This window comes from Rhodococcus sp. NPDC057297, assembly GCF_042667435.1.
Taxonomy (GTDB): domain Bacteria; phylum Actinomycetota; class Actinomycetes; order Mycobacteriales; family Mycobacteriaceae; genus Rhodococcoides.
The window spans coordinates 341,191-398,861 of the sequence record NZ_JBHUZE010000002.1 but is presented as its reverse complement, the minus strand read 5'-3'; the positions used below and the strand labels follow the sequence as shown (position 1 = coordinate 398,861).

General features: G+C 64.0%; 50 protein-coding genes and 1 pseudogene (2 of these 51 only partly in view). 33 read left to right on the top strand and 18 right to left on the bottom strand.

The features are described 5' to 3' along the window. Together ACFULT_RS07815 and ACFULT_RS07810 are read right to left on the bottom strand one after the other, a co-directional pair. Positions 1 to 636 carry the 5' portion of an HpcH/HpaI aldolase/citrate lyase family protein gene (locus tag ACFULT_RS07815; RefSeq protein WP_378481100.1) on the bottom strand. It extends 267 nt beyond the left edge of the window, so 636 of the gene's 903 nt are visible here — the first part of the coding sequence; the start codon lies at positions 634 to 636; its stop codon lies beyond the left edge, outside the window. Between the two features lie 20 nt (positions 637 to 656). Then, positions 657 to 1,109, bottom strand: a complete 453-nt coding sequence (locus tag ACFULT_RS07810) for a MaoC family dehydratase (protein WP_378481099.1) — start codon at positions 1,107 to 1,109, stop codon at positions 657 to 659. Between the two features lie 245 nt (positions 1,110 to 1,354). Here ACFULT_RS07810 and ACFULT_RS07805 point away from each other — a divergent pair, with 245 nt between their 5' ends. Together ACFULT_RS07805 and ACFULT_RS07800 are read left to right on the top strand one after the other, a co-directional pair. Beyond that, the gene (locus ACFULT_RS07805) at positions 1,355 to 2,470 is read left to right on the top strand and encodes a LuxR C-terminal-related transcriptional regulator (RefSeq protein WP_378481356.1); all 1,116 of its coding nucleotides are present in this window, start codon (positions 1,355 to 1,357) and stop codon (positions 2,468 to 2,470) included. Further along, positions 2,463 to 3,356, top strand: coding sequence for a LuxR C-terminal-related transcriptional regulator (locus ACFULT_RS07800; protein ID WP_378481098.1), 894 nt, complete (start codon positions 2,463 to 2,465; stop codon positions 3,354 to 3,356). The genes ACFULT_RS07805 and ACFULT_RS07800 overlap by 8 nt, the downstream gene beginning before the upstream one ends. A gap of 6 nt (positions 3,357 to 3,362) precedes the next feature. Here ACFULT_RS07800 and ACFULT_RS07795 read toward each other — a convergent pair whose 3' ends face one another. After that, positions 3,363 to 3,683 carry a 2Fe-2S iron-sulfur cluster-binding protein gene (locus tag ACFULT_RS07795; protein WP_378481097.1) on the bottom strand — a complete coding sequence of 107 codons (321 nt, stop codon included), beginning with the start codon at positions 3,681 to 3,683 and terminating at the stop codon, positions 3,363 to 3,365. A 316-nt stretch (positions 3,684 to 3,999) separates the two neighbouring features. Between ACFULT_RS07795 and ACFULT_RS07790 the strand changes: the two genes are divergently transcribed. Genes ACFULT_RS07790 through ACFULT_RS07775 form a run of 4 tightly spaced genes read left to right on the top strand, consistent with a single transcriptional unit; the run spans position 4,000 to position 9,192 of the window. Next, positions 4,000 to 5,322, top strand: coding sequence for a cytochrome P450 (locus tag ACFULT_RS07790; protein ID WP_378481096.1), 1,323 nt, complete (start codon positions 4,000 to 4,002; stop codon positions 5,320 to 5,322). A gap of 2 nt (positions 5,323 to 5,324) precedes the next feature. After that, positions 5,325 to 6,554: an NAD(P)/FAD-dependent oxidoreductase gene (locus ACFULT_RS07785; RefSeq protein WP_378481355.1), complete on the top strand. Its 1,230-nt coding sequence runs from the start codon at positions 5,325 to 5,327 to the stop codon at positions 6,552 to 6,554. Positions 6,555 to 6,604: 50 nt separating this feature from the next. Then, complete coding sequence (locus tag ACFULT_RS07780; protein ID WP_378481354.1) at positions 6,605 to 7,711, top strand: NAD(P)-dependent alcohol dehydrogenase; 1,107 nt, start codon at positions 6,605 to 6,607, stop codon at positions 7,709 to 7,711. A 35-nt stretch (positions 7,712 to 7,746) separates the two neighbouring features. Then, positions 7,747 to 9,192, top strand: a complete 1,446-nt coding sequence (locus ACFULT_RS07775) for an aldehyde dehydrogenase (RefSeq protein ID WP_378481095.1) — start codon at positions 7,747 to 7,749, stop codon at positions 9,190 to 9,192. Positions 9,193 to 9,496: 304 nt separating this feature from the next. Here the strand turns inward: ACFULT_RS07775 and ACFULT_RS07770 are convergent. Further along, a pseudogene (locus ACFULT_RS07770) lies at positions 9,497 to 9,833 on the bottom strand (long-chain fatty acid--CoA ligase); the annotation flags it as partial. Between the two features lie 376 nt (positions 9,834 to 10,209). Between ACFULT_RS07770 and ACFULT_RS07765 the strand changes: the two are divergent. Further along, complete coding sequence (locus ACFULT_RS07765) at positions 10,210 to 12,129, top strand: acetoacetate--CoA ligase (RefSeq protein ID WP_378481353.1); 1,920 nt, start codon at positions 10,210 to 10,212, stop codon at positions 12,127 to 12,129. A 47-nt stretch (positions 12,130 to 12,176) separates the two neighbouring features. On the opposite strand, the gene ACFULT_RS07760 is transcribed toward ACFULT_RS07765, so the two are convergent. Both ACFULT_RS07760 and ACFULT_RS07755 read right to left on the bottom strand, forming a co-directional pair. Next, positions 12,177 to 13,007 (bottom strand): tyrosine-protein phosphatase, encoded by an 831-nt coding sequence (locus ACFULT_RS07760; protein WP_378481094.1) that lies wholly within the window; start codon positions 13,005 to 13,007, stop codon positions 12,177 to 12,179. A gap of 82 nt (positions 13,008 to 13,089) precedes the next feature. Continuing rightward, the gene (locus ACFULT_RS07755) at positions 13,090 to 13,881 is read right to left on the bottom strand and encodes an SDR family NAD(P)-dependent oxidoreductase (protein ID WP_378481093.1); all 792 of its coding nucleotides are present in this window, start codon (positions 13,879 to 13,881) and stop codon (positions 13,090 to 13,092) included. A 216-nt stretch (positions 13,882 to 14,097) separates the two neighbouring features. Here ACFULT_RS07755 and ACFULT_RS07750 point away from each other — a divergent pair, with 216 nt between their 5' ends. From ACFULT_RS07750 to ACFULT_RS07720, 7 genes are all read left to right on the top strand, one after another. After that, positions 14,098 to 15,726, top strand: a complete 1,629-nt coding sequence (locus ACFULT_RS07750; RefSeq protein WP_378481352.1) for an AMP-binding protein — start codon at positions 14,098 to 14,100, stop codon at positions 15,724 to 15,726. Continuing rightward, positions 15,723 to 16,784, top strand: coding sequence for an NAD(P)H-dependent flavin oxidoreductase (locus ACFULT_RS07745; protein WP_378481092.1), 1,062 nt, complete (start codon positions 15,723 to 15,725; stop codon positions 16,782 to 16,784). Before ACFULT_RS07750 ends, ACFULT_RS07745 begins: the two co-directional genes overlap by 4 nt. Positions 16,785 to 16,822: 38 nt before the next feature. Continuing rightward, a complete protein-coding gene (locus tag ACFULT_RS07740) occupies positions 16,823 to 17,674 on the top strand; it encodes a PaaX family transcriptional regulator C-terminal domain-containing protein (protein ID WP_378481091.1) in 852 nt (283 codons plus the stop codon). A gap of 139 nt (positions 17,675 to 17,813) precedes the next feature. Beyond that, entirely contained in the window at positions 17,814 to 18,959 is a 1,146-nt protein-coding gene (locus ACFULT_RS07735) for a 2-hydroxyacyl-CoA dehydratase subunit D (RefSeq protein WP_378481351.1), read from the top strand. 30 nt (positions 18,960 to 18,989) lie between these two features. After that, positions 18,990 to 20,330, top strand: coding sequence for a 2-hydroxyacyl-CoA dehydratase subunit D (locus tag ACFULT_RS07730; protein ID WP_378481090.1), 1,341 nt, complete (start codon positions 18,990 to 18,992; stop codon positions 20,328 to 20,330). After that, on the top strand, positions 20,330 to 21,277 hold the full coding sequence (locus ACFULT_RS07725; RefSeq protein ID WP_378481089.1) for an acyl-CoA dehydratase activase: 948 nt from the start codon (positions 20,330 to 20,332) through the stop codon (positions 21,275 to 21,277). Before ACFULT_RS07730 ends, ACFULT_RS07725 begins: the two co-directional genes overlap by 1 nt. After that, positions 21,274 to 21,747, top strand: coding sequence for a hypothetical protein (locus ACFULT_RS07720; RefSeq protein WP_378481088.1), 474 nt, complete (start codon positions 21,274 to 21,276; stop codon positions 21,745 to 21,747). The genes ACFULT_RS07725 and ACFULT_RS07720 overlap by 4 nt, the downstream gene beginning before the upstream one ends. 1,113 nt (positions 21,748 to 22,860) lie before the next feature. Here the strand turns inward: ACFULT_RS07720 and ACFULT_RS07715 are convergent. The 4 genes from ACFULT_RS07715 to ACFULT_RS07700 all read right to left on the bottom strand — a co-directional run bounded on the left by ACFULT_RS07715 (position 22,861) and on the right by ACFULT_RS07700 (position 26,867). Continuing rightward, the gene (locus ACFULT_RS07715; RefSeq protein ID WP_378481087.1) at positions 22,861 to 24,270 is read right to left on the bottom strand and encodes a cytochrome P450; all 1,410 of its coding nucleotides are present in this window, start codon (positions 24,268 to 24,270) and stop codon (positions 22,861 to 22,863) included. Between the two features lie 17 nt (positions 24,271 to 24,287). Further along, complete coding sequence (locus tag ACFULT_RS07710; protein ID WP_378481086.1) at positions 24,288 to 25,427, bottom strand: DUF6545 domain-containing protein; 1,140 nt, start codon at positions 25,425 to 25,427, stop codon at positions 24,288 to 24,290. Next, positions 25,424 to 25,732, bottom strand: a complete 309-nt coding sequence (locus ACFULT_RS07705; protein ID WP_378481085.1) for an ImmA/IrrE family metallo-endopeptidase — start codon at positions 25,730 to 25,732, stop codon at positions 25,424 to 25,426. The genes ACFULT_RS07710 and ACFULT_RS07705 overlap by 4 nt, the downstream gene beginning before the upstream one ends. A gap of 619 nt (positions 25,733 to 26,351) precedes the next feature. Further along, on the bottom strand, positions 26,352 to 26,867 hold the full coding sequence (locus ACFULT_RS07700; protein WP_378481084.1) for a hypothetical protein: 516 nt from the start codon (positions 26,865 to 26,867) through the stop codon (positions 26,352 to 26,354). A 784-nt stretch (positions 26,868 to 27,651) separates the two neighbouring features. Between ACFULT_RS07700 and ACFULT_RS07695 the strand changes: the two genes are divergently transcribed. The 15 genes from ACFULT_RS07695 to ACFULT_RS07625 all read left to right on the top strand — a co-directional run bounded on the left by ACFULT_RS07695 (position 27,652) and on the right by ACFULT_RS07625 (position 45,633). Next, positions 27,652 to 28,734, top strand: a complete 1,083-nt coding sequence (locus tag ACFULT_RS07695) for a hypothetical protein (protein ID WP_378481083.1) — start codon at positions 27,652 to 27,654, stop codon at positions 28,732 to 28,734. Between the two features lie 58 nt (positions 28,735 to 28,792). After that, a complete protein-coding gene (locus ACFULT_RS07690; RefSeq protein ID WP_378481082.1) occupies positions 28,793 to 29,416 on the top strand; it encodes a hypothetical protein in 624 nt (207 codons plus the stop codon). Between the two features lie 81 nt (positions 29,417 to 29,497). After that, positions 29,498 to 30,184: a hypothetical protein gene (locus tag ACFULT_RS07685; protein WP_378481081.1), complete on the top strand. Its 687-nt coding sequence runs from the start codon at positions 29,498 to 29,500 to the stop codon at positions 30,182 to 30,184. Next, positions 30,184 to 31,500 (top strand): MinD/ParA family protein, encoded by a 1,317-nt coding sequence (locus ACFULT_RS07680; RefSeq protein ID WP_378481080.1) that lies wholly within the window; start codon positions 30,184 to 30,186, stop codon positions 31,498 to 31,500. Before ACFULT_RS07685 ends, ACFULT_RS07680 begins: the two co-directional genes overlap by 1 nt. A gap of 47 nt (positions 31,501 to 31,547) precedes the next feature. Further along, positions 31,548 to 33,659: a cutinase family protein gene (locus ACFULT_RS07675; RefSeq protein WP_378481079.1), complete on the top strand. Its 2,112-nt coding sequence runs from the start codon at positions 31,548 to 31,550 to the stop codon at positions 33,657 to 33,659. Between the two features lie 159 nt (positions 33,660 to 33,818). Further along, positions 33,819 to 35,510 (top strand): peptidoglycan DD-metalloendopeptidase family protein, encoded by a 1,692-nt coding sequence (locus ACFULT_RS07670; protein ID WP_378481078.1) that lies wholly within the window; start codon positions 33,819 to 33,821, stop codon positions 35,508 to 35,510. Beyond that, positions 35,507 to 36,109 carry a hypothetical protein gene (locus tag ACFULT_RS07665; RefSeq protein WP_378481077.1) on the top strand — a complete coding sequence of 201 codons (603 nt, stop codon included), beginning with the start codon at positions 35,507 to 35,509 and terminating at the stop codon, positions 36,107 to 36,109. The genes ACFULT_RS07670 and ACFULT_RS07665 overlap by 4 nt, the downstream gene beginning before the upstream one ends. Before the next feature lie 65 nt (positions 36,110 to 36,174). After that, a complete protein-coding gene (locus ACFULT_RS07660) occupies positions 36,175 to 36,582 on the top strand; it encodes a hypothetical protein (protein WP_378481076.1) in 408 nt (135 codons plus the stop codon). 43 nt (positions 36,583 to 36,625) lie between these two features. Next, the gene (locus tag ACFULT_RS07655; protein WP_378481075.1) at positions 36,626 to 37,351 is read left to right on the top strand and encodes a hypothetical protein; all 726 of its coding nucleotides are present in this window, start codon (positions 36,626 to 36,628) and stop codon (positions 37,349 to 37,351) included. A gap of 8 nt (positions 37,352 to 37,359) precedes the next feature. Then, positions 37,360 to 39,549, top strand: coding sequence for a hypothetical protein (locus ACFULT_RS07650; protein WP_378481074.1), 2,190 nt, complete (start codon positions 37,360 to 37,362; stop codon positions 39,547 to 39,549). A 4-nt stretch (positions 39,550 to 39,553) separates the two neighbouring features. Beyond that, entirely contained in the window at positions 39,554 to 41,137 is a 1,584-nt protein-coding gene (locus ACFULT_RS07645; protein ID WP_378481073.1) for an SCO6880 family protein, read from the top strand. A gap of 17 nt (positions 41,138 to 41,154) precedes the next feature. Further along, the gene (locus ACFULT_RS07640; RefSeq protein WP_378481072.1) at positions 41,155 to 42,657 is read left to right on the top strand and encodes an ATP/GTP-binding protein; all 1,503 of its coding nucleotides are present in this window, start codon (positions 41,155 to 41,157) and stop codon (positions 42,655 to 42,657) included. Between the two features lie 242 nt (positions 42,658 to 42,899). Continuing rightward, on the top strand, positions 42,900 to 43,142 hold the full coding sequence (locus ACFULT_RS07635; RefSeq protein WP_378481071.1) for a hypothetical protein: 243 nt from the start codon (positions 42,900 to 42,902) through the stop codon (positions 43,140 to 43,142). Next, the gene (locus ACFULT_RS07630; RefSeq protein ID WP_378481070.1) at positions 43,139 to 44,986 is read left to right on the top strand and encodes a type IV secretory system conjugative DNA transfer family protein; all 1,848 of its coding nucleotides are present in this window, start codon (positions 43,139 to 43,141) and stop codon (positions 44,984 to 44,986) included. Before ACFULT_RS07635 ends, ACFULT_RS07630 begins: the two co-directional genes overlap by 4 nt. Next, a complete protein-coding gene (locus ACFULT_RS07625) occupies positions 44,983 to 45,633 on the top strand; it encodes a hypothetical protein (RefSeq protein WP_378481069.1) in 651 nt (216 codons plus the stop codon). Before ACFULT_RS07630 ends, ACFULT_RS07625 begins: the two co-directional genes overlap by 4 nt. A 268-nt stretch (positions 45,634 to 45,901) precedes the next feature. Here the strand turns inward: ACFULT_RS07625 and ACFULT_RS07620 are convergent, their stop codons facing one another. Together ACFULT_RS07620 and mobF are read right to left on the bottom strand one after the other, a co-directional pair. Continuing rightward, positions 45,902 to 47,017, bottom strand: a complete 1,116-nt coding sequence (locus tag ACFULT_RS07620) for a hypothetical protein (RefSeq protein WP_378481068.1) — start codon at positions 47,015 to 47,017, stop codon at positions 45,902 to 45,904. Positions 47,018 to 47,149: 132 nt separating this feature from the next. Next, positions 47,150 to 51,190 carry a MobF family relaxase gene (gene mobF / locus ACFULT_RS07615; protein ID WP_378481067.1) on the bottom strand — a complete coding sequence of 1,347 codons (4,041 nt, stop codon included), beginning with the start codon at positions 51,188 to 51,190 and terminating at the stop codon, positions 47,150 to 47,152. A gap of 241 nt (positions 51,191 to 51,431) precedes the next feature. Between mobF and ACFULT_RS07610 the strand changes: the two genes are divergently transcribed. From ACFULT_RS07610 to ACFULT_RS07600, 3 genes are all read left to right on the top strand, one after another. Next, a complete protein-coding gene (locus ACFULT_RS07610) occupies positions 51,432 to 51,926 on the top strand; it encodes a hypothetical protein (RefSeq protein ID WP_378481066.1) in 495 nt (164 codons plus the stop codon). A gap of 276 nt (positions 51,927 to 52,202) precedes the next feature. Continuing rightward, a complete protein-coding gene (locus tag ACFULT_RS07605) occupies positions 52,203 to 52,403 on the top strand; it encodes a hypothetical protein (protein ID WP_378481065.1) in 201 nt (66 codons plus the stop codon). Positions 52,404 to 52,606: 203 nt separating this feature from the next. Next, the gene (locus ACFULT_RS07600; RefSeq protein ID WP_378481064.1) at positions 52,607 to 53,023 is read left to right on the top strand and encodes a DUF4234 domain-containing protein; all 417 of its coding nucleotides are present in this window, start codon (positions 52,607 to 52,609) and stop codon (positions 53,021 to 53,023) included. 55 nt (positions 53,024 to 53,078) lie between these two features. On the opposite strand, the gene ACFULT_RS07595 is transcribed toward ACFULT_RS07600, so the two are convergent. The 4 genes from ACFULT_RS07595 to ACFULT_RS07580 all read right to left on the bottom strand — a co-directional run bounded on the left by ACFULT_RS07595 (position 53,079) and on the right by ACFULT_RS07580 (position 56,091). Continuing rightward, entirely contained in the window at positions 53,079 to 53,408 is a 330-nt protein-coding gene (locus tag ACFULT_RS07595; protein WP_378481063.1) for a hypothetical protein, read from the bottom strand. A gap of 294 nt (positions 53,409 to 53,702) precedes the next feature. Further along, positions 53,703 to 54,251, bottom strand: coding sequence for a DnaB-like helicase N-terminal domain-containing protein (locus ACFULT_RS07590; RefSeq protein ID WP_378481062.1), 549 nt, complete (start codon positions 54,249 to 54,251; stop codon positions 53,703 to 53,705). A 586-nt stretch (positions 54,252 to 54,837) separates the two neighbouring features. Continuing rightward, positions 54,838 to 55,842 carry a DUF4192 family protein gene (locus tag ACFULT_RS07585; RefSeq protein ID WP_378481061.1) on the bottom strand — a complete coding sequence of 335 codons (1,005 nt, stop codon included), beginning with the start codon at positions 55,840 to 55,842 and terminating at the stop codon, positions 54,838 to 54,840. Positions 55,843 to 55,887: 45 nt separating this feature from the next. Continuing rightward, on the bottom strand, positions 55,888 to 56,091 hold the full coding sequence (locus ACFULT_RS07580) for a hypothetical protein (protein WP_378481060.1): 204 nt from the start codon (positions 56,089 to 56,091) through the stop codon (positions 55,888 to 55,890). 499 nt (positions 56,092 to 56,590) lie between these two features. On the opposite strand from ACFULT_RS07580, the gene ACFULT_RS07575 reads away from it, so the two are divergent. Then, positions 56,591 to 56,959 carry an Lsr2 family protein gene (locus tag ACFULT_RS07575; protein WP_378481059.1) on the top strand — a complete coding sequence of 123 codons (369 nt, stop codon included), beginning with the start codon at positions 56,591 to 56,593 and terminating at the stop codon, positions 56,957 to 56,959. Between the two features lie 218 nt (positions 56,960 to 57,177). Here the strand turns inward: ACFULT_RS07575 and ACFULT_RS07570 are convergent, their stop codons facing one another. Further along, positions 57,178 to 57,483, bottom strand: a complete 306-nt coding sequence (locus ACFULT_RS07570; protein ID WP_378481058.1) for a hypothetical protein — start codon at positions 57,481 to 57,483, stop codon at positions 57,178 to 57,180. A 178-nt stretch (positions 57,484 to 57,661) separates the two neighbouring features. After that, positions 57,662 to 57,671: the 3' portion of a hypothetical protein gene (locus ACFULT_RS07565; protein WP_378481057.1), read on the bottom strand. It continues 560 nt past the right edge of the window; 10 of the gene's 570 nt are visible here — the last part of the coding sequence; its start codon lies beyond the right edge, outside the window — the gene reads right to left on this strand; the stop codon is at positions 57,662 to 57,664.

Below are 57,671 nucleotides of genomic sequence, written 5' to 3'. Positions count from 1 at the left end.
GAGTCCGTCGTCGTCACGGATGTCGACGAACAAGGTCTCCACCGGTTCGACGTCCGCGGCGCGGGCGGCCATCAACGCCATCGACCGAACGAGCTGATAGGTGTTCGCCCAGTCCCCCGTCGGCCCCACGTTGGTCGACGCACCCAGGGATGCACTCAAATCTTCTGCACCCCAGGTTAATCCGTACATACGGGGGACGCGGGCGTCTGCGAAGTCCCCCAAGCGAAACGGAGCGACCGCAGTCTCGGTGGCCACCGGCAGCAATCGAATGCTCCCCCGCTCGATACCGGCCGCACTCTCGAATGCTTCGAGATAGTGGTGAACGCGCAGTACGTCGGCCGGCCCGTTCGCCTTCGGAACCATGATGCCCGCCGGCCCGGCGGCGACGACCGATGCCAGATCTTTCAATGCGTGGACGGAATCGACGGGATTCATCCGTACCCACCGCTGCGGGCCGAAATCGCCGCCACGCGAGAGGAAGTCGGCTACCAGAAGTCGCGCCTCGGGCTTGCGCGCCTCACTGACGGCATCCTCGAGGTCGAGAATCAACGCGTCGGCCGTCGAATCGGCCACTTTGGCGAGCTTCTTCTCGCTGTCTCCGGGGACGAACAGAAATGACCTGAGCGGTGCGGTCACCGCACCCTCCACGCCGGCCGTCACTGCGGCTTCTTCCGCTGCAGGCCCGCACGCTTGCACGAGGCGACGAGTTCGCCCTTCTGGTTGTAGGCGCGGTGCAAGAACACGACGATCCCCTGGTCGGGACGCGACTTGGATTCGCGGAGCTCGAGCACCTCGGTGGTGACGTGCACGGTGTCGCCGTGGAACAGCGGTGCCGGAAAGCGAACCTCGTCCCAGCCCAGGTTCGCCACTGCCGTCCCGAGCGTCGTGTCGCCGACGGAGATGCCCACCATCAACCCGAGAGTGAACGCGCTATTGACGATGCGCTGTCCGTAATCGGTTCCCCGCATGTACTCCTCATCGAGATGCAGTTGCGCCGGGTTGTGCGTCATCGCCGTGAACAGCACGTTGTCCGTCTCGGTCACGGTGCGACGGATCGCGTGCTCGAATGTTTGCCCGACGGTGAGTTCGTCGAACCAAAGGCCTGCCATGGTCACCTCTTCGCTGTGGCTGTTCACCGACCGTCGACGACGGTCATATCTGTCGCAACCCTATGACCGGGTTCACTTCACTGTATATGGTACGACCATATAATTGGATCGGACAGTAGTCAGTCGGCGGTATCGTCGACACACGAGCGACGATCACGCAGCGTGCGTCCTATAGTGTGTTTCACGTCACAGGCGCAGTTCGTGCGCGCATGTGGACTTCTAGAGCGACGAGTGAGCAGGTGGTGATGGTGACGATCGACAGCGACGCGACGCTCGACTGGACGTACGAACGACTCGCCGCGCTTGTGCACGACGACCCGAGTTTCGCGACGCTGCGGGACGATGGCCTGGACTGGGTGCAGCTACGCGGCGCAGCGTCGGCGGCACTTCGCGGCAATACCGATCCCGAGGTAGCTCTCGAACTGGCCGGCGTGATCATGCGCATCGACTCCATCCGCCAGCAAGAGATTGACCGACGTTTCCGGCTGCATTCGGACCAACTTGACGCGCTTCACCGTGTTGCGCGAACGATCGACGACAATGCCGACCGGTTGTCGCAGGTGGTGACGCGCGAGCTGTGCACCAACCTCGGATATGGGAAAGCGATGTTCTCCATGGTGCGCGGATCGACCTGGTCCCCCGTTGCACTTAGTGTCAATCCCGCCCTCACCGAGGATTTCAACGATTTGGTCACCGCAATCGACGGCCGCGAGATCTCGCTGCACGATGCACCACGCGAGGCCGAGCTGGTTCGCCGGCGCAGACCGTACGCAGTGGACGGCGCCGACACCTACCGTCGTACCTATCGGCCGTTGATCGACCTGTCCCGTCCCGCGGGTTATCTCGCCACACCGGTCGTAGTGGGGTCCAGGGTGGTCGCGATAATCCATGTAGACCGTCAGACCGACGATCTGTCCGAATCGGACGTGCACATCGCGAGCGCATTAGCCGCGATGTGCGCGGTGTCCAGTGAGCGCGCGCAGATGCAGGCACGGATCAGAGCCAGGAACGACGAGGTGTACGCGGAGATTCGCAAGCTCTCCGAACTCATGCAGAGCATCGGCGCCACCGACTCAGCGTTGGGTGACGCGTTCTCGGATCTTCGGGACCGGTCGACGAACGGGTCCGAGACCCGTCACGGGCACGCACTCCCCAGCGGACATTCACTGACAGCTCGCGAACGCGAAGTGGTCGTTTTGATGGCGACCGGAGCGACCAATGCTGCCATCTCGCGGAAGCTGTGCATCTCGGACGGCACGGTGAAAAGTCACGTCCAACGCATCTTCAAAAAACTCGGAGTGTCCACCCGGGCAGAATTGGCAGCCCTGTGTGCGAAATTCGATCTCGCGTCCGGTGAGTGAGCAGGAGGACGATGTTGCCAGCTTGTTGAGGCAGCTTCGTGGTGCGGATGCGGATCGGGCGGCCGCGGTCAGCACCCGTCTTGCCGAGCTTCTCGATCGTAAACGCCTTCTCGGCGAACACAATCACACCGCCCTGAGCCTTCTGACCAAGCGGCTGGACACAGCCCTAGCGGCCGTCGTCGACACGGCATCCGCTACCGAGTTAGGCCGAACGGCCTGCGCGCAATTCGCCGAGTTGACGGGATCCCGGCAGGTGGTGATGTCGAGCATCACCGACAGCGGCCCGGCGCCCGTCGCCGTCTTCGCAGAAGGCGTCGACGTCCCGATCCCCACCATCGGATCATCGTGGTCGGACGGCTCCCCCGCCACCCGCGCGGTGTCTTCTCGAGCGGTTGCGTACGGCACCGACCTCGAACGCCACACGACCGCGATTCCCGTCGTCGTCCACGGAACGGTGACTGCGGTGGTCGAGATCGACGTGCGGGTGCCCGATACCGTCACACATGCCCTCACCGCGCTTGCCGAAGCAGTTGCCGTGCGGCTCGAACACATAACCCTGCTTGCCCGCGAACGGCAGCAGCAACGCGCAGTCGGCGAAACTGCTCGCACGTTGCTGGCCGCTACATCCACGACCGACGGCGCCGGCGAACAAGGCGAACCGGTCGGCCGGTCGCCCGGTGAACATACGTACTTGGAACCGCTGACCGACCGAGAGAAAGATGTGGCGCGACTGATCCTGACCGGAGCGTCCAACTCGGCGATTGCCGCCGAACTGGTCATCAGCATCGACACCGTCAAATCACACGTCAAAAGCATTCTCCGCAAATCGGGTACGACCAACCGCGCCGAACTGATCGCGCGCTTCCGGTCCGGATCCGCCACGTAGCGCGGATCAGGCCGCGGGGTCCGGAACTGTCACGGTGACCGTATCGACGCCGGCCGTCAACACCAGCTGGCACGCCAACCGTGAACACGGCGTCACGTTCTCCAAGAACTCGACCAAATCTGTCTCCTCGGGCGTCGGCTCGCCGAAGGCGTCCGACGACGACTCGTCGAGATACACGTGGCACGTCGCACACGAGCAGCTGCCGCCGCACTCGGCGACGATGCCGGGAAGGTTGTTGCGCACCGACCCGTCCATGACGCTCTGACCCTCCGGGACGTCGACCGATGTCGAAGTTCCGTTCGGCAGGTTGTAGATGACCGTTGGCATATGCGCCTCCTTTGTTCCGGGCTGCCCCCAGGGCCGGCCCGTGTGGGTGTTCGTATCTCGATAGTGGCGGCCGTCACTGCCACGCCGCATCACCTCTTCGGGGGATTGCAGACCGACTCCGGGGTGAAATGTGACCGGCGCACACGGTACGAATCATTGTGATCGCCCGCACATCACCCCTGCGGCGGACAACTTTCGCTCATTGGTGTGATGCCCCTCACTCACCGCGGTGACAGGCTCGTGGAAGTTCGATTCGACTTTGTTCGGAGCCGGCAGCCCCGGCCCGACACGTAGAGCAATACTCGAAGGGATCTCGATGACCACGACAGAGCAACGCGCAGAACTCGTTCCAGAGACCATTGCCCGGCAGATCGTCCTTCCGGAGGGACATCGGGACAACGACGCCCTGTTCGATGCATACCGCTGGCTGCGCGAGAACAACCCCCTCGGTATCGCCGAGGTCGAGGGGTACGACCCCATATGGTTGGTCAGCAAGCACGCCGACATCATGGAGATCGAGCGTCAGCCCGACATCTTCACCAGCGCGGGCGGCGACGACAAGGGCTCGGTCAATCCAATCCTCGCCAATCAAGCTGGCGACCAATTCACCAAGAGCATCAACAACGGCAGCCTGCGCATCCTCGAGACGCTGACCTATCTCGATCCGCCGGAGCATACTGCGGTCAGGGACATTGCGTCCGATTGGTTTCGACCGGCCAATCTGGCCAAGTGGGAGAACGTGATTCGCGAGCTGGCGAAAAATGCTGTCGCACGTCTGCTCGAAACGGACGGACGCGTCGACTTCGTCAAGGACTTCGCCCTGCACTACCCCCTGCACGTGATCATGAGTCTGTTCGGAGTTCCCGAGTCCGACGAGCCCAGGATGATGACCCTGACGCAGGAGTTCTTCGGGACCGCTGACCCCGACGCCGCGCGGGAGGACGTCGTACCGTTGACGCCGGATGCGGCTGCGCAACAATGGGTCGCGACGATTCAGGATTTTTATGCCTACTTCGAAAAGCTCCTGGAAGACCGTCGCGCCAACCCACGCGACGACCTCGCGACAATCATCTCCGTGGCTCGCAAAGAAGACGGTGAGTACTACCCGAACGAAGTGGCATACGGATACTTCATCGCAATTGCCACCGCCGGCCACGACACCACGTCGAGCACGCTCGCCGGCGGCATGCTCGAGCTCGGGCGCCATCCCGAATTGCTCGCGAAAGCCAAGGCCGACTTGGCGCTTGCGCCCCACATCGTCAACGAATCGCTTCGATGGGCGTCCCCGGTCAAGCACTTCATGCGTCAGGCAACTCAGGACTACACGCTGCGCGGCCGCGACATCAAGAAGGGCGACCGGTTCATGCTGCTGTACCAGTCGGGCAACCGCGACGCCGACGTCATCCCCGATCCCGACACCTTCGACATCACGCGACGCCCCAACAAGCACATCGCGTTCGGTTACGGACCGCACATGTGCATCGGCCAGCACCTGGCCAAGCTCGAACTCCGCATCATGATCGAAGAGCTTCTCCCCCACATCGAGTCCATCGAGCTGGTGGACGACACGAAGATGATTCAGACCAACTTCGTCGGTGGGCTCAAGAACATGCCTGTCCAGATCCAGTTCACGAGGTAATGATGCTGTCCTCCGACCCGACACCCACCGTGGCAATCGTCGGTGCCGGGCACGCCGGCGGGACTCTCGCCGGCCTGCTCCGGCAGCACGAGTACGAAGGCCACGTCGTTCTCTTCGGGGACGAGGAGCATCCGCCGTATCACCGCCCACCGCTGTCGAAAAAGTATACCGGTAGCGAGTACGTGCAGTGGCTGCGGCCCCAATCGTTTTACGCAGACAATGATATCGACGTTCGCCTCGGCGATCCGGTGGTGCGCATCGACCGCGCCGATCGCACCGTCACCACCGCGGCGGGCGTAACGACGACGTACTCGACGCTCGTACTCGCCACGGGTGCCGCACCACGCAAACTCACAGTTCTGGGGAGCGACCTGAACGGCGTCGCGACGTTACGCACTCTCGGGGACACCGAGATGCTCCGCGACGCCGTCCATTCCAACGCCGAAATCGCCATCGTCGGCGGTGGATACGTCGGCCTCGAAGTGGCAGCGTCCGCCCGTGCGCACGGGTGCAACGTCACGATCATCGAACGCGAGGACCGGGTGCTTTCTCGGGTCGCCGGCCCTGACCTCGCGAAGGCACTCACCACATTCCACCGCGACCGTGGCACACGCATTCTGACCGGCGCGCACGTCGCGGGCTTCATCGGCACGGACGGGAAAGTGAATGGTGTCGAATTGTCCGACGGAACCGTCGTCCCCTGCGCGCTCGCACTGGTGGGTGTCGGCGCCGTGCCGAACGACGATCTGGCCCGTGCCGCCGGAATCATTTGCGAGGCAGGCATTGTGGTCGACAGCACCGCGCGCACCGACGACCCGAACATCCTCGCCATCGGCGACGTGACCTACCGCATGCACGACACCCTCGGGAAGATGGTGCGCCTCGAAAGCATCCCGAGTGCGGTCGAGCAGGCCAAACACGCCGCGGCGGTCATCGTCGGGGCATCCGTTCCTCAGCACGAGGTGCCGTGGTTCTGGTCGGATCAGTTCGACCTGAAGATGAAGATGGCGGGCATGGTGTCCCCGGACGCCACCGCGGTGGTGCGCGGAAACCCGGCCGACTCGTCGTTCGCGGTATTCCATCTCGACGGGTCCGGGATACCCGTGGCCGTCGAAACAGTCAATGCAGCAGCAGAATTCATGGCCGGGAAAAAATACATCGGTAATCACACCAAAATTGATCCTGTCGCGCTCGCGGACACCTCGATTTCCCTACGAGAAGTCACCCTCTAGCAATACCATCACCATTCTTGGCCCCACTTTCACACTTGGAGTACACCGTCATGGAAGCAACCGCTGCAGTCGCGAGAGAACCTCATTCGGCGTTCACGCTCGAACCGATCGTCATCGAAAATCCCAGAGCCGGCGAGGTCATCGTCGAAATCGAAGCCGTCGGTATCTGCCATACCGACCTCGCGGCGCGAGACGGAGCACTTCCCACCGCACTGCCTGCCGTCCTCGGCCACGAGGGTTGCGGCGTCGTTCGCGAGGTGGGTGCCGGCGTGACCAAGGTTGCGCCCGGAGATCGAGTCGGCATCACGTTCAACAGTTGTGGGCAGTGCCCGTCGTGTAACGCCGGTGCACCGTCGTACTGCCACCAGTTCATGCACCTGGCCTACGACGGCGCTCGTGACGACGGTTCGGGCCCGATCACCACGACCGAGGGCGAAAAGCTCACCGGTATGTTCTTCGGTCAATCCTCGTTCGCCACCTACGCTTTGGCCTTCGAACGCAATGTCGTCAAGGTTCCGACCGACGTCCCGGCCGAGATCCTCGCGCCCCTCGGATGCGGACTGCAGACCGGTGCAGGAGCCGTACTCAAGTCTCTGGACTGCCGACCCGGATCGTCGCTGCTCGTTGCCGGCGCGGGTTCGGTGGGCTTGGCCGCCGTCATGGGCGGCGTCGTGCGCGAGTTGGCCACCATCATCGCGATCGAGCCGCACGCATCGCGCCGCGAACTCGCTCTCGAACTCGGCGCCACTCACGTGATCGACCCGGCGGCCGGACCGGTCGCCGACCAGGTTCGTGCGATCGCGCCGGCGGGCGTCGATTATGCCATCGACACCTCGGGCGTCCCGGCCGTCGTCGAATCTCTGTTGGCGTCCATGACCTTTCACGGAAAGGTGGGCCTCATCGGCGTCCCCGCGAACCCCGAAGCATCCGTACCGCTCACCATCATCAACACACTCGCGATGGGTGTGACCATCACCGGAATCATCGAGGGCGACAGCGTTCCGGACGAGTTCATCCCGGAATTGGTCGAGCTGTACAAGGCTGGAAAGTTTCCGGTGGACAAGCTGGTGACCACCTTCCCGTTCGACAAGATCAACGATGCCGTCGACGCTCAACACCGGGGTGAGGTTCTCAAGCCGGTGCTTTTGCAGAACTGAACTCGCCCACCCCCTCCCGTAGAAGGATCGACACCATGACCATCGATTACACCGGCCTGTACATCAACGGTGACTGGACGCCCTCGTCCGGCAGCAACGTCATCGACGTCATCTCCCCCACCACCGAGCAACAGATCGGTTCCGTTCCCGAAGCAACCCAGTCCGATGTCGACGACGCCGTCGAGGCCGCCCGCGCGGCCTTCGACGGACCCGATGGATGGGGCAGTTGGGCACCGTCGCGGCGTGCCGAAGTGCTCGGCCGATTCGCGGACGAACTCGAGTCGCGAGCCGAAGAAACCTCGTCTCGCGTCAGCAGTCAGAACGGCATGCCGATTCAGCTGGCTCGGCAGTTCGAGGGCGGATTCCCACCGGTACTGCTGCGCTACTTCGGCGATATGGCCGCGAAGCAAGAGGACGAGATCCGACCGGGGATGCTGGGCGGATCCACGTTGGTAACCCGTTCCCCCATCGGCGTCGTCGGCGCCATCACCCCGTGGAACGTGCCGCAGGCGATCACCTTCCTGAAGCTGGCGCCGGCGCTGGCCGCAGGGTGCACCGTCGTGCTCAAGCCGTCGCCGGAAACAGTGCTCGACGCGTTCTTGATGGCCGAAGCCGCAATCGCCGCCGGCATGCCCGCCGGCGTCCTCAACATCGTGCCCGGCGGCCGTGAACTGGGCGCCTACCTCGTCTCGCACCCGGGCATCGACAAGGTCTCGTTCACCGGTTCGACAGCTGCCGGCAAGTCCATCGCTCGCACGTGCGGTGAGATGCTGCGTCCGGTCACCCTCGAACTCGGCGGCAAGTCCGCCGCTGTGGTGCTCGACGACGCCGATCTGGCAGCGAACATCGAATCATTCTTCGCAGCAACGCTTCTCAACAACGGACAGATCTGCTGGCTCGGCACACGCGTGCTCGCTCCCCGCTCACGCTATGCCGAGACCGTCGACACCATCACCGACCTCGCAAAGGGCCTCAAAATCGGCGATCCGCTGTCCGACGACACGCAGATTGGTCCGCTCGTCTCGTCTCGTCAGCGCGACCGCGTCGAGGGTTACATCGAGAAGGGCAAGGGCGACGGTGGCCGGATCACCACCGGCGGTGCACGTCCCGGCAGCATGGACACGGGTTGGTTCGTCGAACCCACCGTGTTCGCCGACGTACAAACAGGACACACAATCGCTCAGGAAGAGATCTTCGGACCCGTTCTGGCCGTGATTCCCTACGACGACGAAGCCGAAGCGGTGAAGATCGCCAATCACTCCGATTACGGTCTCGGCGGCTCCATCTGGACCGCGGACCCCGATCGCGGAGCGCAATTCGCCCGCCGTATCGCCAGCGGAACGGTCGGCATCAACGGCTACGTGAACGACCCCACCGCGCCGTTCGGTGGCATCAAGAACAGCGGCATCGGCCGCGAACTCGGCCCGGAGGGCCTCGCGAGCTACCAACAGCTCAAGAGCATCTACCTCGACGTCCGCTGAACAACGGTGAGGGGGCGCATCACCGCCCCCTCACCCCCGGCGGAAAGGACTTTCGATGAACAACGACGACACCGCCCTCGTGAATTTCGCCATCAAGTGGGCACCGTTCGGCGACGGAGACGAATTCATACTCCCCCAGTTCGGCATCCCCCCGCCGAATACTTCCGTCGCCTCGGACACACTCTCGACCATGCAGACGTGCACCCCGCCGTCCGTAGTCGGCTCGCGGAGCTATGTCGATCTAAACTGGGCACCGCCATCGCCGCACGGGCGCGGTGAGTTCGTCGCCGCTAGCCGTCCGACTCTAGCGCTCGGCGCCATCTCGGCGATAGTCAGTCCTCCGGAGCGACCGACGCATGATCTTGCCGCTCGCCGTCTTCGTCAAGGCAATGAGCACCTCGACTTCCGACGGTCGCTTGTAGGCAGCGCGCCGCTTGACGAGGAACTCGCGCAACGAGTCCGGCGTAACGGACGCGTCAGCTTCCAGGGACACGAATGCCTTGACCGGCTCCGCGGTAGGCATCTGGTAAGCCGACCACCGCGGCCTCGCGGACTGCAGGGTGTTCGTACAAAGCGTCTTCGACCTCACGTGGCCACACCTTGAACCCCGAACAAACGATCACGTCCTGAATCCGGTCGACCGACGCGGTCGCGGCTTCTGGCAAGCCACGACTTTTACACGGAGGCAGCCCACCGCCACCACGAGCGTGTGATGTTAACGAGCACCGACACCATGCGTCGCGCTGCGGGTGACATCGCCTACAGGGCGTTGAGGTGTGGTGCAGCGAACCTGCACACGATGACGGAACGACTGCACGAAAGCGGCTCAATTTGAGCCCGCTCTGGCTCGGCCGGGCGCCGTTTCACAGCACTGTTGCCTGACCCACGCATATGGTCGTACCATTTGCATTGCTAGGCACACCCGACATCCCCGACTCGAGAGGCACCACCGTGAACGACAGCTCGGCCACCGAGACGCTGTGGTCTCCCTCGCCGGAACGCATCGCCGCATCACGTATGGCCGATTTTCAGCGGTGGGTTCGCGACAACCGAAACGTCAACACCACCACCTATCAACAGTTGTGGACGTGGTCGATAACAGACCCCGACGCGTTCTGGATGTCGATCTGGCAGTACTTCGACGTCGTGCACTCGACCGAGCCCGAATCCGCTCTCGCCGACAGCCGGATGCCGGGCTCGGTATGGTTCCCGGGTGCCCGGCTCAACTGGGCCGAGAACCTGCTGCGCCACGCAAGCATCGCACCCGACGAGACCGCGATCACCGCGGTCTCCGAATCCGGTGAACCCGCCCGGACGACGTGGGCCGAGCTCGAGCAGCAAAGCGCCAACCTCGCGGCCCGCTTACGCGAGATGGGCATCGGTACCGGCGATCGCGTCGCCGCGGTGCTACCCAACATAGCCGAAGCCGTCGTGGCACTGCTCGCCACCGCGACCGTCGGTGCCATCTGGTCATGCTGTTCCCCCGACTTCGGCGTCAAAGGCCTCGTCGACCGCTTCGCCCAGATCGAGCCGACGGTCTTTATCGGGGTCGACGGCTACGTATGGAACGGAAAGCCCGTCGACCGACGAGACACCATGGCCGAAGTCCGCAACTCCCTACCCACCGTGAAACACGTTGTCACCGTTCGCCACCTCGACACGAAAGCTCCCGTCGGCGACGGTGAGCTCGACTTCGCCGACCTCGTCCGCGGCACCGCGACACCGCACTACGAGCAAGTGCCGTTCGAGCACCCGCTGTGGATCCTCTACAGCTCCGGCACCACCGGTCTCCCCAAGGGCATCGTCCATTCACACGGTGGCATCGTGCTCGAGGCGCTCAAGGCCAACGCGCTGGCGTACGACCTCGGCCCCACCGACCGGGCGCTGATCGCCGCAAGCACCGCATGGGTGGTGTGGAACATGTTGGTGGACACCATGTTCACCGGATGTTCGATAGTCACTTACGACGGCAACCCGGCAGCGAAGGGCCCCGACACAGTACTGAAGCTGTGCAGCGACTTCGGCGTCACCCGTTTCGGCACCGGAGCTGCCTACCTCACCCTGTGCGAAAAGGCAGGCGCCGAGCCTGCGAAGAACTACGACCTGTCGAGCCTGCGATCGATCATGACCACCGGCTCACCCCTGCCCGACTCGACGTGGCGCTGGGTGTACGACCAGGTCAGCAGCGACGTGTTGCTCGGATCCGACAGTGGCGGAACTGACGTGGCCACCGCATTCGTCGGCGCCAACCCCCTCGAGCCCGTCCGCACGGGCGAGCTCATGGGAGCATGCCTCGGCTGCAAGGTCGAAGCCTGGTCCGAGGACGGTACCCCCGTCGTCGGCGACGTGGGAGAAATGGTCATCACCGCACCCATGCCGTCGATGCCGGTGAAGTTCTGGAACGACATCGACGGACAGCGCTACCACGACTCGTACTTCGACACATTCCCCGGCGTGTGGCGCCACGGGGACTGGATCACCATCTCCGAGAACGGGGCCTGCCAGATCCACGGGCGTTCGGACTCCACCATCAACCGCGGCGGCGTACGCATGGGATCCGCCGACATCTACGACGCGGTCGAAGCGCTCCCCGAAGTGGCTACCAGCCTGGTCATCGGCGCCGAACTACCCGGCGGTGAGTACCACATGCCGCTGTTCGTCGTCACCAACCCCGGAGTCGAGCTCGACGAGACCCTGATCGACAAGATCAAGAAAGTCATCCGCACCGAGGTCTCCCCACGCCACGTCCCCGACGTCATCCTCACGGCACCCGCAGTCCCCATGACCCGCACCGGAAAACGCCTCGAAGTGCCTATCAAGAAACTCATCCAGGGCATCGACGAATCCGTCGCCATCAACCGCGGGACAGTAGCCGACACCGATGTCCTGCAGTGGTACGTCGACTACGCCAACACTTTTCGAGCGTCCGCGAACTAGCACACGGAAACTCGACCGTAGTACGTGCGGTAACCGCGCCGCGCGTACTAGTTGGTGGTGGAGTTCGTCGAAGACAATTCACGCCGGAGACGCACCACGTCGTCGGCGTCGATACCCATGGCATCCAAATAGTTGTCGAAGGACCCGTACTTCTCGTCGACCGTTCTCAGGCCGTGCACGTAATAATCCTCGTCAACACCCAGCAGGGCGTCGGAAAAGTTGATGCGACTTTGCCCCGAAGCGGGACGCCACACTTCGTGCATATGTGCGCGTAGAGGTTCGACGGCCGCATTCGAGGCCATGAAGTCCGCCACGATGTCCTCGTATACGACACCTGCCACGCGAAGTACGGTCGCCACGGTCCACCCGGCACGATCCTTGCCTGCAGCACAGTGCACCAGCACCGGGCCCTCACCACGCCCTACAGCTGTAATCACGCCCGCGATGGCCGTCTTCGCGCCGTCGAGGACGGGAAACGACGCGTAAGCGTTGAGCATGTATTGCCGCTGCGTGTCGTCGGTGGATTCGATGCCCATCTCGTGAGGCGCTCTGTCGCCGTTGATCTTTCCGAACGGCACGGCCTGGACCTGGACACCGTCGGGAACCAGATCCGCACCGCTGCGCTTCGCCTCCGACGGAGAGCGCAGATCGAACACGATTCGTATGCCCAGTCGCTGCAATTCGGTACGACCGTCGTCGCTCAAACGACTTAGTTCCGACGACCGCATCAAAACGCCCGATCCAATTCGGCCGCCATCCGACGTTCGTGCTCCCCCGACGTCACGGAAGTTCCACGCGTCCGCGAGTCGATACTGCCCACCCACACCGGGCGTGAATTCCTCGACCGTGTCGTCGTCGACTGTGTCGTTCTCCGTCATGTATTGCACTGTACAAACCCTGCGTGTTGTTGCAGAACGCCGGTCGACCGGCGAGGAGACGCACCGCGAATATCCCGGACGATCAGAACGCGGAGATGCCGCCGTTGACGCTGATAGTCTGCCCGGTCAAGCGCGAGGAAGCGGGGCCGCCGAGGAACACGATGAGTGATGCGAGATCGTCGGGCTCGGCAACTCCGAGATGAGCGAGCGCAGAGGCCTTTTCGAAAAGCGACTTGCTGAACCCGCTCGAGAGAACGTTGTCCGCTGTGGCGGTTCCGGCAATCAGCGAGGGCGTCACGGCATTGACACGCACACCGTTGCGTTTGGCCTCGACGGCGGTGACGCGGGTGAACATGACGATGGCTGCCATCGCCGCGCCGAGTGCGCTTTCGCCGGGCGTCGGAACCTTTGCCGCATCCGACGCGATGTTGATGATGCTGCCGCCACCCTGCGCCTGCATCAGCGGCAAAACCGCTCGAGTGGTCAGCATCGGCGGCAGCGCCTGACCCATAAGGATGCCGGCGATGTCCGCAGTGGGCGTGCGATGCAGCAACTCTGGCTTGTAAGCAGTGGTGGTCGAATTGACCAGTACGTCGATCGAACCGAGAGCGCTGTGCGCCGTTGCGACAGCGGACTCCACCTGATCCACGTCGGCCGCGTCGGCCGCTATGAACGTCACCTCTACTCCTGAAAATTTCTCCCGCACAGCGCTTTCAGCAGCTTTTCCGCGTTCTTCGTTGCGTCCCAGGATTGCGATTCTGGACACCCCGGCGTCCGCAAACCGGCACGCGGTCGCCAGACCGACACCAGAAGTTCCCCCAGCGATCAGCACACCGGATTCGGTGTAATTACGGACGAGCGGCGATGGTGTCAATGGAGTCTCCTGAGTGTCGTCATGTTACGAATTTGGCGCTATCAGCTTCGTAGATGTAGTTCATTATGCCGCGCGAGCATGCGTCGCTCTCGTTTAGTGTGACATTTGTAGACATCATGTTGCGAAATGTGTAGCATTCAAACTGTGTGGCCCACGCAACACCCGGTCACGACGAGCATCGGTCACCTCGTAGGCGACGACGACAGGATCAACAACATGCACGCTCACTTGTCCCTTTGGGAGTCGACTCCGAGCTCCGGAGTTCGCGACATCACGCTCGGCGACCTTCTCCGTGAAGCCGCGGACACCGTCCCGGATCGGATCGCTCTGGTGGACGGGGTTCCAGATCCCACCGAGCGGAAGTCCTGGACTTACAGCGAAATGCTTACCGAGGTCGAGTCTGTCGCAAAGGCGCTGCTCACGGAATGCAGGCCGGGCGACCGCATCGGTATCTGGGCGCCGAACAGCGCCGAGTGGGTCATCCTGCAGCAAGCGGTCGCAATGGCGGGAATGATCGTGGTGGCCGCCAACCCGGCGTATCGCGCACACGAACTCGAGTACGTACTGAAGCAATCCGGCGCGGTCGCGCTGTTCTATCGTGACTCCTATCGCGGGACTGATCTTCGTCCGATCATCGACGAAATTAGACCCAATCTGCCTGCGCTTCGTACCGTCATCAGTACCGCGGGATGGCGTGAATTCGTTGCGGGAGCGGATATGTCGCACCCCTTGCCCCCGGTGGCGGCGACGGATCCCGTGCAGATCCAGTACACTTCCGGAACCACGGGGTTCCCCAAGGGCGCCCTGCTGCACCACAAAGGCATCGTCAACGAGGCCAATCTGGTTTTCGAGCGCGCAGATATGGAAGACGGCGGTGTGTGCATCAACGCCATGCCGATGTATCACATCGGCGGCGGAGCTGTCACCGAACTGGGGACGTTCGCGAAAAAGGGAACGTACGTCGTGCTCCCCGCGTTCGACGCCGGACAGACGCTTGAGATGATCGAGACCTATGGTGGTACTCATTCGCTCATGGTCCCGACCATGCTCATCGCTCTCCTGGAGCACCCGGATCTGGCGACGCGGAACCTGTCGTCACTGCGCACGGTGATGTCAGGCGCCGCAACAGTTCCGGAGAGCCTCATAAACAAGGTGATCGACACTCTGGGCTGTCAGTTCACCATACTGTTCGGTCAGACAGAGATGCACGGCGTGATCAGCCAGACCCGTGTGTCGGACGACCCGGTGGACCAGGCCACAACCGTGGGTCAACCGGTTCCCGAGCTCGAAGTCAAAATCGCCGATCCGCTCGACGGCCGCATCATGACCATCGGCGAACAGGGCGAGATCTGTTGTCGCGGTTACCAAAACATGTTGGGCTACTACAACATGCCGGATGCCACGAAGGACACGATCGATGCAGACGGCTGGTTGCACATGGGCGATCTCGGAACCATGGATTCTCGCGGATTCATCAAGGTAACCGGCAGACTCAAGGACGTCATCATTCGAGGTGGGTCCAATCTGTATCCGCGCGAGATAGAGGAGATGCTCTTCCAACACCCCTCGATTGCCGATGTCGTCGTGGTCGGCGTCCCCGACGAGAAGTGGGGTGAACAGGTCGGAGCCGTCATCCGCACCCACGACGGTCACGGTGAGCTGGACACGGATGAGCTGAAGGCGTGGTGTGGAGAACGCATTTCGGCTCACAAGGTGCCGTCACAGTGGTTCTTCACACAGCAATTTCCCATGACTCCGAGCGGCAAGATACAGAAGTTTCGCCTGCGGGATCAGATCATGGCCGGTGAACTGGCAGCGGTCGCTCCGGAAGCGAGCGTGAAATGACGTTCACGGGCCCTCTGTCCAACCGCTATACCGACCTGGTCGGCATAGTTCACCCCATCGTGCAAGAGGGCCTCGGTCCCTTTCGTACCTCGAAACTCGCGGCCGCGGTGTCGAGTGCGGGCGGCCTCGGGACGGTGTCGATGCCCGGCATGCCCGCGGACCTCGATGCGGGGGCTCGCACGTTCCGCGAACACATCGACGAGTGCGCGTCCCTGACGGACAAGCCGTTCGCCGTCAACATCCCGGTCGGTGTCGACGGTAACGGTGTCGTTCTTCCGTTCACCGATGTCTATATCCGGACCGTTCTGTCTGCTCGGCGAGCAGACTCGACGCTGGCGAAGCAACTCACCGTCATGACCACGTCTGCTGGGTTCCCCGGCGATTACATTTCGATGATCAAAAATGCCGGGATGGTGCATCAGCACAAAGTCGGATCCACCCATCAGGCCGTGAAAGCCGCCGACGCGGGCGTCGACGTGGTGATTGCTGCAGGCTTCGAGATGGGCGGTCACGCACCCAGCAAGGCCGTGCATTCCTATGTACTTCTCCCCAGCGTCACCGAGGCCGTCGACATCCCTGTCCTGCTCACCGGCGGCGCCCGTGACGCTCGGGGCCTCGCCTCCGCCTTGTCGATGGGTGCCGATGGCGTCGCCATGGGAACCAGATTCATCGCAAGCACGTCCAATTCGGATTGGCACCCCGCCTACGTAAAGGCGATTCTCGATGCCACCGAGGGCGACGATGTTGCGTTCGACGGCGTCTACGGCCCCTGCCGAGGTCTCCGAAACGCAGCCTCGCTGATGTTGACGAACCATCAGGACGAGGGCGGTGAAATTCGCGACGCCGTCGAGCTGACGCGGTGGAAGATCGAGTCCATGCAACGTGCGCAGACCGACGGCGACATCGTCGGCGGTCTGGTCCTCACCGGACAGGTCGCCTCGGCGATCCACGACATCATCGACATCGCCGAATTCGTTCCCCGCATGGCAGCCGGCGCTGCCGACATTCTTCGCCGACTCGCCGCGTCGTTTCCTGCCACGACGCCCGCCCGAGCCTGACCGGTCCGAGCACTTCACGGCGCAGGATCGCGGATAGCATGTCGCAGGTGACAGACATGACTGCCGCGTCCGCCGCAACGAGACCGAGTGCCGGTGGCAGTGCGCGCTCGGCTCTCATTTCCATCCTCGGAGAATTCGTCGACCCGTACGGGCGGCCGGTTCGAACCGCGGCACTGCTGTATGCGCTGACCAGAATGGGTTACGCAGAGCCCGCGAGCCGGCAGGCCATCGCGCGAGCGGGCGCATCGGAACTGATCACGGCGCAGCGCGACGGGCGGGAAACGAAGTGGACGGTCACCGACCGCGGGCATCGCATTTTTACCGATGGCGCCACTCGGGTCTTCCCCGATTCGAGTCGAACACGACCGTGGGACGGCAGGTGGCTGATCGTGATCGCACCGGTGCCGGAATCACATCGAACCGTGCGAAAGAAGCTGTACGCCGGGTTGCGGTGGGCCGGTTTCGGAAACCCGAGCCCGGGCGTCTGGATCACCCCCCACGTCGATCGCCTGACGGAAGCTACCGATATGGTGGACTCACTCGGCTTGACCTCAAATACGTTGTCCTTCATCGGATCTCCCGCGGACATCGGCATCACTGAGGACGAAATAGTGCAGCGGTCATGGGATCTCGGCAAGATCGCCGACGCCTACGACCATCTGTTGATCAAGTTCGCCGACAAACGTGGCCTGTCCGGTGAGGACGCGTTCTGCACGCACCTCGATCTGGTCGAGTCGCTCCGGCAAACGCCCTACATGGATCCACACCTTCCCGAGGCGTTGTTACCGGACTGGTCAGGCCTCGAAGTCGTCCGAAAGCTGCAGGACCTGCGTACCGAATGGACACCGGCTGCGCACGCGCACTGGCTGTCCGTCGCTCGGTTGGACTGACGCCGCCGGCCGATCCGATAGACGTTCGACATTTTTGGACAACATCTACCTAGAAACGTATAGTGATGCGTAGCACCGTCGCGGTGTGTTCCCCCTCAGGAAGCCGAGTCCGACCGTGACCGAACTACACGAACCATCGATGGCGACCTTGCGCGCTGCCGCTGACGACCCCGTTTCCTACGCCTCGGCGTGGAAGCGAACTCACGGCAAACCCGTGATCGGATCGTTCCCGATGAATTTCCCGTCGGAGCTCGTTCACGCCGCTGGAGCGTTGCCGGTGATCATTCAGGAGAGCAAGACTCCGATCACCGAGGGTCGCAGCATGCTCGCGGAGTTCTACTGTGGCTACACGCGCAGCGTTGCCGACCAGGCCGCGATCGGCGAGCTCGACGTATTCGACGGGTTCGTCGCGGCCGACCACTGCGTCCAGTTGCTCGGAGCCGTCGACGCCATTCGATACGTGCGCCCGGAAAAACCGGTTCACTTCGCCCAGTTCACCAGCGCCATGGACGACGTCCTCGCCAAACCGCGTGTCGACGACCGCATCGTCGATATGAAATCCGAGATCGAAACGGTCACGGGAACGTCGGTCACCGACGACGCACTCGCCACCAGCGTCGCGCTCTTCAACGCCAACCGCAGAGCGCTCCGCGAGTTCTACGATCTGCGTCGATCGGGCGCCGTGCGTATCACCGCCGGCGAAATGCAACTGCTCGTCAAGTCCAGCATGGTGATGGATGTCGCCGAGCACACCGGCATTCTGGAGACCATCCGGGACAACCTGAACGTTGGTGAACCGGACACCTCCGTTGTGCGCTTACATCTTTCGGGACATTTCTGCCACGCACCCAAACCGGAGATTCTGGACGTCATCGAAGAATCCGGCGGGTTGGTCGTCGACGACGACCTGTATACTGGGTATCGATACATCTCCACGGACGTTCCGGAGACCGGTGATCGGCTCGGCGCGTTGTCGACGTGGTATATGGAACGAAACTTGAACGCGCCGTGCCCGACTCGCGTCACAAGCAAGGTCGACTGGGATACCTACCTCCTCGACTCCTTGACGCGCAGCCGGTCCGTGGGAGTAGTGGTTCTAATTGCGAAATTCTGCGAACCGCACATGCTCTACTACCCGGAACTACGCAAAGCCCTCGACGTACACGACGTACCGTCGTTGCTCGTCGAAACCGAGCACGAGGGCATTCCGGTGGAGTCGTTGCGAACGAAGATGGAGACGTTCATCGAGCGAATCCGACGGCAATCAGCCTCCGTTCCGGCCTAATTCGACACAAACCAACTCGAGGAGATCGTGATGTCGACCGACACGCGCACGCCGGACAAAACCAACCGACTGAGCAGTACCAGGGCCGGCGGGAAGATGACCGCCGATTACTGGGACAACATCTTCACCGCCAAAGAACGCGGCAAGCACGTGGTGTGGTACAACGGCGCGGCGATGAACCCGCTGTTTCAGGCCGCCGGCCTGGAATGGTGTCACGGTGAAGCATTTGCCGCCCGTCTCGCCGCGCAACACCTCGAAGAGCCGGCCCAGGCTGCCGGAGCCGAATACGGATACATCGGTGAACTGTGTTCGTACGCGCGCACGCACCTCGGTTGCGCGGTGCTGACACAGAAGAATGCGACGGAAGCCGAGAACGGCGTGGTCGGGATGCTCGATCAACAAGAACTCGCCGCAAAACTTCCTGCCCCCGACTTCTTCGTCAACGGCTACGCCGGTTGCAGCACCGGCCAGCAGTGGGACGCGATGACTTACCGGGTCTTCGACCGCAAGCTCCCCGTCTTCAACGTCTCGCTCCCCATGTTGTGGGGCAACAAACCCGACGCCGGATATATGCGCGGCGAGGAGTGGAACGAGGTGAGCACCTACGCCGAGGGGCAACTCCGCGAACTGGTGTCGTTCCTTGAGCACCAGACTGGCCGGCCGTTCGACTGGGATGCGCTGAGCGAGAGCATGTCCTACATCAAGCGGGCCTCCGAGTTGCGCTTGGAAGCAATGGAGCTGTGCACACTCGCGCCGACACCGGCCACCTACTGGGATTGGGTGGCCAGTATCGCCCCCATCAACTTCCTCCCCGGTAATCAAGCACTCGTCGACTACTTCGCCGGCGTGAAGGCGGAAATTCAGCAGCGCATCGTCGACGGGGTGTCGGCCGTACAGAACGAGCGGTACAGGTTGTACTTCGACGGGATCATGAACTGGAACAAGCTCGGATTTCTGACGCGCAAATTCGCCGAGTACGACGTCGCCGTCGTGGCCGGGCGCTACACGCACGAATCCTTCTGGCAAGAGCCACAATTGATCGACGTCGACAACCCCCTCAGAGGAATGGCACAGCACTACTTGCTGTGCCCGCTCAACCACGGTCTCAAGAACCTCGAAGAGCTCCTGCTCCGCCGGTTGGATCAGTACGCGATCGACGGTATTGCGTTCCACTCCACTCGCACATGCCGCGCGATGACGAATCCGCAATCGATGCTGGCCAAAGCCGCCGAACGTGAGCGTGGGGTCAAGTCCTTCTTCTTCGAAGGCGACGTTGCCGACGCGTCGTTCTACAACGACGAACTGTTCGACAGCCGACTCGAGGCGATGCTCGAAGCCATCGATGTCCAGCGGATGAAGACGACGGTCTGATGACTTGGTACGTGATGGGCGTTGACCTCGGATCCACCACAGCGAAGGCTGCCGTGGTGGACCAGGACGGCGCTCTGGTGGGCTCGGTCGTGGTGCAGATGGGCGCCGTGAGCCGGGACGCAGTCCTGCGTGCCATCGATCAGGTGCTGCAGTCGACAGGATTGTCGCGCACTGACATTCGCTACACGATCAGTACCGGATACGGCCGAAAATTGGTGCCGGATGTCGATCGCTCGTTCACCGAGATCACGTGTCACGCACGCGGTGCTGCGGCGCTGTACCCGGGCGTACGACTGGTCATCGACATCGGTGGACAGGACAGCAAAGCCATCACTGTCGATTCCGATGGTCTCGTCGATCGGTTCGCCATGAACGATCGCTGCGCGAGCGGAACGGGACGTTTCTTCGACGTCCTGGCGCGCGCGCTCGAAGTAAAAGTCACCGACGTCGGCGACCTCGCACTCGCCGGAAACGACGATCTCGAGGTGAGCAGCATGTGCGCGACGTTCGCTGAGACCGAAGTGATCTCGATGTTGGCGCAGGGCCGTGATAAGTCGGACATCGCCGCGTCCGTGCACAGGGCCGTGGCCGCTCGAACATTGGGATTGGTGGCCCAGGTCGGCAAGGCCACACCGGCCGTGATGACAGGCGGAGTAGCCCGAAACACGGCTGCGCGGCACTACATTGAAAAGGCCCTACGTCAACCGCTCGTGGTCCTCGATCAACCTCAGATCGCCGGCGCCTACGGAGCGGGTCTCCTGGCGTGCGAGGTATATGCGGGGTCCATCGATGCCATCGATACCCGCGACAGCGGTGCCCGTCGCCAATTGGCCGACCGCGCTGCCGGAATAGTCCCGCGTTGCGCCGGGTGCGACGGAACCCGCGGAGACCACAGCCACGCGGTGCCCCTCACACTCGAACGTCCGTCGCAACAGATGACGCGATGACCCCGTTGAAAGACTCCACGGTGTTCATCGCGGGTGGTGACACTTCGCTCGGTCTCGCCATCGGCAGGCGTATGGTGTCGGTAGGCGTGCAACGAATCGGCGTCATCGGTATCGACGCGGACCTTGCCGCCGGCAACGCCACAACCTTGTTCCGGTCCGCATCGGGCATCTGGGCGGTGGCCGATGCAGGAGACATGTCATCGGCCGACGACGCACAACGGGTCTTCACAGGACTGTCCGCGTCCCTCGGAGAACCGGATGTTCTCGTGCAATGTTCGACCGCCGGGCGCCTCCTCGACCTGGTTGCCGACGACATGCGCGCAGCGGAATCCGGGACGATAGTGACAATCGGTGAGGGCGAATCCGACGAGGACGGTGGCGTCCGGTGGCGGTACGTCCCGGCCGGCGGTGACGACGACGCCGTTGCGGACACCGTTCTCATTGCACTGCAGCGCGATCGGGCGATCTGACCAGGCCATCATCCAGGTGCCCTTGTTGGACTCGTAGTCCGTCGAGCTGCGTTTATGAGGGTCGCTCTCCGACCTTCTAGAGAGCTCGCAGCAATCCGGACGACTCGAACGTCACTACCAGCAAACCCGTCTTGTCGTATATCACCCTCCCGGCCGAACTGGCGGCCGTCTCCAAACGAGGTGTTCTCCGCTTCGACGTGGTGCTATCGAACCAACGAGGATTTGCAGACCACGGGAGCGGACGTCGAGTGCACGGCGCGACCTCTCAGCCAGGTATTGCGGACCGCCCTCACTGCTCGAGCACACAAAGTCGCAGTCGTAGACAATCACGCCGACCTGCCGGAAGGTCAGTCTTGCAAACAAGAATGAACGGCCCTGCCGTGATCGTTCCACGGTAACGTTCATCGTCACCTCCGTCCAACCGCTGCAAGGAAGGTGGTGTATGAAGACTGAATCGCATTCCAGGGTGCGGGCGATCCGCGATGACCACCTGCTGTGCGAGCAGGTGCGAACCGAGAATGCCTCCGTGCGGCGAGGGCACCGAGTGCATTGCGTACGAATCGATATCGGCGAATTCGGGATCGAGCACCCGAACGAGATCGCCAAGGTCGAACGGCGTGGGCATCTACGCAGGCGAACACGCAATGCTCAAACCCCCACCGTAAGCCGCACGTCGATCGGCGCACGTCGCAGGAGCTGCCCGAGCGTCGGCGGCGTCGACAAGATCCGCAGCGAAGGTCACGCATACACAGAAAGTGCGACCCGCCCCTCTCGATCACACCACCCAGTGAAGTGCCGCCATGCGGCGGTGTACGTCTTCCGTGCGCCCTCCGACCGCGGCGACTCGACCGCTTGGCGATCCGCTTCTGCGAATGCAGGCGGGATCTCGGGCTCCCCTGCCGTCGACCCGAGCTCCGTAGTGCCCTCGCAGGCGATCGACGCGGGTCTTCTGGTTGGTCGGGAGTCTGTAGGGGCAGCATGGCGCAGGTAACCGACAGACTGCGGAACGGAAGACTTTTCTGAACTGGCGTTTCACTGGAGATGGTGTAAAGAATGCAGTTTATGTTGCAACATCCGCGGTCCGAACGAGCTTTGAATAATCGCGAAATGGGATCAAAGTTGATGACCGCCTGCGTCCCGGAGGGTCATACGAAGTCGCAAATCAGACGGTCGCAAAGTGATCGACTCAGTGACTTGGAGGTCGTACCCCGGTTCGGGTTCAAGTTCGAAATGGCCGACCACCGACGCGAGCGTGACCAGAATTTCGTGATACGCGAACTGACGCCCGATACACCCGCGCATCCCTGTCCCGAACGGCTTGTACAGGTTCGCCAAGTCGGCTGGACGACGTTCACGTCCCCAACGATCAGGGTCGAACTCGTCAGCGTTTGCGCCCCACGCGTCATTCCGGTGCAATTGCAGCAGTACGACGAAGACCCACTCGCCGGCCTCGAACGGGTGCGAACCTAGAAACGTGTCCCCCCTCGCCTTCCGAAAGTACCCCGGCGCCACTGGCCACAGACGCAAGGTCTCGTCGACTACCTGACGTAAGTAGCGGAGCTTGGCCACCCGATCGAAAGTCAGCTCGCCATCGGGGCAGACCGTCTCGAACTCGGCCCGCACCTTGTCGACGACGTCTGAGTGCGTGGACAGGAAGTGAAGCGCGAACGCCATCACCCCGGCAGAGGTCTCCTGGCCCGCTACCAAGAAGGTCAGAATCTGATTTCGAATGTTCTCGCTGGAGAGGGGTTCTCCAGTAACGGGATCCACGGAACTGAGCATCAGATCCAGTAGATCTCCGCCACCGCTGGATGATTGTCTGGAGGCAACGATGTCATCTACCAGCCGGTGAATGACGGCGATGTCCTCCCGATGCTGGTCACGTTGCGGTCTGAATAGTGTTGCCTCGACGAGCGGATGCGAGTAGGCAGCGCGATTGATGTAGCGAAGCACCCGCTGGAACCGGACAACAAGCTCGTGAGGTTCGCTGCCGGAGAATGTTTCGAAGTCAAATCCGAATGCAACCCGGCCGATCACGTCGAGCGCAAGCTTGCTGGTATCGGCGGGAACGTCACACCAGGAGCCTTCTCTGGAAGCCCAGTGCTGCAATAATTTATCAGTCGATTCGATCATGCTGTCGTGGTACGTCCGCATCGAAGACTGTGTGAATGCGGGTGCGAGGATGGCATGGGCCTTGGCCCAGTTCGGCTCCGAGTTGTGTGCGGTGAAGAGTCCATCGCCCGCGACGGCACGAAGGTTTCGAATCGGTACACCGAGAAACTTAGCCCAGCGGTCTTCGTTGTTGACCTCTGCCACCAGTTCTGGGCTGGACACGTAGGTTATCCGCGCGCCGAGGACGTTTCGTTCGTAGATGCCCCCGTACCGTTGTGCTCCACGCCAACCCCATTGACTCGAATCGGTGACGTGGAGATCCCACAAGTCACCCAGGAACGGTATGCGGTAGGGCGGATGCGGAAGCGCGCGGTCGCGCGAATGGATTCGTCGGTCATCGGTTGACGTCATTGTCTCCCCCAGGAATTTCAATTGATTGGCTCGGCAGCCATTAAGGTCTTATCTGATCGAGCCTGGACCCACTGTTTTGCGATTACTCTCAACACGTCTACTTCGCCATCGAGGCTCCGCGCCGACGGCAGTTCGAACGATCGGAACCTTGTCGGTGTAACTCCCGCCCTTTTGGCGTCGATCGCTTCGGCGATCGCACTGATCCGGGATCGAGTGAGATGCAGGCCAACGTCTGAAGGCGAATTGAAGCGGGCGAGGACGCTTAGAGCGTCGCGCATCTCGATGCACATTCGGTGTACACGCTGACGAGAGGTCGAGGGCACCGGGCCGCCGCTCAGCAGAACTTCTGGACATGCGACTGTGAGATCGCGCCACATCGGAGTCAGCTTCCTGCACGAGCGAGACCAGTGATCGACGCCAATCGTCTCTGCCAGCCTGTAGGTGAGCGGCACTGCTGCGTAGAGCGCTGCGGCCAACAGTATGAAGATCATGTTGGTTTCGTTGGCGGCCACCCTCCAGTGCACGAATGCGTTCGGATGGTCCGTCCCGGCGAATATGGCACTTGTCATGATCGACAGGGTCTCTTCCACGCCCCAGAGAGACAGCAACCCAAGGGCAACGAACATGAGAACGAAACGCCGTGGCAGATAGCCTCGTTTGAGTTCCCGTACAGACACATACAGGTAGAGCGTCGCCATTGTTGCAGTCCATAGGGAGAACACTGCGAAATAGATGATTGTCTCCCGACCGGGAGATATATCGATGTAGCGGTCCGAGTCTCGCGCGTTCGCTCCGACGACGATGAGAAGTGCCACCGACACACCTGCTGCGGTGTAGATGTATCGTCCCCAGCTTTCGCTCCGGTATCCGAAAACCCACCGTGCGCCCATAGCGACCAACGGAACCATCGTCAGCATCAGAAAGGCTGTGCTGAGTTGCCGAACAAGTTGAACATCGACAGTGTCGGCCGTGATTTTAGCGACGAAGTGTTGAACCTCACCCTCGCGCAGCAGCGCCGATATAGTCAGCGCAGCCACCGCCGCTGTCACCCTCCTCGAGGACTGTGTGCCACTGAGTACCAGAATCCGGCCTCCAACAACTGCGATCGCGATCGCGATGATCGGGTAGGAGATGAACGCGGTGACAGACGAGGTCATCTCCTACCCCACACGTCGGACATCACATTTGACTGGCGAAACCTGCTCACCGCGGTCGACATGAGCAAGTCAGCGAACAGCTCGGCTTCGCTTTCTTGTTCATCGTCGAAATTGCTGCGCGTCATGACGAATCGAAGTGCGCCGAGGTCGATGTCCGGCAACATCTCGGCTAGCCCACCAAAAGCTTGTCCCTCGGAATGATGGTCGAGCAGCATGTGTCCGACTTCGTGGAAGATGGTCTGGTCGATGTGGTAGTCGGAAGATCCAGCATCGTAGGCAATTTCGTCGTGATCGTCGAGGGACAACCACAGTCCGCAGGGCAATCTGCTCAACGCGGTTGCCTGCACTGGCTTCAACACTATCGGGCGACCACGACTGATGCCCATCTGTCGGACGAATTCGTCGCGGTCCCACGGCGTTGGAACGAGCTTACGAACCGCGTTCGTTGTCTCCAGAACGCGTTGGCTTGACTTTTCCACCCCTAATCCCTCCCCCAAGGGTAACTACAGAATACTCAGCCTCTCGTCCGCTGTACGCGGAGGTCAGCGAGCAGTGTTGTCAATTCTCGTTGCTGAATAGTTGCGTGCTCTCTGCGCAATCGTACGTCTTTGATTCCCCCCTCGATCAACTCGAGAACCAGCTGCAGTTGTGAGTGAATCGACGCTGCTTCGGTTCCGCCCAGCAGGTATTCGACATTGGATTCGCCGGGAAACGCGGAAGCCAAGGCTCGCAGCTCAGACTCACCGGGCGTCGCAGTCCCCGACCTCCACAAGATGATGTCCTCAGGCGTTACTACGCACCCGGATTCTTGCAGCTCTCTAGCGATCTCTACCGAAGACCGCTCCGCACCTCCAGGGCGCCGCCAGACACGAAAGAGCAAGTCGATACGGTCCGGCAGAACCGGCAGCGCAACTGGTTCTCTCTTCATTCCGCACCTCCTTCGTAACGACGCTCAAATCTATCCCGCTGCTCTTCCGTCAAATTTTGATCACGTCCGGCCAACCATCGCCTGTACGCGCGTTCCTCCCGTTCTCCTTCGTCACTCGAATCATTCGGCTCATCGAGCAATCTGCCGAACACCGCGAACACCGGAGACAAGACACCATGTTCGCGACGATTCGCCTCGAACAAGCCCGTTACATACTCGCCGTACATCGGATGCAATGCGTTCGCGAGTCGGTCCGAAAGGTCTGCGAGTTCGATTACTTCGCGATGTCTTGCCGCAGCCTCTTCGATGTCCTGCGAAACCGCGAGCAGTTCCACCAGGACCGGCACGCCGACCGGCACGAAGTCCGGCCCCTTCGTCGCACGCGAGCCCTCGTTGGCGGGCTTGGCAGTGGGGTCACCCCCGTTCAGGACTTCAGCAGCGCTTCCCGGCTGCCAACCAAGACCGATGTCCAGTTTGCTCAAAGTCGACGCAGAAATCGTTCTGTCGCTCACCGCTTCCACGTCACGAAGCGTGGGAATCGAAGGCCCTCCCCGGAGTTTGACCTGGGCGCGGCTCAGGCCTAGCTCAGTGCGCCGTCGCCACACCTTTTCAGCCAATCGTCCAGGACCGTCCACCGCCACACCATATGCCTCCCGTCAATCATCAGCAACTAAAGATAAATATATGCAGATCCCCACTCCGTTCGGGCCTCCCCTACCCAGCGGCAACGACAGGTCTTACTTAATTTGTCTTTTTTTGCTATTTTCTTCTTGACTGTTCGTCAACCGACCGGGGGTAACAGAAATCGACGGCAGAACGGCTCCACCTAGCAGGGTGCGATCGGATGCAGTTCGCAGCCAGGACCAACCACAAACGGCTGAGTCCTGCAGCGCTCGAATCATCAATCGCAGGACCGGCTCGACGCACACGTGCGAGCGCGAACCACACACGCACGGGCTTCACCAAGTATTCGACATGGACGGAGCCATCTCCGTCGCGTGGTCGGAACCGACACCTCTTGCGATGTGACAGCGCCCTCTATCACTCATGGGCATCAGAACCATTGCTGGCCAATGGAATCAGCAGAGGCCCGAGCGGCCCACCTACCTAGGAGATCGATAACAAGTGAGTACGCACCCTTCTCGACAAGCCAGCCTACAACGAGCGCGCAGACCGGTCCTGAAGGCGATCCCGGCCGCCGCTGTAGTCGCTATCGCAGGTCTGACGGTTGTTCCGACCGCTCACGCAGCCCCCTCTCAGCCGGGCGTGACCGCCCCGCAGGGATCGCAGCCCGGGGTGACAACTACACCGGCTCCGGTATCGCCGGCACCAGAACCCGCAGAGCAGGACTATCTGCCCGGCTACACCCCGCTCTACGACTACTCCGAAAACACTCGCACGGTCGAGGATTACAACGCCGGTCGTCAGCAGCAGTCGTTCGACAGCGAACCGGCCTACTACGCGGGCACTCCCGAACCGATCCAAGGCCCGCCCGCCGCCGACGAGCCCGCGCCCACCCCGGAACCGGCCCCTGTGCCGACGGTCAAGCGCAAAGCGATCGCACCGATCGAAACACCCGAGGGCACGATCCTCGTCGGCGCGAACCCGGTTCCCTACGATCCGGCACTCATCGATCCGGTGTTCGCTCGCCAGCTATCGACTACCTTCCAGGCTATACAAGCCGACGGCGGAAACCTGCTGGTCGACCACGGATTCGCCGACGCACCTCGCGCCGACCGCATCGCAGCCGGTACCGCCGCCGGCGCAGCCGGTGGCGCCGCGACAGGACTGGCGGCCGGCCTCGTCCCCGGTGCTGCGATCACGGCAGGAGGCGCCGCTCTCGGTGGTGTTCTCGGTGTCGCGGCGACACCGGTATTGACTCCGGCGATCATCTGGGCAGGCCCTCTCGGTTACGTGTTCGTTCCCGGTGCAGCAGCCCTCGCGGGCGCAGGTATCGGTGCCGCGATCTCGGCTCCGATCGTTGCCACCACCACCGCTATCGGCGCAGTGACCGGCGGCGTCCTCGGTGCGGCAGCCGCCGGCGGCGAAGCCACGATCATCGAAGAACCAGCCCCGGCACCGGAATCACCGGCGATCGAGGCACCCCCGGCCGGTCCGTCCGCCGAGCAGCTCCCGGTGATTCCAGCGCCTCTGACCACCGACGCCGGCCCGGATCTACTTGCCCAGGCGAACACCGCCGCCCAGTCCGCACCGGCAGTCGAGCAGGCCTTCAACGATGCGAACACCTGGATCGAACCAACCCGGTCCGCAGTGGAGGGCTTCACATCCACGGTGCTCGAGCAGCCCGCGATCGCTGATGCCGCCGGTCCGGTTCTCGATCAGGTCAACGCCACCCTCGCCGGCCAGATCCCGGCCTGACACCACCAGTCAGCCACTGCCTGAGAGTTTTTCACTGCCAGGAAGGATCCTCCCCACGATGTCGCGACGCTCTATGACATCCCCGATCGCTCGGGCCACCGGCCCGAGTCGGTCGGGGATGCCGTCGGGTTCCTCATCCCGACCCACCCCCACCCCTCGCCCTTCGCGCCTGCGCCGGCGGTTGCTGTTCGCCTTCGCAGCGGTGGTCGCTCTGCTGTTCGTCGCGTTGATCGCCGTGTTCACCGGCGGCGACTCGACCACCCCTGCAGCTGCACCACCCGCGGCCACCACGACCGCTCCCCCGGTCGCCATCCCGGCGGTCCCAGCCGGACCGGACTGCACGATGCCGCCTGGGGATCAGAACAGCGGTGAGGGCGTCATCGCCGCGTTCGAGCACGCCTACTACGTCCAGCGCTCCGGGACCGCCGCACACGCTCTGATCTCCCCGGACGCACCGTCGACGGCACCGTTCACCGTCGCCGCGAACCTCGACGCAGGCATAGCAACCGTCCCCGAAGGCACACGCTATTGCCTCGACGTCGACGCGCTTCGACCCGGTGTCTTCGCTCTCACGATCACCGAGAGCAGCGCCGACGGTGTCCCCGGCACCCAGTACCGGCAACGCATCACCACCACCGAGATCGAGGGTAGCTACGTCATTGCCTCCATCGATGCGGCCTGACCGCTCAGCCAGCGGCACCAGAAACCGCGAGAACACCGACCGCCCTCGGTGACCAGCCCGACGAAAGGACCCCACGCCATCATGACCAGCGCCTCCACAGACTGGGACACCGCTGCGAGCGCCGTCCGCGCCGCCGCCGACACCCTCCGCACCGCCGATACCGCCGCTCTGCGGGCGTGGGCCGAGGATGCCGGGTTGTTCAGCCGGTCGCTGTGGCCGAAGGTCAAACGCGAGCTCTACAAGCAACTCGACCTCGATTACGACACCCTCCGTGCCCGCGAAGCCGAACAAGTCACCGACGAGGTCGCCGAAGCGGCCGCTGCGGCCCCGTTGATCGAGCTCCACGCCGCCGGCGACGAACGCGGCAGCTTCGCCGTCGTCGGAGACGGCGAAGAGACGGCCTGGTACGGCACCTTCCACGCCAAGGACTCGGTGTTCCGGCTCGGTGACCAGGACTCCGCCGACGACTCGGCCGCCGGGAAGGCCGCATTCCTCGCCGGCAAACTCCGCGACGAACTCGGCGTGCCCGCGATCCGGCTGATCCTGCACATCACCAACCCGAACATCGACGGCACCCGCCTCGCCGCAGTCGCAGCGAAGCATGGCGTGCACCTCGAACGCCTCGACATCGACGACGACAACCCCGCCGTGCTCTGGTGCGAGGTACCCGGGCACCGGGCCTGGCAAGCGATCCGGCTCACCGACCTCCTCGTCGACGAAGACGACACCACCGGTGAGGTCCCGAGTGCGAATGCGGTGGTGCAGTGATGGCCTCCCGCGAACCCGACCCCGGAGCAAACGACGCCTTGGCAGGCGAGATCGCGAACCCGGTCGCGGACTACCAAGCCGAAGCGGCGGTGAATCTGCGCAACCAGCGCCTGCGCCGCCCCGAAGCCGCCGCCACCGACCCAGTCGACAACGGCGCCCATGATGCGGATCTGACGCCGGATCCGTACGGCGTCGGACAAGATGCCCTCGCCGCGATCGATGCACCCGACGTCGACCCCGATACGCTGTATCGGGCGAAGATGTTCGACCGCCACGAAGAGGACCTGACCACCGAACCCGCGACGTGGGGATTGCGCGGACGCCTCAATGCCGCGTTCGGGGCACATATGCGACCCAAGCACGTCTCCGCCGAAGTGCGGTTCCGGCAGTCGGTCCGCACCGTGCAGCAGCCGCTTCCCGGGTGCTCGGTGGTGTCGGTGATGAACCCGAAAGGCGGCTCCGGCAAGACGATCACCTCGATCATGCTCGGTGCGACGTTCGGCAAACACCGCGGCCAAGGCGTGGCGGTGTTCGACGCGAGCGAGTCGTCCGGATCCCTCGGTGACCGGGCTGCGCGGACCACCGATCCGGAACTGACGGTGTGGGATCTACTCGCCCACGCGGGCGAGCTGGCCTCCTCCTCGGCGGTCTCCGGATCGCTGAACGCGTTTCTGCGGCGGCAGCCGACGATGGAAGACATTCTCGCGTCGGACAATTCGACGACCCAGTCCCGCAGTATCGGCTGGGACGAATGCGCCGCTGTCATGGCGGTGCTGCGCCGGCACCGGGATCTGATCATCCTCGACACCGCGACGAATCCGCTGGCCGAGAACTGGCAGTGGGCGATCGAGCACTCCGATGTGTTGGTGGTGCCGTTGCCGCTGCGGATGGACATCGCCAAACAGGTCTTCTTGATGCTCGACGGTATCGCCGCGCGCGGTAAGCAGCATCTGCTCGCCTCGACGGTCATCGTCACCTGTCTGACCCCCGATTCCTCCCCGGAGCTCTCGCAGATGATCTACAACGACCTGCGCGCCCTCGGCGTCCCCGAGTCCAACTTCGTCGAAGCACCCTACGATCCGGCGTTGGCTCGTGGGGATCGGATCGTCTACAAGGATCTCCCGGCGTCCACCGTCGAGGCCTACACCAACGTCACTGCGATGGTCGCCGACACGCTCGGTGCGGCCCGCCGCGCGGCAGCGTTCGAGTATTCCGACTCCTTCGCACCCGAGCCGGTCTACCGCCACCCACCCGAGCAGAACCTCTCGCAGCTCTCGCAGTACGACAGCCGCCGCGATCGCCGCCGCGGCGCCTGAACCGTTCCACCCACCCCTTTCCCATTCCAGCTTGCACAGGAGATGCCATGACCCCCGACGCCGCCCGCACCGGCCGCCACTGGCGACGACGACTGACCACAGTTGCCAGCGTCGCTGCGGCTGCCGCGGTGATTGCATCCTCGACCACGGTCGCCGGGGCAACACCAGCAATCGCCGCCGCAGCGGGATGCCCGAAGTACGTCGCCGTCATGACCCCAGGAACATGGGAGACCACCGCCGCCGCAAACCCGGCCGTCCCGGTCGGAATGCTGAAAACAGTCGGCGACGCGCTGAAAGCAAAGTACGGCAACGACATCGACGTCCGCTACCCCGCCTACTCGGCGTCGGCGTTCGATCAGGGCCGCACCTATACCGACAGCAAGCAGACCGGCATCGACTCGATCAACAACATCCTCACCTCTGCCTGCGCCACAGCGAAATTCCTGCTCGCCGGCTACTCCCAGGGCGCCGACGCAGCTGGCGATGTCGCCGCTGCGATCGGCAACAGTCGCGGCGTCATCCCCGCCGGAAGGATCCTCGGCGTCGGATTGGTCGCCGATCCCCACCAGGGCACCGCCGGCGGAACCCTCGTCGGCCCAAAGGTCGACGGCCAGGGCATCGGCGGGGTCCGGCCCGAAGGGTTCGGCTCACTCGCCCCGCTCGTACGCCAACTCTGCGCCCCGACGGACCTGTACTGCTCCACCAACGCCGGACCCGACGGCCTGATCGCCGGACTGGGCAAGATCCTCGCCAACCCCACCGCCGGAGCATCACGCTCGACTACATCGACACCGTCCGCGGCTTCAACACCGTCAGCGTCACTGACGGTGGGAGCGAACACGCAAGGCGGCGTGACCGGCACCTCGACGACAGGCGCCGCCGGCGGGCAGGCGGGTACCACGAGCGCAGCGGCGACGGCGGGCAGCGACTTCGGGGCCTCGCTGGTCTCGGACTTTTCCCGCGTCGACCTCGCCGGTGCTGCGAGTACGGTATCGGGCCTGTCCGACCGCATCGGATCGCTCCCGAACACGGTCGGCGCGAGCCGAACGCAATCGCAGGTAGCCGGGGTCGAAGCCTCGGCCACCTCACTCGCGAACACACTCGCCCCGGTCGCGGACGTGGCCTCGGTGATCGCGGCGAACCCCGGCATCCGCTCCACCCTAGACTCCGCCGCCGACGGCTCACCGGAGAAGCAGACCGCCGGGGTGCTCGATGCCCTCGATCAGATCGACCTACCGGCCACCATCGCCACCGCTACCTCCATTGCCGACGGTGCCGCATCGATCCTCGGCGGCACCGCCGCATCGGGATCGGTGACCGGCGCAGGCCTGGCCGACTCCGCGGCCACCCTCAGCGGGCAGATCGCACCGCTGGGGTCGGTGACACCGGACGCCCTGACCTCCGCGACGCAGGTGCTCTCGCTCCTGAAACCGAAAACAGTGGTGGGCCAGATCGTGAACGTCGCGACCGGGTTCACCTCCCTGGACTACCAGGGCATAGTCGACAATCTCATCGCCCTCCCGCAGGCCGTGGCCGCGCTCGATGTCCAGAACGCGCACCGCATCGCCGGGGAGCTCAACAACCAGTTCGCGCCGATCGTGAAGATGGCCGCCGGTATCGACCTGCACACCCTCGCCGGGCTCGTCGCACTGATCCCCGATCCCTCCGGATCGGCGCAGATCGCCTCCCTCGTCCTGGGCCTGCTCGCGGGCGTCGATGTCATCCGGCTCGCGAACAATGTCGGCGCCATTCAGGAAGTCGGCTGGAACATCCTCGAAACCGGAAACCTCGCCGCCGCAGCAGAACTACTACCCATCGGTCTCGACCTCGCATCCGTCGCGGTCGGGGTGATCTCCGGCGGCGCCAGCAAGACCAGCCCCGACCAGCTCGGTGCGCAGACTCAGGTGAGCGGGCAGTCCGCGGCAAACGGACAGCAAGCGGCCACCGGCGACTTCGCCGGTCTCGCAGGCTCGTTGGTCTCCCTCGCCTCCTCCCCCGGCGCCGGAGATCTGACCGAGCTCGTCGGCGCCGGGATCGACGCGGCGACGTTCTTCGCTTCCGGCGCGCACCAGTCCTACGCCGACTTCCAGATCGACTCCACCGGCCGCAGCGCCCTGCAATGGCTGATCGACTTCTTCAGCCAAAAGATCGGGGCCTGAACACCTTCCACTGATGCAAGGGGTTCGTGTCCGGCCGGGCGGGCCTTACACGACACCCAGCGCATCCCACACACACGCACCACATCACTACCACTGACGAGCAGTTCACGGTGTCCGGGCGGGCATCGATCACCTCGATCGACAAGGGATACACAACCGATGGCACCACACGGCACACCGAGCGGAAAGACAGCAGGCACAGTCAGTGCACTGCTGATCGCGCTGCTCGCCGCGACCGCCCTGTTCGGTGTGCTCTCCGGTGACCGGACCCCCGCCGACGACGAAGGCACCTGCCTGCCCGCCACCGGCGGCGGCGCGGCACCGCATTCGGGAACAGTGGTCATGCCGCTGCGCGAGGGCACCTACCAGGCGACGAGCCCGTTCGGGCCGCGCATCAACCCCGTCACCGGAGCCGACGAAGGCCACCAGGGACAGGACTACTCCGCGTCCGCCGGTACGCCGATCTACGCCGCCACCGACGGCACCGTGTTCAAGGCCGGACCTGCGTCCGGTTTCGGGAATTGGATCATCATCGACACCACCGTCGACGGCCAATCGGTCTCCACGGTCTACGGGCACATGAACGACGACGGTGTCGACGTCGCCGAAGGCCAGACCGTGACCGCCGGGGATCCGATCGGGAAGGTCGGCAACGCCGGCCAATCCACCGGACCGCACCTGCATTTCGAGGTCTGGCCCGGCACCCGCCTCGCCGCCGGGTCGAACGCGGTCGATCCGGTCGCCTGGCTGGCCTCCTCCGGAGCGAGCGCCCCCGCTGCACCGGATACCGACACACTGGCGGCAGAAAGCCCCACGACGGCACCTGAGGCCTCCTCGGCGCCGAAACGTGCGTCGAGCCGCGACGTGAGATTGGCGGCCGCGATCAAACCGGGCTGCGGTCAACCCACCGGCACTACGGGCCTGCGCCCCGGGTCGGTACCCGCGGAGTTCGAACCGTGGATCGTCAAAGCAGGCACCGTCTGCCCGGAAGTGACCGCACCGATCGTCGCCGCGCAGCTCGAACAGGAAAGCGGCTTCGACGTCAACGCCCGTAACCCCTCGTCCGGAGCGGACGGCCCGGCGCAGTTCATGCCCGCCACCTGGGCCGCGAAAGCCGTCGACGGCGACGGTGACGGCCGCACCGACACCCGCAGCATCGCCGATGCGGTGATGACCCAAGCCGCCTACGACTGCGAGCTCGCGGGCATCGCGAAAGACGCACTCGCGTCCGGGAAGATCACCGGCGATCTGACGGAGCTGTACCTGTCGATGTACAACTGCGGCCCCGGCGCCACCCTCTCCCAAGGGCGGGTCTGCCAGAACACCGAAACACTCGACTACGTCGCGAAGATCCCGAAAGCCGCCGCCGAGAAGTTCGCGGTCGCAGTGCCGAACACCGGCCCAGGACTGGTGGCCGGTGGGCCGTTCGGGCAGAACGTCGTCGCCGCAGCGATGGCCTGGCTCGGCACCACCTACGCCTGGGGCGGAGGAGACCGAAACGGTCCCACCCGAGGCATCAGTGACGGCGGCGGCCGCGCCGACATGATCGGCGACTTCAACAAGGTCGGCTTCGACTGCTCCGGCCTCGTGCTCTACGCCGTCGCGCAAGCCTCCGGCGGTGCGATCGTGCTGCCGCATCAGGATTCGGCGCAGATCGCCGATCCCCGCGGCAGTGTCGTGGACACCGCCGCCGAACTCGCCCCGGGCGACATCATCCAACCCCACCCCGGCCACATCTTCATCTGGCTCGGAAACAACCAGGTCGTCGAAGCACCGCAATCCGGCGACGTCGTCAAAGTATCCGATTGGACCCCGCCCACCAGCGACCTGACTGCACGGAGGTTCGGATGAGCAACCCCCACACCCGCACCGGGATTCTCGTGGCCACCGCACTCATCTCGGCGGTGGTCCTCACCGGCTGCGGCGACGGCGGAGCCTCGAAAACCACAGAGGGTCCGGCGATTCCGGCGCAGCAGTGGAACCCCGGCGACACACCACCGGAGTCGATCGACCCGGTCCGCACCCCGCCGCCCGCAGCGACGACGCTCCCCAACGGTGTCGACGTCGACCGCACCGACCCGGACTCGGTCGCAGCCGCGGCACTGACGATCTGGTTCACCTGGAACACCGGCGTCGACGCCGGCCCCGGTGACGCGGCCGCCCGCACCGCGCCTTTGCTCACTGCCGACTACGCCCGCGAGATCACCGCCACCACAGCCCAATCCAGCCCCGGTGCGCAGTGGCTGTCCTGGGCGAGCCGCAGCGCCGTGGTGGCCCCGACGTTCGCCATCGACGACGAACCCACCCCGCCGCAGACCGACGACGTCGCCTACCGCGCCTACCGGCTCACCCAGAACATCGACGGCTCACCGGTCAGCGAATCGATCATCGCGGTCATCCTGCGGCGCGGACCCACCGGGTGGGAGGTCAACCGCATCCAGAACAAATGACACACCCTCAGCCCAGTACCTCACCGCACCTCCAGTCCGAAACCACTCTCTCCGAAAGGATCACGATGACCACCCCCACCGCGGCTCCCACAGATCGCCGCATCCGACTCCGCCGAGTTCTCGGCATCCTCACACTCACCACTGCGTTCACCCTCCTCGCCGGCGGCGTTGCGTCGGCGCAGGCAGTCAACCCCTTCGACGGGATCAGTCCCGATCTCGGGCTGCTGGGGCCGGCCTTGAACTCCACGTGGAAGCGGATCCTGGCGGCGGTGTGGGGCGGCTGCTTCGCGGCTGCCGGGTTCTACCTCGTGACGTCGTTTCTGAAACTGAGAAAGGCACGCGGTCGCAATATGCCCACCGACCTCTCCGACGCCTCCGACGACGTGAAGTTCTCGCTCTACTGCCTTGCTGGTGTCGCGGCTGTCTCCCCGATTTTCGGCGCGGTTCTGCTCCTCGTCCAACCCGCCGCCTGACCCCATAACCCCACACGAACCCACACCAGAAAGAGAGACACTCATGGGAACCGACTACCGCGCCGTCTCGGCTGATTCCTCCGGCCCCACTCAGACCGAGCCCGATCGGCAGCGTTCGGCGCGCCGCCGTGGCCCGATTCTCGCCGTCATCGCCGGCGTGGTCGTGGTGGCGCTCTCGCTGATCCTCGTCATCGCCGTCACCGGTCGATCCGGAAACGGCAGCGACACAGGTAGCGACGCGATTCGGGCCGTTCATGGACCCACCACGGTCAACAACGGTGTGCCCAGCGGCTACACCCGCGACGAGCAAGGCGCGTCGACCGCCGCGGTGAACACCATTCAGGCGATCGCGCAGGCCGGTCAGGGACGTATCGACATGTCCGGTGTACGGGAGTCGATGATCGTCGCAGCCCCAGGGCCGACGCTGGCAACCGCTCTCGAACTCGAAAGCAATCGGGACGAGGACGACGACGTGCTGTCTCTTCTGCCGGGAGCGGTGACGGTTACGTCGTTCACCCAAGACGCCGCCGAGGTGACGATCTGGACGATCGGCGTCGGTCAATCCGACATCAACGACACCGGCAAGGTCGCCGTATCGACCACGTATTCGACCACTGATCTTTCCCTCGTCTGGCAGGACGGCGACTGGAAGGCACAGGACTGGTCCTTCCGCCAGGGCCCGCGCCCGGAGGACGCGTCCTACCCGGCCGCTGACTCAGCCCTCGGTGGTCAGCTGACAGCGGGTTACTACACCTTCTACATCGACTAGGAGAGAACATGATTCGCCGACTCGTTCTCGTCATCGTCGCCGCCGCCCTCGCAGCATTGTTCGGGCCGGCCGCGTTCGCCGCCGCCCAGCCCCAGCCCGCACCCGAACCAGGAGCAGTCACCGGGCAACAGGCGACATCGAAGCTGCCGGAGAACTTTCCGCAGGATCTGCGCAAGTTCATCGGCGGCACCGAAGAATTCAAGAACGGACCGTGGTTCACCGGCAAATGCCGTGACCAGGGCGGCGATCTCGGTCTCTACATCTCGCAGGCCCTCTCCGCAGAGAACCGGCTGCTGTACTGGACAGCACCGGACGCGCAAAAGATCGACATGGTCGGCGGCGCCACCCTGACCGCCGGCAGCGAGAGCGAAGCCGTGGGCACCGTCGATGCCGCCAAGAGAGCCGTCGAAGACGGTGTCGAACCACCCGAATCCGCTCTGCCGACAGTGTTTCCGGCCGGTGATTCGAGCTCTCATCCCCCTACAGGCACCTGCGCGGGCGACCTCGCGCGGTGGGGCACCACCGAGTGGAGTACCTGGGGTTTCGCTTGGGCCGGCGCCCCGGACGCCGATTCACTGACCGCGATCAAGGAACTGCCCGGGGCCGAGAAGGTTCCGGACGCTGCGTGGTCGGATCCGTGCTCCGAAGGGTCCGGTGATCAGTACTGCATGCACGCCTTCTTCGTCGACTGCAGCAAAGCCGCGTCCGAACGTGACGTCCGGCAATGCCAGGACTGGAATCTCGCGATCGGACGGTTGTTCGCGGGCACCGCGAACTGGATCGATCAGAACACCGGATTCACCGATCGGGTCGGCCAAGCACTGAGCACCCTCGTGCAGTCGACCCCGCAGTACAAGCTCGGCAAGGCCTATGTCCAAGCGTTCTCCTGGGTTGCCGGCACCGTCGGTGACGTCGTCGACTTCGTCAAGGACCCGGCCACCGTCATCGACGACTGGGCCAACTCCACCAAAGCCGGCGCCCTGTCCCTCACCGATGCGGTCCTGCGGGGTCTGACCTCCACCGGAGATTTCGACCCCACCCAACCGTGGTTTCTCACCTGGTATGCCGTCTCGACCGGCATAGGGACGATGGTGATGTCGTTCGCGGTCCTAATCGCGATCACCCGATCTCGGCAGAAGGGCTCTCCTAGCGAGCTCGTCGCCAACGTCTTCGGTTACCTCCCCGCCGGGTTCGTGATGATGATCTTCTCCCTCATCGGTGCGCAGTTCCTGCTCGAGATAGCGAAAGTTCTCACCGACGGCATCACCGCCGCGAGCGGTTCGACCGTCACCGAGATGGTCGACAACATCTACGGCTCGATGTCGGCGATGAACAGCGACACCGTCGTCGGCGGCTCCGTCGTCGGGCTGATCTTCTTCGGACTGTTGCTCTTCGGGGCCATGTCGGTCTACATCGGCCTACTGCTACATCAGATCGGGCTACCGCTGGCTGCGTGCATCGCAGGAATCGGCTACGGCATGTGGGTCCACCCCACGTGGCGGGTCAAGGCGCTACGACCGGTGCTGACCTTCGTCGGCCTGGTGTTCAGCAAACCATTGCTGTTCCTGCTGATCGCTGTCGTCCTTGCGAGCGCGAACAATGCTCTGCTTTCCGGGGGCGGCGGATCGGGGGATCTGACCTCGCTCGGTTCCCTGGCCTTGGTCGCAGCATCGATGGTTCTCGTCGGATTCGCGCCGTGGGCGCTGCTCAAGTGGGCACCGATCCTGCCGACTAAATCGGACTCCGAAGGGTTCGGATCCGGCGGCGGGTCCATCGCGGGCGGTGTCGTCGGCGGCCTGGGCAGCTCGGCGCTGTTCCAAGGCCGCAGCGGCGGTGGAGGCCGGTCGTCGGGCGGCGGCGGCAGCGCTGCTGGTGGTGTGCGCTCCACCCCCTCGGGCAGCGGATTGGCCAACACCGGCCACGCCGCACACTCGCCGCACTCACGACACAACAGCACCGCCGCGACCGGATCGATCGGGCACTCACCGGCATCCGGTGGCGGCGGCTCCACCGGACGCAGCGGTTCTGCGCTCGGAATGGCAGGGCGCCTCGGCGGCAAACTCGCCAAGGGCTCCGCCGGGGCAGTGGCTGCCGCCGGCGCAGTCGCAGTCCCGATCGCGGCGCAGTCCGCGTCGGCAGCAATGAACAAAGCCAAAGCCACCGCCGAGTCCTCGGCTATCGAATCCGAAGGCAGGTGAGCTGATGAGCACCGAGACCAGCCACGACAACGTCCAACGCACCTCGATCCTCGGCGGCGAGATCGCTCGCCGCGGGATGACCGGAATCGCCCTACCCGTCTTGATCGCGTGGTCGGCAACCTTGGCCCTGGGCGTCGCCGGTTATTTCGTCATCGGGGGCGGAACCCTCGCTGTCGGTATGGTCGCTACCCTCTACATCACTGTCTTCCTAGCGACTTTGGAGTTCGGTGGGCCGTCCTTCGCTGCCCGGGAACTGCACACCCTCCGCCGGATGACGCGAATGCGCCGCGGGGAGCACATCTTCCGGCACGCCGCCGATCCCGCTTTCGGGCAGCCCGGTCTCGACCCCGGCTGGGAGTACCCCGTGCCGCTCGGGCGCACCGAACCCCTCGACGTCGCCGGCACCGGCCTCGACGAGATGTTCATCGTCCGCACCGCCAACCCCGGCGAGCGCCCGTACTACACCGTCGTCCTCGCCGTCCAAGGCCTCGCGGACGGACTGCGGACCGACGCAGCATGGGCGAGTACGTCGGACAAATTCGGAAAGTTCACAGCCTCCCTGGCAAAGCAGACTTCACTGATACGCGGCATTCAGATCCTGCACCGCTCCATCCCCGCCGATCTGACGATGCACGAAGACTGGGTCGAACAGCGGGTCGAAGCTCTCGGCGACATGCGGTTGGAAGCGCCAGTGACCTCCTACGGGAACCTACTCGACACCATCCGCCCACACAGCGAAGAGCACCGCGCCTACGTGGTACTGAAAGTGCCGCAGACCGACATGCTCGACGCCGCCGCATTCCGGGCAGCAGGAGGGAAGAACGCACGCTACGAAGGCGGAGTCGCGCAGGTCATCCGCGACGAAACGATGCGCGCGGTGAGCCGACTCGTCTCCGCCGGATTCGGACGGGTGGAGGTCCTCGGCGAGCAACGCACCTGCGCGGTGATCCGAGCGTTCATCGACCCGACCTACCGACTCGATCGCCACCAAGGTGCACGCTGGGCGAACTGCTGGCCCTCCTACATCGGCGGCACCAACTCCGCCGTGGTCTCCGGCCGCTGGCACACCAGAGTCGGCGTGATGCCGCCGGCAAGCATCGAACCGGTCGAACTCGGGCCGCTGTGGCTCGCGCCGCTGTTGACCTACGTCGCACCCGATCCTGGCGACGACGACACCGCCCCGTCGCCGACGATCCGCACCATCAGCGTCCGAATGGATTTCGTCCGCGACCGGATCGCTCGCGACATCGCCGCCAAGGACTTCACCCAGGACCTTGCCGCCCAAGCCAGCCAGGACAAGAAAGGCAAGACCGGCGACGGATCGAGCGAAGTGATGACCAACGCGTCCGCTCGGCGCCGCGAAGACCTCAAACCCGGATCCGGTCACCACGGCGTCGTCTACTCCATGACCATCGCCGTCACCGGCCGCGACGAGGACGACCTCGAACGGGCGTGCATGCGGGTCACCGAAGCCGCCGACGCCTCGGCGATCAAGACCATCGACTGGCAGGACGACAACCACGACGTCGCCCTGTTCGTCACCCTGCCCCTCGGCCGCGGACTGGCCGTCACCCGATCGAGCAGATAGGCCAGGAGCGAATCGACATGGCACCGAACATCACCACCCGCCCCGCGGCCACCCATGGTCGGACCTCGGCCCGCAGCCGCAGCCGCCTCTTCGGTGACGTTCCGCCGCAGCATCTCGGCGACGGACAGAAAGTCGTAGACTCCGACAACGCCACCGCCGCCGCGCCGCACCAGATCGTGCGCAGAAAGCCGCCGAAGCGCAGGAAGCTGCTCGACCGGTTCGGCTGGTACGAACCCCGCCCGGAAGGAGCGTGGAGCACCACCAGACAAGCCGAAGCACTGAACCTGGCAATCAGCCGCCGGAGCGTCCGGCATCAAGGCCCGGTCACAGGGTTGAACCGGATCTCGAACGATCTGGTGATCACCGACCCGTTCGAGCTCTACGGCACCGACATCTCCAACATCAACGTCTGCATGGTCGGCGACATCGGCAAAGGCAAGTCCTCGCTGATCAAAACTGCTTCGTGCTGGCGGCAACTGATCTTCGGTCGCCAGGTCGTCGTCATGGACAAGAAACGCCAAGGCACCGAAGGCGAGTACTCGATCTTCGCTCGCACCCTCGGTGTCGAATCGGTCCGCTTCAAAACCGGTGGCGGCGGCGCACGTCTGAATCTGCTCGATCCCGCCATCACCACTGGCGGCGAGCACGCCGGAGGCCTCGACGGCGTCACCCCCGCCGGGCAGGAAGCACTCGTGCTCGCCGTCCTCGCCGACACGATGGAACGGCCCCTGTCCACCGCGGAGAAAAGCGCCGTCGGCCGAGCCCTCGAGCTCGTCAATCACGAAGCCGCCGCGGCCGGACGGGAACCAGTCCTCGAAGACCTCGCCCGCAGGCTCGTCGAGCCTCGACCCGGCGACGGGGACTACTTCGGTGACCGCTGGGCGCAACGATCGCTCGAATGGGGCTACGAAGCAGGCCTGGCCCTACTCCGCTTGGTCGACCGCGACCTCAAAGGCCTCGTTGACGCCCCCACCTCCCCGGAAGTACGAGCTGCGCTCGAGCACCCGTTCGCGCACTTCGACATCTCCGCCCTGCCCACCGAGGGCCCCGCCCTTCGAGTGGTGATGACCGTCATCAACACCTGGCTCGCGAACCTGCTCGCCGCCCGATCCTCGCTTTCACGCCAGACCATCCTCATCGTCGAGGAGGGCTGGCACGTCGCCGAAGGCAGTACCGGCCGCGTGTTCCGGTCGAACATGAAACTTTCACGCGGACTGGGATTGTCGACCGTCTCGGCGTTCCATCACCCCTCGGACATGTCTAAGGACTCCCCGGCCCGAGCACTGATGCAGGAAGCCGGAATCGTGTTCCTCTTCGCCCAGGAACGCTACGACGACGCCCGCGAAACCGCTGAAATGTATCACCTCCCACCGGGATCGGTGGACATCATCATGGGCCTCGGCCAGGGCGAATGCCTGGTCAAGATCGGATCCGCCGATCCGATCCTGATGGAACACGTGCGCTCCCCGGAGGAGATCGCCCTCACCAACACCGATACCGCCGTCAAAGGCGCGGCCTGACCCCACCCTCGTCGTTCACTCCCAGAGACGGACAAACACATGAACTCAGCACACCAACGGCCACACCACACCGCACCCCGCTACACCCCGCGACCGACCGCGTCACCTACACCTCGATCCGCAGACGCTCCGGTGGCGCACCGCGAAACCGCTGCATCGATGAATACCACCGAACGCATTCACCGCGCCCTGTTCAGCGACTACGTCGCTCCCCGGCGCGGCACCCACCGGACGGAGAACCGATGACCGACAACATCTCCCAGCGAGTACTCGCGGCCGCGCTGCACGAGGCCCGCGGATGGCTCCTGGACTGCGACTTCGACGAAGACACCCTGGACGAGCTCTCCGACCGCCTCGTCGTGGCCGTCGTCGATGCGAACTACGACGGAGGCTGGCAGCAGTTCCTCCTCGCGATCGACAGCCGCCTCGAGGAACACCCGGCAGCACCGATCACAGCAGAACTTCTGGAAGGTGCGCTCCGATGAGTCAGCGACAAACGCCCCCTCGTCCAAGGGATCCGATCATCCCCGCCGAGGCGTTCACCATCGCCGCGTTCGTGGGCGGTCTGCTGTTCGCGGTGCTCGGCGGCGGCATGGTCTCCTCGATCGTCTCCGGCAACGTCGTCGCGATGCCCGCCGGCGGCGGGGAGATCGCGAGGATCTTCGTCGGACTGGTCACCCACCCCGACGACCCGGCATCCGGGTGGCCCGACGGCGCCCAACCCGGTCCAGCGTGGGTGACGTGGACCTGCATCCTGATCCTGGGAGCCGCCTACGGTGCAGTCGCCGTGTGGATCGACTCCGAAGTTGACGACTGGCACTTCCGGCGCCGCCAGTCCGAACGCGGATTTGCCACCCGCAAGGACCTCGTTCGCGCCGGCATCGACGAGAAAAGCGTCCGCAAAGCGGCAGTCGCGACCCGCGCCTCACTGAAAGACGTCAAACCATCTCAATTGGATGCACGCGAAGTGGCAATCGCCCTGGGTGGCAACGTCGTCGACCCCGACCGCACCGTATACCTGAAGCAGAACGACTGCATGCTGGTCCACGGTGTCACCGGTTCCGGCAAGACGTGGCGACTGGCGTATCAACGCTGTATGGACGCCCCCGGTCCGCTGCTGGTGACGTCGACGAAAGTCGATCTGATCTCCGCGACCTACCTCTGGCGACAGACGCTCGGGACGATCGCGATCTTCGATCCGGAGAACATAACCGGTTGGCCCGACCCCATTCGGTGGTCGATCCTCTCCGGCTGCCAAGATCCCGACGTTGCGATCCGCCGAGCCAAGGCACTGGTCGGCGCAATGCCGATGGGCGACACCACCAACGGCGGCTACTGGGAAGACAAAGCTGTCGTTCTGCTGCGCTGCTACCTGCACGCCGCCGCCGTCAGCGGGGCGAGCTTGGGCAAGCTCCGTGTCTGGGTGAACTCCCGCAAAGGCCGCGAACCCCGCGAGATCCTCACTCGGTCGATGCCGGACTGGGAGAGCGAGCTCTCGCAGATCCTCGACTCCGGATCGGACTCCTCCGACGACATGATCGGTGCCGCCAGCCGCCTCCTGGCCCCGCTGGCCTCACCGGCTCTGCTGCGCGCCGTCGACGTCCCGGTCCGAGAGTCGTTCGACCTCAAGCAGTTCATCCGCTCGGGCGGCGACACCCTGTATCTGGTGTCGAAGGGCAAGGACAACTCCGCGGCGCCGTTCATCGCCGCTCTGGCCTCGGAAGTGCACTATCTCGCCGACCGGTACTCCCAGACGCTGCCCGGTGGGCGTTTCGATCCACCGATGCGCTTCGAGCTCGACGAGGTCAACAACGTCGCCCCGATCCCCGGCCTGCCGGATCTGATGTCGGACTCCGGCGGGCGCGGGATCACCATTCACGCCTACGCCCACAACGAAGAGCAGAACAAGCTGCGGTGGGGACCGACGGCGGGCAAGATGTTCGCCGACAACTCCCCCGCCCGCATCGTCCTACCCGGACTCAAAGGCGATGAGCTGCAATCACTGTCGCGGATGCTCGGAGACCGCTACGAATGGCAGCCCTCGGGCAGCAAACAGGCCGGCCCGACCCTGCGGGAAGTTCCGATCATGACACCGGCAGAGATCCGGACGATGGAACCCGACCACGGTTTGCTGATCTATCGGGGCGCACCGCCGATCCTGGTGCACCTGCCTTCGGTCTGGGACGACAAGCACTCCCGCACCGCAGTTCTGGAGTCACAGAAGGCATTTGACTCCATCGTCGACTCCGGTCATGTCCCTGTCGATCCTGAAAAATTCTCGCGGACAGCAGTTCTCGACAAGGTCAGCGATGGGACGACACTGTCGTGACGACGCCTGCAGCAGACTCCGAGCTCGACGAGCTCACTCCGTCGCGGTTCACGTGGCGCTACCTCGACAACGTCCAAACCCGCACGTTGTGGGACGAACTGATCGACTGGGTCGACTGGATCCGCGGCCGCTACGAGCTCGACACCAAGATCCCGCCGTGCTGGTACCGCCACAGTCCCGTCGTCGAAGAACTCTCCGCGCTGATGGTGGCCTGGACCGATGCCTACTACCGGGGCGATGAGTACCGCGACGACCTCACCGCCTGGCACACCCAATGGTTCTGGCCGGTCATCGGGCGGATCCGCTCGATCAGCGACTTCGACACCTGCACCCACACTCGCTGCGAGCACCACCCGGTCGAGCCGATAACACTGCCCGGCCTCGACGAGTTCGTGGCCGCAGACATCGGCGGACGCCCCGAACCCGCACCGCCACCGCGGCCGCCGGTTCCGGCGGCTGCTCCGTCGATCACCGACATCAGTGCCGCCCAGGAAGTTCGGTCGATACCGGAAGCGGACATGGAGACCGCCCTGTCAGCAGGCCTCGCCGAACCCGTCGACCCGTCCGACCCGGACAGTGCAGTTACGTTCGAGGACATCGACTGGACCTACACCACCAGTCTCGGGGCGTGGGTGCCGGCGACGTAGCGCGGCGCCCCACAAAGCTGCGACCCGGTGCTTGCAGCGACGGGCGCTCTGCTGGATCGTCGTACTTTCCCGCCCGGGTACGACAACAGATCCCGCAGAGGTCGCTGCGCCCTGGGTCGTAGGGCCGCCGAGCCCACCGCGCGTGCACGTCCACCCGCCCGGACGTGCAAGCACTGCCGGCGGCTCGAAAACGACAGATGCTCCGCACCCGACCGATGTCGAGTGCGGAGCATGTGTCTTGCGCCGAGCGTTCTCCCGTACCGCTACGTCACATTGATAGTCGACGATGCTCCACCGGATGGAAGGGTGAGGGTTCGATTCTGCGCAGTTGGGGGTGTTGCTGTGGGGTTAGTGCCGCCTGCGGCGGTGGAGATGGAGGTTCGTGTCGGATGCCGCGGTCGACGGCGTGCTGTACGGCGCGGCGACGTAGGTCCGCCTCGGTCAGTTGCATAGTCGGCAGCGGGTGATCCGGGGTCAGGGTCGCAGGTTTGGCGGCCACGGCCCATTCATGGACCCGCGCTCGGGACATGTCGGTCGAGAAATCTAGTTTGCGTCGAGCCTGCGCTTCGTGCAGGTCGTGCTCCGACTGATGGGGCAGGATCGTCCACGGTTCGTCGAGAATGCGTTGCCATGCGGCCGTTGCGTGGTCGAGCTCGGCGACAACTTTCTGCGTGGCTGCCCCTCCCGGCCATGTCCTCAATTCCCCGATCCGTGCCTGTTCGGTCCATTCGCTGGTCTGGCTCGCGATGAGTTGGTCCGGCCGTGCCCCTCGAGACACTGTGTCGAGTCGACGCTCGTTGAGATTCCGGTGCAGTGCGTCGGTGTAGTGATCGAGTGCGGCGCGCTGCTCAGCGGTCACACCGGAGTCAACATTGTTGTCGAGGTATGTGCGGTCCAGGCGCACCGCTTCCATCTGAAACACCGCGCCGATGTGCTCGATGTGTAGGTCGCCACACGAGGCGATCGTCGAATCGGCTTGCAGTTCACCGAGCGCCGAGCCGGGAACCTCAATCTCGGCGTCGAGACGGATGTTCTTCGCCAGTTCGCCGGGACTGTGCATGTGCTCCCACAGATGCCCCTCGACCAGTCGGTAGTCGTCCGGTGACGGATGAAATGTCGATTCGATCATCGCGTGGAACGACGGCTTTGTCAGATCACTGTTGGTCGGAAAGTACCTGTGGGTGCGCGGCCGCTTCAGCACGTCTTCGACGTGGGTGTAGAGCGTCTCGGTCAATCGCGGTCGGCTAGTCCACAGCAGCACTTCCGTCCCGTTCGGTGCGGTGAATGGTCGATAAGTGCCGTCCATTTCGTGGATCGGCCCTGGCCCGTGCGCAGTGAGCTCGGCCAATCGGTACGGATCTTGTTCGGGGATGTAGTACGCCATGTTCGGTTGCTCCCTAGTTCGACGAGAGCGTGGAGCGGCGAGGTCCGATCCACGCTGCGGCATTGTGCTTCTGGCTGAGGTTGCTGCTGGCGTGATCGAGCTTCTGGGTTCGGTGAGGGGCGCGAGGTGGGTCTATATGTGTGGGCCGTGGTTCGGTCCGGAGCGGCGGGTCTGTTGTCGGCGTAGTTGTTCGCGCCGTTCAACTTTGCGTTGCGCGGCGAGGCGTCGCTCCTCGGCTGCGTGCTGTTCGGCTGCCTCGCGGCGTGCACGATCGGCGAGCACTGCCGGGTCGACGGCTGGCCCCGGCGAGGGCGTGATCGGGTGCGACGCGTGGACACCGGCGTGGACGGTGTCGCGGACGGTCAGTGCGTTGACGCGAGCGTTGACCTGATCCCATGCCGCAGCGGCGTGTCCATGTTCGGGTCGGTCTCCGATGAGGGTGCGGCCGCTGTCGATGCCGAACTGTTCTCGGTAGGCACCGGCTTGTGCGGCGGTGAGCTGCCAGGTGAGTTTGTCGGCGGGGGTATCGGGGATGGCGCCGAGGTGTTTGGTCCAGTCGGGTTGCTCGTCGACGGCGTGCTGTCCGATGTTGCGGGTGCGTTCGGCGATTTCGGTGTAGCGGCGCCGGCTCCACGCGGTCAGTTCGGGGTCGACACCCTCACGGCCCTGCAGGGGCGGCAGTACCCAGGTCGGGGCGGCGGGGTTACGGGGGTCGCGGCCGAGCGGCCAGCGCCGTTCGGCGTCGAAGAGTAGATCGGTGGCTGTGGGTTCTGGCTGGGTTGTTCCGCGGCGTAGTTGCGCGATCGCAGCGTGCGGGTCCTTCCCTGACCGCTCTACGTTGCGGAGGTGGGCGGCGAGACGTTCCCAGGTGCCTTCGTCGGCAAGGATCGTCTCGGCGTGCGCACCGAAGCGCTGCGTCATGGTCGGTTCCAGCTGTCGGCGCCACGCGGTCCGTTCGTCCTCGCTCTGTTCGATGCGACGCTCCAATCGCCAGTGCATGACGGCGGACAGTGAGTCGGCGCTGCCGAGTTCGCGTTCGGTGCGTGCGGAGGCCAGAGACGGCGCGGCGTCGAGCCCGAGGTGTTCGGTGCGGCGGTATTGGCGGACGAAGGAGTCCCATTCTGGTTCGCCGGTCATCTTCGCTGCCAGTTCCGGTCCCATCTGATCGCGGACGATCGCTCCGATGCGGTGGGCGTCGACGAGTTCGTCGGCGTAGCCGTAGCCGTCGACGTTGTAGTCCAGTTTTCGGTGCGCCACCTGTGCATCGTGTTGGTGTTCGGTGGCGGAGGTGTCGGAGCCGTCGCGGCCGATGACGGTGCGCACGACTTCGTCGGCGATTTTCTTGTCGGGGTGGACGTGGATCAGGTGCGGGTCGACGATCTTGTCGATCGGCACGTACAGCTGGTTCGCGGTGCGTCCGCGGGTGAGAGCGACGTAGAGGGCTTGCCGGTTCATGGTCTCGTCGACGAGGACGTGGACAGCGTCGACGGTCATCCCTTGAGATCGGTGAATGGTGGTGGCGTAGCCGAGTTCGCAGTTGCTGCGGACGTAGTCGGCGGGCAGTCGAACTCGGCCTGCCCGGTCGAGGTATTTCACCGTCAACGAGCCGTCACGGTGTGCGGTCTCCACGGTCCACAGGTCGCCGTTGTCGACGCGTTCTCCGCGGGTGCCGGTGACGCGCAGGTTGCTGTCGTTGAGGCGGGTGACGATGGTGTCGCCCTTGGATGCGCGGAGGCCGTCGGAGAGTTCGTTGCCTCCTTTGGCGACGAGGCCGCGGGCTATGCGGTCGGTGCGGGCGCGGTCGTTGAGGTCGCGGACGGTGGTGTTGCTGTTGGCGATCATCACGGCCGCGGTACCGCTGTCGCGGTCGGCAGACCATGCGGTGAAGACTTTCTCGGCGAGCTCGTCGGCCATGCCGTGGTGTACGCGGTCCTTGGCCGCGTACCAGGCCGCAACGGAGGTATCACCCTCACGCAGACGCAGCGAGATCTCGGCTTCTTCCTTGTCGTGAAAGCGGTGCACGTCGACGAGTTCGGGGGCCGCGGATTCGCGGGCGATCAAGCGCAGTGCGCCGCCGGTGTCGACGGCCGCAAGTTGTTGCGGGTCCCCGAGGAGCCGGACCACAGCACCGCGTTCGGCGGCGATGCGGGTGATGCGGTCGAGGTTGTGGGTCGATGCCATCCCTGCTTCGTCGACGAGAATCATCGTCCCGGATGTGATGCCGGTGTCGATGCCATGTTCGTGACGGGTGAGGACATCGTCGATGGTGCGGCCGGTCACGCCCAGTTCTTCGCCGAGGACACCCGCGGCTTTTGCAGACGGTCCAAGTGCGACGACGTCGTATCCGGTGGCGCGCCAGGCGTCGACGGCGACGCGCATGGCGGTGGTCTTGCCGGTTCCGGCCGGTCCGATTCCTGCGCTGAGCAGTGCCCCGGAGAACAGGAAGTGCTCGACGAGTTTCTTCTGGTCTGCGCCGAGTTCCCATCCTTTGCGCGCAGTGTGCGCGGCCAGCGCCGAGTGGTACGCGTGGCCAGGTGCCATGACGGCGGTCGGGGTGTGTGCGGCTCCGACGAGGCGGTGTTCGGCGCCGAGGATGGCGTGGTTGGTGTAGGTCTGGTTGCCGTGCACGGTCAGGATCGAGGCGCCGTCGGATCGTTGCAGCGCCTTCGGCGCGGCATCCACCTGGCGGGTCAATCGGATCGAATGTGCGCCGAGGGCGGATTCGGTGATGCGGTCGGTCAGCTCGTCCTTGGCGGAGTCGGAGCCGAAGACGATGCCGCGGAGTTGGCGTTGCACTTCGGCGTCGATGTGCCAGCGGTTCCAGGTGGAGCGCTGCTGTGCGACACGAGCGACAACTGCCGCCGCGACCTTCCCGTGGTCGATGTCGGCAGCGTTCGTCGTGGCGACGGGGTGCCCGGTGCTGGCGGACAGGGCTTTGGCCAGGGTCCGTTTTCCTATACGGCCGATGGCACGGTAATGCCACTCCGCGCGTTGCGCAACCAGTGATGTTGCGGGTGGTTTCTGCTCGCGGGTATCAAGCGTCGCTTGGTCGGCGAGGCGCATCTGCATCGCCATCGACGGGTCCTTGCCGTGTACCTTGCGGTAGTCACCGACGAGCTGTTCTAGGCGCCGTTCGATCAGATCGCGGCGGGAGAATTCGCGTAATAACTCGGGTGGGATGCCATCGATCTCCCGCACGACTCTCTTGGCTCCGCCGGTGTCGGGTCGTTCAGTGAACCGGGTGCCGAGTTCCCGAGTCAAGTACTCCTCGATGAGTGTGTTGTATCGCTCTGAGGCCGCCACGGCGAGCTTGTGAAGCACTCGGCCATCGAGGCTGCGCCATTTACCATCGATGCCTTGGACTTTGGTGGAGATCGCGACATGGGTGTGCAGGTTCGGGTCGCCGTTGCGGTTGTCGCGGTGATCGAACCGGGTGTACATCAGGCCGGTGGATTCGATCTGCCCGACACCGGCTTTCCCGACGCGGGTGTAGGAGGCGTTGTCCTCGACCCAACGGATTGCATCGGTGACGGCGGCAGCGTGTGCGCGTTCGACGCTGCGACGGACGTCGTCGTTGCCGAGGCCCCACAGCACGGACACGGACTTGACGGGCGTGAACACGCAGTCATAGCCGGCGACGGGTTGGCGTTCGCGTCGTTTCTGCGAGGCGATGTAGCGGACGAGTTCGGCTTCGGTGGCGGGTGATCGGCCGACTTCGCGGTGGAACTCCTCCGCGCCGAGGCGGTACCGGATCTGGTTGCATTCCTCAACGGTCAGTACTCGCCCGAGATACTTATGGTCGGCGTCGATCTCGGCGCGGATTCGTGTCATCAGAGGTACTTCATTGCGGTACACCGCGAATCGTCGTCCGAGCCTGACGCTGTCCACCGCTCGGTCGGCAGCTGCGCCCTCGGCGATCAGTTCGGCGGTCATGGCTTTCGCTTCGGGGTGCAATCCCTCGCCGAACAACGCCTTCATCTGGTCCTCGCGGACTTCGCCGTCGACTCCGAGTTCGGCAGCCGCCCGCCCGCCCCACATGCCAGGTGGTGTGCCCTCGGCGGTGTAGTAGTCGGTCAGGTTCTGGCCATTCCTGACTGCAGTGTCTCCGGCCGCGACTTCTCGTGTGAGATAGGTATATCCGTCCCCCGCGTGCAGTGGATGGACGGTCATCATGACGCCACCATAGGCGCTCGCCGCCCCATAGTCACTAGTAGTGCAAGAGGTGTGTGGCGTGTGGTGTTGAAAAATGACGGGTCGTGAAAGTTGTCGGATCGTGATTCTGCCAGCTAATTGGAACGTGGGGAACGACGGTGGACGTACAGGGACGAATGATGTTGACAATCAACGTTGTCGAGCGCGCAAGGGAAACCGCGGGCCCTTTTGAGCGCGCCGGTTTCTCGGTACCGTCAAACCTATGAGCCAGTTTCCGAGATCGACATCGAGCGCGCGGGAGCGCGCGCGAAAAGCGAATGCGCACCGGTTGGCGGTTGCGCGCGAGCGACTGAAGAAACAGGAGTCGGATTTGGTGTCGTATTTCGACGCGACCCGCGAGGAGGACAGGATCGAACAGGACTTGGCCGAGCGGATCGACAGGCTCCGTTCCGCGGCCCGCGTGAAGCTCGAGGGTGCGCGTGGTCGACGCGCGTCTGCGCTAGCGGCGCTCAAGGTGCGCGGTGAAACCTATAGTGCTGTGGCGTCGTTGGTGGATCTTCCAGTCGCCGAGGCAACCAAGTTGATTCGATCTGCACGGCGCGCATCTGTGCCGCTCTGTGAATCCGACGACGAGCAGTCCTCTGCGGCGCCTTCCGATGCCGGCGAAGCCTCCACGGATCCTGTGCACACTTCACCGGAATCCGTACCACCGTCCGCCGATGCCGACGCGTCGGCATCGAACCGGGACGTTGCGTAGTCGGGCAACTGCACGACGTTCGCGTCACTCTGCCCGCGAGCGACCCCACTGGATCGATCGCACGACGCACTGGAAGTGCAAGATCGAGCTTTCCGCACATGCTCGGGCAGACATGTTCTCGCATCTCTCTGCAGTGCGCGGCTCGTGCGCCCGTCTTTATCGACACGCCTCGTGCGCAACCGGCGGCATCGTGCGCGCCGAATGTGTCGGTACCGGTGTGTGTACTGAACACTGCTCGCACCACACAGCACCAATCGAGGGGAGAGGAATGTCGTGATGGGATGGATTGTCGTCGCCGTCGTATTTGCGACGGCTTTGCTACACGCCGGTGCAACGGACACCGGGTGGCGGTTCGCTCCGCTGCGCGCAACGGGGCTCGTTGCCACGTGGATCTTCCGGATTGTCGTCGCCGTCGCTGGTGTGGCGGTCGCGCTGATCATCGGCGTTGCGGCCGGCGCGTTTCGCAGCAACATGTGAACGTTGCTGTCGCGCAGCGCGTCCTGCCGTGACCGACGCATGCTCCGGATCAGCAACCATAGTCCGCTGAATTGCGCAGGTTCATTCGCGCGAATGAACCTGCGGACGGGGATCCAGCTTCACCTGTGGGTGATACGGCGCACGTGCGACGATGGTCGCCGGTTGTGCGGACTGGCCGCATCGAAGTTGTGGAGGAAATCCTCATGACTGTTCCTGCCGCGTCCGGCCTCGCCATGAAAACGCGCAATCCGTTTGCCGTGTGGATCGGCCTGCCGCTGATCACCCTCGGCATTTACCACTTCGTCTGGTACTACAAGATTCACCGCGAGATGGCCGAGTTCGATCGTCGGCGCAACGTTCCGGTTGCAGGGCCAATGTTGGTGATTCTGTTGCTGGGGTGGACTGTCATCGCGCCGCTCGTGAGCTACTTCAACACCGGCAACCGAATTAAGGACGCGCAACGTGCTGCGGGAATCGAACCGACCTGCAGCCCTGTCATCGGACTGCTGCTGTGCTTCGTCTTCGGGCTGCAGACGCTGTACTACCAAATTCAGCTCGACAAGATCACCGCGCACTACGGTCCGCTCGAACCGGGCACCGTCGTGGCTCTCGCCGCGTAGCGTACGAATGCGGCCTGTTCCGATCATCGCGTTGGCTCGACCGTCGTCGCTATGGTCAGACTGCGAGTGACTGTGCGTGTTCGTACACCCACCGCGGTAGCTCCGGGCACGCTGTGGGTCCGATTGCGAACCTGCTGTCGGCGCACTGAGCCGCCACGGCGGGAACTGCAGTTACGTTGACAACCGTGAGGATGCGAGAGACGACGATCGTTCCTCCATGATGCGGTACGCGCACGGCCGTCGTTCCGATCACCCGGCCCCCGGCATAGCCGGCGGTGAGCCTGTGGCATTCCCAGTACGCCGCGGAGCCGAAGAAGTACTCGAGGGTCTCCTCGAAGCTGGGCCCGTACAGCGCACCGCGGTCGGTGTCGATTCGTGTCGGCATCAGACGTCCTTCGTTGCAAATGGGGATGGTGGGGTGTGAGTCAGAAGAGTGCAATCTGATCGCGCTGGTTTCGGTCCTCGACGAACTGCCGGTACCGGTGCACAAGTGTTCGGGCGGCGCTATCGGTGTGTCCCGCAGCAAACGCCGCCTCGTGCAACATGGCGCCGGATCGAATGTCTTCGTCAAGTGCTCGGCCTGCGAGAAGGTCCTCGATGGTCTCGGGGTCGAGCTGGCGCGCATCCTCGGGTGTGAGACCAAGCGCACACGTCGACTCAGTATTGGGGTTCCGGCCGGTCATTGCGCTGCTCCGCGTCGGAACTGGTGTAGGCGGTTGGTCGCAGTGCGTTGTGCGCGGCCGATGTCGAGAAGCTGATCGAACAACAGATCCTCGGGTGCTTCCTCGGCGGCCTGCATGATCGCTACGCCTGCGTCGTAGAAGCTGCGGCGGTACGACTCGGACAACACCATGCCGGCGTAATCGCTCGCCGACGCTCCGCACGCGTTGGCAGTTGCGACATCGGTGAGAGCGCGCCGCAGCAGGGCGTCCTTGTGGCCGTCCGCTCCCGATCGCACGAGGACATCCAAGACGCCCACGGGTTCATGGGGCTCCTCGGCGAGAATCAACCCCCGTACAACGGCGTAGAGCGCGCGGTAGAGCGGCTCATGGAAGTCACTCGGGGTCAGTGCCGATGCGATGCGGTGATTTTCGGGCCTGTCTCGCGACCACATCAGCGCGCAAATCGCCAAGGCCTCAGGAGCAGTCTCGGGGTGTGCCGTCAAGTCACCCGTTGGGGCGCTCTCGTCCTGAGCCGGTTCGGGTGACACTGCGCGTAGTGCGGTCATGATCAGTCCAATCTCAAGGGCGACGCGCCGCGGGTCGGCGCCTGCTGAAAGTAGTCGAATGACACTGTCGTTCAATGCTTTTACGAGTGGTCCATCGTCAGGGTATCGCCTGCACGTCAGGATGTGTACATCTACTGCCACCCTGGATCGCGGGGGACGTACATGGACTGTGCTGCAAAGCGATTCACCTTCGTTGCGTAGCTTCCGCGCGGGTATTGCGAGCAAGGGATGCTTTACGGGTATTGCGCTCGATGCAGTGGAGCGCTTGGCTGGTCGCGGCTACACTCCTGGGCGTGCAGTTTTCAGCCGTCGAGTCTCGTCTGTCTGTCGATCTTGTGATCGGAACGCGCCCAGATCTCGATGCGGCACTCCGGGACCCTCGATCGTCCGAAGCTCCACTTGGGGACAAGCTTCTTTCGCTCGACGTGTTCTTCACTGCGGTGGTCCTTCCGGAATAGGATCGGGCTCCCTTGCCTGTGATGCTCTGACGGCGGTCGTCGGTGTGAGGGCTCGGTGGTCGACGCGCCGACGACGCCCGGGCGGCTCGGACGTCGGCTGTGCGCAGTTGCCCGAGCCGGTCGGCACGTTATCCGGTGAGTGTGGCGCCGGTCGACATCTCGACGGTCTCGGCGATTGGGATCAGTTCGCGCAGGTTCTTCGGTTCGAATCCCGCACGAAGCGCTCGATCCAGCAACCCGGTCAACGACGGGACATCGGTGCCGACGGAGTCGGCTGCTCGACGTGCCGCGTCGAATGCGATACCTGCGGCGGCGCCGTCGCCCCCGAGATAGGCGAAGTATCTCGCAATTGTAAGCGCTTGTGCACGTGCTGTTCCGCGTAGTCCGCGCGCAATGTGCGTCATGACCTCGAGAGCACGCTGCTCGCCGTAGATCGCCAGGCGCAGGTAGGCATCACGGACATCGAGCGGTGATCCGCTCAAAGTGATTCCGACACGCGAAACGATCGCCTCGCTAGGGATCTCGCGCGCGTAGACCGTCGCTGCAAGTTCCTCGAAGGTCGCTGCCAGAAAGACGTCCCCGAGGATTGCGGCTGCGCGCAGACCGACCGATTCGGGGATCTCGTCGCCCTCCTCGAAGCGATGCTCGACAACACTGCAATCGGAGTCGATCGCGCGGCCCGAAAAAACCTGTGAAACGGTGACTTCGCTCGACGCAGGATCAGGAACGACGCCGCCGTCGGCGGTGTCGAGGTCCCTGAACACCGCACCGGCGGTCAGCTCGAACGTGTGCAGAGCACAGAGGACATCGATACCTACCTCCCGCAAGTGGTGCCCGATCCTGTCGACGCCCTGCAACGACACGACCGTGTGGCGCGCATCTGCGACCGCAACGAGAATTACGGCGACGACGCCATGGCGTGATGCTGCGGCTGCGATGTCCGCTGCGGGTGCGCCGCCGTCCGAAGCGTCCGATCGGATGACTGTGCTTACGAACGTCTTTCGTGATGCGTCGGCGGCCAGGAGGACCGTCACGATGGAGTTGTATGGGGTGAATCCAATCATCGCGGGCAGTGCGGCGAGAACTCCGGCGAATGAGGTGATGCGCAGGTCGGACTGTGCAGGGTTGCTCACGGTAGCGCCTTTCGGTGGTGGGATCGGAGAAAAGGATGTCGATGGTCAGGAGATGCCGGCGATTTGAGCGTCGTCGATCTGTTGTTCGGTGGCGCCGAGGGCGCGGGCTTCGGTATCCCACGCGGCGAGGGCCTGGCACACGTCGGTGACGTCGACGCTCAGCCCGCTGCACATCGCGGCGTCGAGACGGCTGGTGGCGCGTGTGATCTGCGCGAGTGCCCGGTCCAGTCGATCGGTGGTGCTGCTCATGGTGACCCTCCATGCAAAACGGTGACCGGACCTTCGCCCTGCCAATTTCTTTCGCCTCATCTGGCGTAGGACGAGAAGGCGGCGGACGGGAACACCGGGGCAGCCCCTGGACCGGAAAGTCTCAGCCGAAGGCGCTGTGAGAGTTTTCGGGGCCTTGTGCCGGCGTCAGCCGCCAGGGGTTGCGGCGGTGGTCACGGCTGACGCAAGCTCGACTGGAGCCAGATGCGCCGAAAGAAACTCTTGATGCTCTTCAACGGGACGGAGCGCAGCGGAGTTCGATTCGGTGGACGCCCGAAGGGTGGCCGGGATCGCTGCCAGTCGTCTCCACATAGCGCCGGCTAATTGCAAGCCGCGCCGCGGAAATCAAGATCAACAGAGGTTTGACGCGTTTCGCGCTAAAACAGACCAGCGCATTCGTAGAGATTGCATAGCGGCGTGTATATTTGTTTTATTGATGCCCAGCCGGAATTTTGCCCGATTCAGAAAGATACACAGAACTGTGGCCACACAAATCATCACTTCCCTTATCGACGATCTGGACGGGACGGCTATCGAGAATGGATCAGGCGAATCCATCGAATTCGCAGTCAACGGCGTCGAATACGTCATCGATCTGAAGTCGAAGAACGCAACCGAATTTCACCGCAAGCTTGACTATTACATCGAGCACGCAACCCGTGTCGGTGGTCGCCGCCGTAAACCGTCCGCGGCCGGTACAGCATTGGCGGCGAAGACGGCGAGCTCGACCAAGCGTGATCCGGCGCAAACCAGAGCCATCCGCCAGTGGGCGTCCGATGAAGGCTATGAAATCAGCGAGCGCGGGCGCATTCCCGCCGACATCGAAGAGGCCTACAACGCCGCTCATTGAGCATTTTCGGCGACCACAGACCCCCTAGCACACCGCAGCCTCACGTAGCAGCGCGAAACGAACCGGGGCGGGGAGCGTGAGGGGCGCAGCCTCTCGCCGAACACAGTGCGCAGCTCCGCAGGCACAAAGGTGTCCGCGTTAGTCGCTCCGGCCCCGTCCGTCGCGCGCACTGCCCGTGCTTTGTTGTCACATTGCGACGTCGACCGGCTGGGTGCGCGTTACATGTACAGCAGGTGCGGTGGCGCTGAGCCGTCGAAGCGTTCGAGACTGTCGAGGACGCCGTTGTAGTTCGCTGGATGGCAGCGGCCGAGTCCGACGATGAGGGCGCACGTTCCATCGAGTGTGACGAGATACGACGGGGCGCAGCCGTTGTCCGGTGACGCGTGATCGATCGCATCGAGGAGTGCGTAGCGGACAGCGTCGGCCGCGGCGCGTTTCGCATCGATCAGGGCGAATTCGGCTCCGCTAGCGGTGAGAAATTCGGGGTTGTTTTCCGGGTGGGTGGTGACTGTCCAAGTGATCATGGGCGTCGGTTCCTTTCCAACAGGTGGTGAGTTATTCGTTGTGCCAGCGTCGCACGAGGAGCGCAGCGAGTCGTGCGACGCTGGCAGCGCCATACAGTGATCTGTGGATAAACAACAACGTTGTGGATGAACAGGTTCGACCCCGCGGGCGCGGGGTCGAACCTGTGCTAGTGGGCGCTCAGGCACAG

What these genes read in the sequence shown, in the direction of transcription:
- ACFULT_RS07810 (WP_378481099.1), bottom strand. Translation starts at nt 1,109, where the DNA reads ATGGCAGGCCTTTGGTTCGACGAACTCACCGTCGGGCAAACATTCGAG.
- ACFULT_RS07805 (WP_378481356.1), top strand. Translation starts at nt 1,355, where the DNA reads ATGGTGACGATCGACAGCGACGCGACGCTCGACTGGACGTACGAACGA.
- ACFULT_RS07795 (WP_378481097.1), bottom strand. Translation starts at nt 3,683, where the DNA reads ATGCCAACGGTCATCTACAACCTGCCGAACGGAACTTCGACATCGGTC.
- ACFULT_RS07790 (WP_378481096.1), top strand. Translation starts at nt 4,000, where the DNA reads ATGACCACGACAGAGCAACGCGCAGAACTCGTTCCAGAGACCATTGCC.
- ACFULT_RS07785 (WP_378481355.1), top strand. Translation starts at nt 5,325, where the DNA reads ATGCTGTCCTCCGACCCGACACCCACCGTGGCAATCGTCGGTGCCGGG.
- ACFULT_RS07780 (WP_378481354.1), top strand. Translation starts at nt 6,605, where the DNA reads ATGGAAGCAACCGCTGCAGTCGCGAGAGAACCTCATTCGGCGTTCACG.
- ACFULT_RS07775 (WP_378481095.1), top strand. Translation starts at nt 7,747, where the DNA reads ATGACCATCGATTACACCGGCCTGTACATCAACGGTGACTGGACGCCC.
- ACFULT_RS07765 (WP_378481353.1), top strand. Translation starts at nt 10,210, where the DNA reads ATGGCCGATTTTCAGCGGTGGGTTCGCGACAACCGAAACGTCAACACC.
- ACFULT_RS07760 (WP_378481094.1), bottom strand. Translation starts at nt 13,007, where the DNA reads ATGACGGAGAACGACACAGTCGACGACGACACGGTCGAGGAATTCACG.
- ACFULT_RS07750 (WP_378481352.1), top strand. Translation starts at nt 14,098, where the DNA reads ATGCACGCTCACTTGTCCCTTTGGGAGTCGACTCCGAGCTCCGGAGTT.
- ACFULT_RS07745 (WP_378481092.1), top strand. Translation starts at nt 15,723, where the DNA reads ATGACGTTCACGGGCCCTCTGTCCAACCGCTATACCGACCTGGTCGGC.
- ACFULT_RS07740 (WP_378481091.1), top strand. Translation starts at nt 16,823, where the DNA reads ATGTCGCAGGTGACAGACATGACTGCCGCGTCCGCCGCAACGAGACCG.
- ACFULT_RS07735 (WP_378481351.1), top strand. Translation starts at nt 17,814, where the DNA reads ATGGCGACCTTGCGCGCTGCCGCTGACGACCCCGTTTCCTACGCCTCG.
- ACFULT_RS07730 (WP_378481090.1), top strand. Translation starts at nt 18,990, where the DNA reads ATGTCGACCGACACGCGCACGCCGGACAAAACCAACCGACTGAGCAGT.
- ACFULT_RS07725 (WP_378481089.1), top strand. Translation starts at nt 20,330, where the DNA reads ATGACTTGGTACGTGATGGGCGTTGACCTCGGATCCACCACAGCGAAG.
- ACFULT_RS07720 (WP_378481088.1), top strand. Translation starts at nt 21,274, where the DNA reads ATGACCCCGTTGAAAGACTCCACGGTGTTCATCGCGGGTGGTGACACT.
- ACFULT_RS07715 (WP_378481087.1), bottom strand. Translation starts at nt 24,270, where the DNA reads ATGACGTCAACCGATGACCGACGAATCCATTCGCGCGACCGCGCGCTT.
- ACFULT_RS07710 (WP_378481086.1), bottom strand. Translation starts at nt 25,427, where the DNA reads ATGACCTCGTCTGTCACCGCGTTCATCTCCTACCCGATCATCGCGATC.
- ACFULT_RS07690 (WP_378481082.1), top strand. Translation starts at nt 28,793, where the DNA reads ATGTCGCGACGCTCTATGACATCCCCGATCGCTCGGGCCACCGGCCCG.
- ACFULT_RS07685 (WP_378481081.1), top strand. Translation starts at nt 29,498, where the DNA reads ATGACCAGCGCCTCCACAGACTGGGACACCGCTGCGAGCGCCGTCCGC.
- ACFULT_RS07680 (WP_378481080.1), top strand. Translation starts at nt 30,184, where the DNA reads ATGGCCTCCCGCGAACCCGACCCCGGAGCAAACGACGCCTTGGCAGGC.
- ACFULT_RS07675 (WP_378481079.1), top strand. Translation starts at nt 31,548, where the DNA reads ATGACCCCCGACGCCGCCCGCACCGGCCGCCACTGGCGACGACGACTG.
- ACFULT_RS07670 (WP_378481078.1), top strand. Translation starts at nt 33,819, where the DNA reads ATGGCACCACACGGCACACCGAGCGGAAAGACAGCAGGCACAGTCAGT.
- ACFULT_RS07665 (WP_378481077.1), top strand. Translation starts at nt 35,507, where the DNA reads ATGAGCAACCCCCACACCCGCACCGGGATTCTCGTGGCCACCGCACTC.
- ACFULT_RS07660 (WP_378481076.1), top strand. Translation starts at nt 36,175, where the DNA reads ATGACCACCCCCACCGCGGCTCCCACAGATCGCCGCATCCGACTCCGC.
- ACFULT_RS07655 (WP_378481075.1), top strand. Translation starts at nt 36,626, where the DNA reads ATGGGAACCGACTACCGCGCCGTCTCGGCTGATTCCTCCGGCCCCACT.
- ACFULT_RS07650 (WP_378481074.1), top strand. Translation starts at nt 37,360, where the DNA reads ATGATTCGCCGACTCGTTCTCGTCATCGTCGCCGCCGCCCTCGCAGCA.
- ACFULT_RS07645 (WP_378481073.1), top strand. Translation starts at nt 39,554, where the DNA reads ATGAGCACCGAGACCAGCCACGACAACGTCCAACGCACCTCGATCCTC.
- ACFULT_RS07640 (WP_378481072.1), top strand. Translation starts at nt 41,155, where the DNA reads ATGGCACCGAACATCACCACCCGCCCCGCGGCCACCCATGGTCGGACC.
- ACFULT_RS07635 (WP_378481071.1), top strand. Translation starts at nt 42,900, where the DNA reads ATGACCGACAACATCTCCCAGCGAGTACTCGCGGCCGCGCTGCACGAG.
- ACFULT_RS07630 (WP_378481070.1), top strand. Translation starts at nt 43,139, where the DNA reads ATGAGTCAGCGACAAACGCCCCCTCGTCCAAGGGATCCGATCATCCCC.
- ACFULT_RS07620 (WP_378481068.1), bottom strand. Translation starts at nt 47,017, where the DNA reads ATGGCGTACTACATCCCCGAACAAGATCCGTACCGATTGGCCGAGCTC.
- mobF (WP_378481067.1), bottom strand. Translation starts at nt 51,190, where the DNA reads ATGATGACCGTCCATCCACTGCACGCGGGGGACGGATATACCTATCTC.
- ACFULT_RS07610 (WP_378481066.1), top strand. Translation starts at nt 51,432, where the DNA reads ATGAGCCAGTTTCCGAGATCGACATCGAGCGCGCGGGAGCGCGCGCGA.
- ACFULT_RS07605 (WP_378481065.1), top strand. Translation starts at nt 52,203, where the DNA reads ATGGGATGGATTGTCGTCGCCGTCGTATTTGCGACGGCTTTGCTACAC.
- ACFULT_RS07600 (WP_378481064.1), top strand. Translation starts at nt 52,607, where the DNA reads ATGACTGTTCCTGCCGCGTCCGGCCTCGCCATGAAAACGCGCAATCCG.
- ACFULT_RS07595 (WP_378481063.1), bottom strand. Translation starts at nt 53,408, where the DNA reads ATGCCGACACGAATCGACACCGACCGCGGTGCGCTGTACGGGCCCAGC.
- ACFULT_RS07590 (WP_378481062.1), bottom strand. Translation starts at nt 54,251, where the DNA reads ATGACCGCACTACGCGCAGTGTCACCCGAACCGGCTCAGGACGAGAGC.
- ACFULT_RS07580 (WP_378481060.1), bottom strand. Translation starts at nt 56,091, where the DNA reads ATGAGCAGCACCACCGATCGACTGGACCGGGCACTCGCGCAGATCACA.
- ACFULT_RS07570 (WP_378481058.1), bottom strand. Translation starts at nt 57,483, where the DNA reads ATGATCACTTGGACAGTCACCACCCACCCGGAAAACAACCCCGAATTT.